Source organism: Mycobacterium sp. PTI7 (assembly GCF_056679845.1).
The window spans coordinates 3,697,284-3,752,887 of record NZ_CM155252.1 but is presented as its reverse complement, the minus strand read 5'-3'; the positions used below and the strand labels follow the sequence as shown (position 1 = coordinate 3,752,887).

Sequence of the window (55,604 nt, the reverse complement as noted above, 5' to 3'; positions counted from 1 at the left end):
GGAAGACCTTGTTCTTCTCCTCGCTGATGGCGCGCGGCTCCAGCGCCGTCGGCGGTTCCATCACCACGAACGCCATGACCTGGAACAGGTGGGTGACCACCATGTCCTTGTACGCGCCGGTGCTCTCGTAGAAGTTGGCGCGCTGGTCCAGGCCGAGGGTCTCGGGGATGTCGATCTGGATGTGGTCGATGAAGTTGCGGTTCCAGATCGGCTCGAACAGGCCGTTGGCGAAGCGGAACGCCAAGATGTTCTGCGCGGCCTCCTTGCCCAGGAAGTGGTCGATGCGGAAGATCTGACGCTCGCGGAACGTCTCGTGCACGAAGTCGTTGAGTTCGATCGCGCTGGCGAGGTCGGTGCCGAACGGCTTCTCCATGACCACCCGCGACCGGTCGACCAGGTTGGCGTCGCGCAGCATGGTGATCACCGCGCGGGCGGCCTTCGGCGGCACCGAGAGATAGTGCAGGCGTTGCACTTCCGCGGTCATCCCGGCCGCGACGTCCACCTCCGAGGACAGTTCCGCCTCCGCGGCCCCGACGGCCTCGGCGAGTGCCTCCGGGCCTGCGCCCTGCGGGACGTAGGTGATCCGGCTCGCGAAGTCGTCCCACTGCTGGGCGGTCAGCTCGTGCGAGCCGAAGGCGTCGACGGCCTCCCTGGTCAGGGCGCGGAACGCGTCGGGCGTCAGATCCTCCAGCGAGGTACCGACCACCCGGATCTTGGGCGCCAGCGAGGACAGCACGAGGTACGCCATGCCGGGCAGCAGCTTCCGCTTCGCCAGATCGCCGGTCGCGCCGAACAGGACGATGACGTGCGGCGCGAGCGCCGCGTCCTCGCGCCGGCTGGGACGCGCGCCGGGCGCGGGGTAGGCGATGGTCTGCGCGCTGGTCTGCTGGGCTTCCTGCTCTGCGTCGGTGGTGGCCACACCGGAGATGCTTCCATCGCTCGGTGAACGGCGCATGGCAGCCGCGGAATTCGCCACGGTCGCCAAAGCCGAACCGCTCCCGGCGCGTTTGGCTACTGTCGCGGCATGGCAGTCAGCGACTCACGCGAAGTCACCATCGATGCGACACCCGACGAGATCCTGGACGTGATCGCCGACGTCAAGACCGCCCCGGACTGGTCGTCGCAGCATCAGGGCGCCGAGATCCTCGAGGAGGACGCCGACGGCAGGCCCAGCAAGGTCAAGATCAAGCTCAAGACGATGGGCATCACCGACGAGCAGGTGGTGCAGTACACGTGGACGTCCACCAGCGCGAGCTGGAAGTTGGTCAGTTCCGGCCAGCTGAAGACCCAGGACGCCAGCTACACCCTGACCCCGGACGGCGCCAAGACGAAGGTGCGCTTCGAGATCACCGTCGACCCGTCGGTGCCGATCCCCGGCTTCGTGCTCAAGCGCGCGATGAAGGGTGGCCTCGAGGCCGCCACCGAGGGCCTGCGCAAGCAGGTCATGAAGGTCAAGAAGGGTTGAGCGCGGGTCCCCTGGCCGGGGTCAAGGTCATCGAACTCGGCGGCATCGGACCCGGTCCGCACGCGGCGATGATCCTGGCCGACCTGGGCGCCGACGTGGTGCGGGTACGCAGGCCCGGCGGTCTGACCATGCCCGCCGAGGACGTCGACCTGCTGCACCGCGGGAAGCGCATCGTCGACCTCGACGTGAAGAACGATCCCCAGGCGCTGCTCGACCTCGTGGCCAAGGCCGACGTGCTGCTGGACTGCTTCCGGCCCGGCACCTGCGAACGGCTCGGCATCGGGCCGGAGCAGTGTGCGGCGGTGAACCCGCGGCTGATCTTCGCCCGCATCACGGGCTGGGGGCAGGACGGCCCGATGGCCCGCACCGCCGGCCACGACATCAACTACCTGTCGCAGACCGGCGCGCTCAGCGCGATCGGCTACCGCGACCGGCCACCGGTGGCGCCGCTCAACCTGGTCGCCGACTTCGGCGGCGGCTCGATGTTCGTGCTGCTCGGCATCGTCAGCGCGCTGTACGAACGGGAGCGCTCCGGCGAGGGTCAGGTGATCGACGCCGCGATGGTGGACGGCGTCAGCATCCTGGCGCAGATGATGTGGACCATGAAGTCGACGGGCTCGCTCCAGGACCAGCGCGAGTCGTTCCTGCTCGACGGCGGCGCGCCCTACTACCGCACCTACGAGACCTCCGACGGGCAGTACATGGCCGTCGGCGCCATCGAGCCGCAGTTCTTCGCGCAACTCGTCAGCGGCCTTGGACTGACGCCCGACGAGCTGCCCAACCAGTTCGACCTCGGCCGCTACGACGAGATGCGCGAGATCTTCGCGCAACGGTTCGCCACCCGGACCCGCGCCGAGTGGACCGAGGTGTTCGACGGCACCGACTCCTGCGTGACGCCCGTGCTCACGTGGACGGAGGCCGCGCTCAACGAGCACCTGCTGGCCCGCGGCACCGTGGTGACCGCCAACGGCGTCGACCAGGCGGCGCCGGCCCCCCGATTCTCGCGGACGCCGTCGGGGCCGGTCGGCTCACCGCCGTCGGGCACCACGCCGCTCGACCAGATCGGCTGGTGAGTTAGCCAGCGGAAGCACTGCGGGAGGCCGGAAGGATGGCTACCGTAGCTTGATGGCAGTTCGAGCCTCCCGGGAAGTGGTGTTCGACGCCGCGCCCGAGGCGATCCTCGACGCCCTCGCCGACATCGAGGACGTGCCGTCGTGGTCGACCCTGCACCGGCAGGCCGAGGTGCTCGACCGCCATCCCGACGGCAGGCCACACCACGTCCGCGCCACGCTGAAGATCATGGGCATCACCGACCGCGAGGTGCTCGAATACCACTGGGGTGACGACTGGGTGGTCTGGGACGCCGCGGAGACGTTCCAGCAGCGGGGGCAGCACGGGGAGTACAACCTCACCCGCGAGGGCGACCGCACGCGGGTGCGGTTCGACATCATCATCGACGTCGCCGCGCCCGTCCCGGAGTTCCTGCTGCGGCGCGCCAAGAAGATGGTGCTCGACGTCGCGGTGGACCGGTTGCGCTGCCGCGTGACGCGCAACCACGGCTGACGCGGCCCGAACTCACCGTGATCCGAAGGGAATGCCCCGCGACGCGTGCCGGGTTGACCCTGGCATGCCGACCGGAGTGGTGCTACACCGCAGCGAGACGACCGCCAACGCCGTCGACGACTTCGTCGACCAGGCCCGCGCGGCCTGGGACGCGGGCGTCCGCCAGGTCTGGGTGGCGCAGCAGTTCGATCACGACGCGATCGGGCTGGCCGGGCTGATCGGTGCCGCCGTGCCCGGTCTGGGGGTCGGGACGTTCGTCGTGCCGATCAACCCCCGGCACCCGCTGATCGTCGCCGCGCAGGCGCAGACGGCGCAGGCGGCGTCGCACGGCAACTTCAGTCTGGGCCTCGGCCTCGGCAGTCACGGGCCGGAACGGCAGGCGTTCGGCACGGCGTGGCCCAACCCCGTCGCGCGGCTGCGCGAGCACCTCCTCGTCCTCAGGTCGATCCTCGACACCGGCGCCGTCGACTTCCACGGCGACGAGTTGACCGCCGCACCGGAGTGGACCGTCAGCCTGCCCGGCGGGACGCCGCTCCCGGTGTACGTGGCGGCGATGGGACCGAAGGCGCTGGCGGTCACCGGTGAGCTGGCCGACGGGACGCTGCCCTACCTCGCCGGTCCGCGCACCATCGGCGAGTTCATCGTGCCGACCATCACCGATGCCGCGACGGCCGCGGGCAGGCCCCGGCCCCGGGTGATCGCGGCGGTACCCGTGCTGGTGACCGACGACGTCGAGGCGGGTCGTGCGGCGGCCGCCGAGGTGCTGAGCTTCTACGCCGCCATCCCGTCGTACCAGAAGGTGATCGCGCGCGAGGGCGTGGACGCGATCGCGGACCTCGCCGCCGTCGGTGACGCGGAAGCCGTTGCGCGCCAACTCCGCCGCTACCTCGACGCGGGTGCCACCGACGTGGTGCTCAGCCCGCTGCGCGGCGCCGACGACGACCGCGGAGGACTCTGGGACGTGGCCGCGGCGCTGTAGCCGTGGGTGCTAGCCGGTAGTCCGCCCTGGATGCCAGCGCCGACGCGCGCCCGACGCCCGCGCGCGATGGTGGAGGAATCGGATCACGGGGATCCGGAACCGCATCCATCGGAGGACCGCCATGAAGAACCTGCTCGCCAGCGCCGCCACCGCCGGCTTCATCCTCGCCGCTGGAATGAGCCTCGCCGCACCGGCATCGGCCGATCCGCTGGCCGGCGGATCCGCCGCCGACGCCGTCAGCAGCCTGCAGTCCCGCGGCTACGACGTCCAGGTGCAGGGCGACACCGAGTCCCCGCTGTCGGAGTGCACCGCCACCCAGATCAGCGGCCTGTCGGGTACCGACTCGTCCGGCCACGCGGGCGTCCCGACGGGGTCGACCGTCTACGTCACCGTCGCGTGCGACGACGACCACGACGAGTGATCGCGCAGCACCTGCAGGCGGCGGATCGCCTCGTTCATCGTCTCGTCACGCTTGCAGAACGCGAAGCGCACCAGGTGCTTCCACTCGTCCGCGTGGGCGGCCGCCGAATCGCAGAACGCCGACATCGGGATCGCGGCGACGCCGGCGCGTTCCGGTAGCTCGGCGCAGAACGACGTGCTGTCGACGAAGCCCAGCGGCCGCGGGTCGGCGCACAGGAAGTACGTGCCGTGGCTGTCGTGCACGTCGAAGCCGATGTCGGTGAGCGCCGCGGCGAGCGTGTCGCGGCGGATCTGGAACGACTCGCGCAGCGTCGCCACCCAGCCGTCCTCGTCGTTGAGCGCCCGCGCCACGGCGGGCTGGAACGGCGCACCGCCGACGTAGCTCAGGTACTGCTTGGCCGCCCGCACGCCCGCGATGAGTTCGGCGGGGCCGCACGCCCAGCCGATCTTCCAGCCCGTGACGTTGAACATCTTCGCCGCGCTCGAGATGGTGATGGTGCGCTCCGCCATGCCGGGGTAGCTCGCGATCGGCAGGTGCCGGTGCCCGTCGAACGTCAACGTCTCGTAGACCTCGTCGCTGATCACCAGCAGGTCGTGCTCGACGGCGAGCCGCGCGATGCCCGCCAGTTCGGCGTCGCCCGCCACCATGCCCGTCGGGTTGTGCGGCGAGTTGAGGATCAGTGCCTTGGTGCGGGGCGTGACGGCGGCGCGCATGGCGTCGACGTCGATGACGAAGCCCCGGCCGTCGCGCACCATCGGGACCGCCACCCGGTGACATCCCGCCATCGCGACCACGGGGGAGTACGAGTCGTAGAACGGCTCGACGAGCAGCACCTCCGACCCCGGCTCGACCAGTCCGATCATCGAGGCGGCGATGGCCTCCGTGGCGCCGACGGTCACCAGGATCTCGGCGTCGGGGTCGTAGGTCACCCCGTACAGCCGTTGGCGCTGCGCCGCGATCGCCTCGCGCAGCGGCGGGATGCCCAGGCCGGGCGGGTACTGGTTGACGCCGTCGGCGATCGCGTCCTGCGCCGTCTTCAGCATGTCGGCGGGGCCGTCCTCGTCCGGGAAGCCCTGTCCCAGATTGACCGCGCCGATGCGTGCGGCCAGTGCCGACATCTCGGCGAAGATGGTCACCGCGTAGGGCCGGAGCCGTTCGACCGTCATGACACCCGAGCTTAGGTGGGAATGAAACCCGGCCGTTCGGCGCTGTGGGCGTCATGACCTTCACGCTGGCGGCCGACGCGGCCCTGCTCAAGCCCACCCGGATCGGCGAGACAGCGGTCGAGAATCGAATCTTCATGGCGCCGTTGACCAGATCGCGCGCACAGGCCGACGGCACCCCGTCCGACCTCGCCGCCCAGTACTACTCCCAGCGTGCGGCGGCGGGCCTGATCATCTCCGAGGCGACGGCCGTGTCGAAGGAGTCGAACGGCGCGTACATGAACACGCCGGGCATCCACACCGATCGCCATCAGGAGAAGTGGGCGGAGATCGCCACCGCCGTGCACGACGCGGGCGGCCGCATGTTCGTGCAGCTGTGGCACGTGGGCCGGATGGGCCACCCCGACATCGGCGGCGTCGAGACCGTCGGCCCGTCGGCCATCGCGGCCGACACCGTCACCCACACCCCGACGGGCAAGCAGCAGCTGCCGGTGCCCCGCGCACTCGCGACCGCCGAGATCGCGCCCATCGTCGAGGACTTCCGCCGCGCCGCCCGCCGGGCCGTCGACGCGGGCATGGACGGTGTCGAGATCCACTCGGCCAACGGCTACCTGCTGCACGAGTTCCTCTCCGACGTCGTCAACCAGCGCACCGACGTCTACGGCGGATCGCCGGAGAACCGCGCCCGGCTGACCGCCGAGGTGGTCGAGGCCGTGGCCGACGAGATCGGTGCCGGCCGCGTGGGCCTGCGCATCTCGCCCGGGAACACCGCCGGTGACATGAGCGAGGTCAACACCGTCGACGCCTACGAGGCGCTGCTGCGCCGCATCTCGCCGCTGGGGCTGGGCTACCTGCACGTGCTGATCGAGCCGTCGTCGGCGGAGTTCGGCGTGATCCGGGCCGTCTGGGAGGGCGCGCTGGTGCTCAACACCGGCCGAGAGGTCGAGACGGACTTCTGCCAGATGGAGTCGCTGGCCGGCTGGGGTGCGATCAGCGCCGCCGCGTTCGGCCGGGCGTTCCTGGCCAACCCCGACCTGATCGACCGGCTGGTGCTGGGCGCCGAACTCAACGAGCCCGACGTCGCGACGTTCTACGCGCCCGGGCCCGCCGGGTACGTCGACTACCCGACCCTCACCGAGGTGGAGCAGCCCCAGACCGCCTGACGCTTCTCCCGCGACAAGACGTGAACTCCCCTGTTTCCTGGCGAAACAGGGGAGTTCGCGTCTGTTGGCGAGGTGGGGTGAGCGGGCGCTGGGCCGAGCGTGACGCCACTGCGAGGAATCCGCGCGATCGTCGCAGTGGGCTCACTCTCGACGGCCCCGGGACGCTGGGCAAGCGCCCAACCAACGGGTTGGGTGAGGCTGATAGGCTCGCACCGCGAGGATCATCCTCCACGCCGGGCTTCTGTAGTAGGGGAAGTCTGCGTATCCATACACCCCAGGACCTGGAGAGTCAGACATGTCCGAAGAAGCCTTCATCTATGAGGCGATCCGCACACCGCGCGGCAAGCAGCGCAACGGAGCCCTCAACGAGATCAAGCCCGTCAACCTCGTCGTCGGCCTGATCGACGAACTGCGCACTCGTCATCCCGACCTCGACGAGAACCTGATCAGCGACCTCATCCTCGGCGTCGTCTCGCCCGTCGGCGACCAGGGCGGCGACATCGCCCGCACCGCCGCGCTCGTCGCGAAGCTCCCCGAGACCACCGGCGGCTTCCAGCTCAACCGCTTCTGCGCGTCGGGCCTCGAGGCCGTCAACACCGCCGCCCAGAAGGTCCGCTCCGGCTGGGACGACCTGGTGCTCGCCGGTGGCGTCGAGTCGATGAGCCGCGTCCCCATGGGCTCCGACGGCGGCGCGTGGGCCACCGACCCCGAGACCAACTACCGCATCGGCTTCGTCCCGCAGGGCATCGGCGCCGACCTGATCGCCACCATCGAGGGCTTCACCCGCGACGACGTCGACGCCTACGCGCTGCGCAGCCAGGAGAAGGCCGCGGCCGCATGGTCGGGCGGCTACTTCGCCAAGTCCGTCATCCCCGTGAAGGACCAGAACGGCCTCGTCGTCCTCGACCACGACGAGCACATGCGCCCCGACTCCAGCCTCGAGGGCCTCGCCAAGCTGAAGACCGCGTTCGACGCAGTCGGCCAGATGGGCGGCTTCGACGACGTGGCGCTGCAGAAGTACCACTACGTGGAGCGCATCAACCACGTGCACACCGGCGGCAACAGCTCCGGCATCGTCGACGGCGCCGCGCTGGTGCTCGTCGGCAGCGAGAAGGCCGGACAGTCGCAGGGCCTGACCCCGCGCGCCCGCATCGTGGCCACCGCCACCAGCGGCGCCGACCCCGTCATCATGCTGACCGGCCCGACGCCCGCCACCAAGAAGGTGCTCGACCGCGCGGGTCTGACCGTCGACGACATCGACCTGTTCGAACTCAACGAGGCCTTCGCCTCGGTGGTGCTCAAGTTCCAGAAGGACCTGAACATCCCCGACGAGAAGCTCAACGTCAACGGTGGCGCCATCGCGATGGGCCACCCGCTCGGCGCCACCGGCGCCATGATCACCGGAACCATGGTCGACGAACTCGAGCGCCGCGGTGCGCGCCGCGCGCTCATCACGCTGTGCATCGGCGGCGGCATGGGTGTCGCGACCATCATCGAGAGGGTGTAGGACCATGGCAGAGAACACCATTCAGTGGGACCAGGATGCCGACGGCATCGTCACCCTGACGCTGGACGACCCCACCGGGTCGGCCAACGTGATGAACGAGCACTACCAGGAGTCCATGCACAACGCCGTGGAACGGCTTGCGGCAGAGAAGGACTCGATCACCGGCGTCGTCATCACCAGCGCGAAGAAGACCTTCTTCGCCGGCGGTGACCTCAAGGGCATGATCAACCTGGGCCCGGAGAACGCTGCCGAGGCGTTCGAGATGGTCGAGGCCGTCAAGCGTGACCTGCGCGCGCTCGAGACGCTGGGCAAGCCCGTCGTCGCCGCGGTCAACGGTGCGGCGCTCGGCGGCGGTCTGGAGATCGCGCTTGCGTGTCACCACCGCATCGCGGCCGATGTCAAGGGCAGCCAGATCGGCCTGCCCGAGGTCACCCTCGGTCTGCTCCCCGGCGGCGGCGGCGTCACCCGCACCGTGCGCATGTTCGGCATCCAGAAGGCCTTCATGGAGATCCTGAGCCAGGGCACGCGCTTCAAGCCGGCCAAGGCCAAGGAGACCGGACTGGTCGACGACCTCGTCGGCTCCGTCGAGGAACTGCTGCCCGCCGCCAAGGCGTGGATCAAGGCCAACCCCGACAGCCACACCCAGCCGTGGGATGCCAAGGGCTACAAGATGCCCGGCGGCACCCCCGCCTCGCCAGGACTGGCGGGCATCCTGCCGTCGTTCCCGGCTCTGCTCAAGAAGCAGCTCAAGGGTGCGCCGATGCCGGCACCGCGGGCGATCCTCGACGCAGCCGTCGAGGGTGCGCAGGTCGACTTCGACACCGCCAGCCGCATCGAGAGCCGCTACTTCACGCAGTTGGTCACCGGCCAGGTCGCGAAGAACATGATCCAGGCGTTCTTCCTGGACCTCCAGTACATCAACTCGGGTGGTTCGCGTCCCGACGGCATCGGCAAGACCCCGATCACCAAGATCGGCGTGCTGGGCGCGGGCATGATGGGCGCGGGCATCGCCTACGTCTCGGCGAAGGCCGGATTCGACGTGGTGCTCAAGGACGTCACCATCGAGGCCGCCGAGAAGGGCAAGAACTACTCGGAGAAGATCGAGGCCAAGGCGCTCGAGCGCGGTCGCACCACGCAGGAGAAGTCGGACGCGCTGCTGGCCCGCATCACGCCCAGCGCCGATCCGGCGGACTTCGCGGGCGTCGACTTCGTCATCGAGGCGGTGTTCGAGTCGGTCGAGCTGAAGCACCAGGTGTTCCAGGAGATCGAGGACATCGTGGAGCCCAACGCGCTGCTGGGGTCCAACACCTCGACGCTGCCCATCACCGGTCTCGCGGCCGGGGTGAAGCGTCAGGACGACTTCATCGGCATCCACTTCTTCTCACCGGTCGACAAGATGCCGCTGGTCGAGATCATCAAGGGCGAGAAGACCTCTGACGAGGCGCTGGCCCGCGTGTTCGACTACACGCTGGCCATCGGCAAGACGCCGATCGTCGTCAACGACAGCCGCGGCTTCTTCACCAGCCGCGTCATCGGCACGTTCGTCAACGAGGCACTGGCGATGCTGGGCGAGGGCGTCATCCCCGCCAGCATCGAGCAGGCGGGTTCGCAGGCCGGCTACCCGGCACCGCCCCTGCAGCTGTCCGACGAACTCAACCTCGAACTGATGCACAAGATCGCGGTCGCCAGCCGCAAGGGCATCGAGGACGCGGGCGGCACCTACGAGCCGCACCCTGCCGAGTCCGTCGTCGAGAAGATGATCGAGATCGGTCGTCCGTCGCGTCTCAAGGGCGCGGGCTTCTACGAGTACGTGGACGGCAAGCGGACCGGACTGTGGGAGGGCCTCACGGAGACGTTCAACTCCGGTACCGCGTCGATCCCGTTGCAGGACATGATCGATCGGATGCTGTTCGCCGAGGCGCTCGAGACGCAGAAGTGCATCGACGAAGGCGTGCTGATGTCGACCGCGGACGCGAACATCGGCTCGATCATGGGCATCGGCTTCCCGCCGTACACCGGTGGTAGCGCGCAGTTCATCGTCGGCTACGAGGGTGCCGGCGGCGTGGGCAAGGCGGCCTTCGTGGCGCGCGCCCAGGAACTGGCCGAGAAGTACGGCGAGCGGTTCACCCCGCCCGCCTCGCTCACCAGCTAGTCGGAGGCCCGAAGAGCCCCGAATCCGTCGCGGATTCGGGGCTTTTCGCGTCTCACGGGATCAGGCGTCGCCTCCCGATCCGCCGGCGTCGGAGTCACTGCCGCTGCTCGCGTCACCCGAACCCGTGTCACTTGGGCCCGTGGTCGCACCGGGCCCGGCGCTCGACTCGTCCGACGGGTCCTGGGCGGGCGCAGTCGACGGGTCCGCGGCGGGGGTCGGTGACGACGCACCGCCGTTGGCGACGGTGCTGACCTTGCCGGGCTCGGCCTTGACGCTGTCCCGGACGACCGGCCCCGTGGGCCTGCTCGCCGTGGATCCCGCGACCTCGGCGTCCGGTGCCGCCACCGCAGGGGTTGCGTGGGTGGTGGTGTCGGGCGCGGTCTCGGTTGCCACTGGGTCTTGGGCAGCGTCCTCCTCGATCGCGGGGGCGGGTTCCGCCGCCGGTGCGGCGTCCGAATCGGCGGGTGTGGAAACCGTTCCCTTGGAACCACTCTCGATCTCCGCGCGGGCGGGCGCCGACGCTTCTGGCGCCACCGTGGTGGCGAGGTTCGCCGCCGTCACCGCCAGAGGGGCGGCCGGCGTGGCCTGCAGTGCCGCAACGAGCGAGTCGCGGATGTACGGGAGTGTGCCGGTGGTGAAGCTGTCGAGTTGGGCGACGACGTTGAGAGCCACGTCCGCCAGCCCGTGCTGGATCGCGTTCAGCACGTTGATCGGATTGAGCGTCGTGACGGCGGTGAGCACCGATTGCGTGCTCGAGACGATCTGCTGCACCAGCGGCGTCAGCCCCGTGTCGAACCCGATGCCCACGGTCGAGGCGACTGCCGCCAGCGCGAGGCTCAGGCCGGCGTTGAACAGTGCGGGCACGAGCGCCTGTCCCACTGCGAACGGTCGCTGCAGGACCTCCTGCAGCGGTGTCCACACACCGGTGATCAAGCTGATGATCGGGTTCAGGCCGCTGGCGATGATGCTGTCGATGGCGCCGTTGACGTCGCCCGTCGACAACTTGCCGAGGGCGGTCTGCAGGGTGGCGGGCAGACCGGCGGCGAGATCGCCCAGCGCGGCGCCGCCGGCGTTGATGGCCTGCAGCACCTGTCCCGCCGTGGTGATCTGGTTGGTCAGGATCTGCTGCAGGATCGGGAACGGATTGGCGATCTCGCTCTGGATGGTGTTGGTCAGCCATGTTCCCGCGGCGCCGACCACGGGTGCGAAGACCTCGATGGGATTGTCGATGGCTGCGGTCAGGTGAACGGTGGGCAGTGGCACGTCCGGGTGAGGGGCGATGGGTGCCACCGCGATGACGCTGGCGCCGACGAGTGCGATGCCTGCCGTGACGTATGGCCGCAGGGCCAAGTGCATGGACATATCGGTTGAGAATCCCTTCGTTCGATCATCTGGTCCCCCCCGAGCGGCTGAAACTTACCCATCGGTAAGTTGCGCGCGGAACAAGATCGGACAAAGTGACAGACGACGTCCACTGACTCTTGCTGACACATTACGGATTCGTAACTTAGCTGGTCAGGGGGTCGTCCGAGACTGCTGAACCTCGGCGCTAATGAGCTATGAAGTGAATTGGTTAGCCACGTCGCAGGGTTGATCTTGATGATCGGTCGCTGGCCGAATCCTCGCCGTCGCCCGGGATTCCCCGTGCCGGCCGCAGCAATGTCGCGGACCGGCGTCGGCCCGGTAGCTGTGAATGCCCGATGCGCGAGTGGGCTGCGGTTCGCGCCCGTCCACATGCTGAGACGCGTCGGCGGTGCGTCGCCCTAGAACGAGCCCATGTCCGCCGACAGCCAGTGCTCGGGCGTCATGAAGATGGCGACGTGCTCGCCGAGGTTGTCCTTCGCGAACTGGAGGTAGCGCTCGGCGGCCTCGCCGTCGAGGTAGCGGCGGGTGACCTCCTCCATCTGGGCGTCCGTGCCGGGTTCGATGCGGCTGACCGGACCGTCCACCGCCACGTACCGCGTGGTCGGCTCGACCCGGTCGATCATCAGCGAGAAGTGCCCGGCGGCCTCGATCAGGCGGTGCTTGCGCGAGCCCGCTCCGGTGAGCACCCACAGTTCGCCGCCGGGGGAGTACTGGTACCAGATGGGCAGCGTGAGCGGTCCTCGGTCGGTGCCGGCCGATACCGACAGGGCGCCGACGTGCTGCGGCTCGGCCAGAAATGCTTCGCGATCGTCCTTGGAGAGTGCCATTCAGCCAGGCTAGCGACGGCAGGTGACCGCTCGGGGTCAGTTGGCCCCGTCGAGATAGGTGTCCGTGACGCGGACGATGTCGACGATCCCGGTGGCGAGCAGGCCGGCGATGAAGCCCGCGATCGCCCCGCCGATGATCGGCACCTTCACGTCCACGACCGCCGTGCCGACGAGCTTGGTGCCGGTGCCCGCCGGGTGCAGGGTCACCGTCCCATGGCCGGAGATGGGCGTGCGGGGAGCGTCGACGGTGATCGTGCAGCGGACCTCGTCATCCTCGAGCGCGGACCACTCCTCGCGCTGGACGACGTGCAACGCCGCCAGGCGCAGCCGCTGCAGCGGACCCGGCAGCTGGTCACCGCCGAATCGCATCGACATCTGCATGGTCGTCGTGCCGTCGGCGTCGGTGGTCAACGTGTCGAGCGTGGGCGCACCGCCGTCGACGAAGGCCAGCCGGGCGCGCCAGTATTCGTCGTCGTCGAACGCCGCGCGGATCCGGTCGAGGCCGTGTGGGGACTCGGCGGACAGGTCGAGGGAGCGGGACACGTCTGCGCACGCTACCGATCGACGGGCGGCGGGGTGTCCCCACCCTGCGGCCGAGGGAACCCGCCCGTCCGCCAGGTTTCGTCCACCGGATCAACACGCGTCTCCAGACATGGCAAAGCCGACGGGGACGGCGCCCACGTCCGTTACCGTGGTACAACACCCGGCACGTCGGTTTGTCGCAACCACTGTCCCTTTGCTGATGCGCCGATCGGTGCCGGTAGGTGGACGACGTGCGCTTGCGGAGGCTCCCAAAACTGGGACACCTCTGCTAGCTTTGGCAATCATGCTGGATGCCGCGACGCTGAGCCGCCCGAAGCCGCTGGTGGGCCTGAATCTGCAGGACGTCGGCGTGCTCACCAGTAGGCCCGCCCGTACCGATCGTCGGGGAGGGTCGCCCACGGCAATGTCGGTCATCGGCCTGGCGTCGGTGATCAAGGGGCTGGTGAGGTCCTACGGATCGTGCAGCTGCGGGTGGCGTGGCGGGCACCACGTCGTGTCTGCCCTCGCGGTACACGACGCCCTCGTGCACGCCGCGGGCACGCGCTGTCGACCCGCCGTGCCGCTCGTCGCCTAGACGAGAAACGCCGCCGAGTTGCCTCGGCGGCGTTCGTCGTCGTGCGGTACCCGATCAGATCAGCGGGATACCGGGCGTCAGGTCCGGTGGGGGCGGAAGCCCCAGCGGGTTGAGCGGGTTGATCGCCGGCGGCGCGGGCAGGCCGGGCGCGGGCAGCGCGGTCAGGGCGTTGGCGGCGCCGGCTCCCGCCAGAAGGCCACCGAGACCGAGGTCCGGCGTCACGTTCAGGTTCGGCACCACCTGGAAGCCGACGCTGGGGAGGACCAGGGTCGGGTTCACCGTGCCGAGCGAGGGGATGCCACCGGGCAGCGATCCCAGGGCGCCGATGCCGTCCACGCCACCGCCGCCACCGAGGCCGGAGAGCGACGGGGGCGCGGGGAGCGCCTGCAGTTGCTTGCTGATGCCGTCGAGCAGGGCGACGCACTTGCCGTTCTCGGCGTCGACCACCTGGCCGTCGTTGCAGCTGACGCTCTGCGGCTTGGCCTGGCCACGGTCACCGCACGGCTGGTTGGCCTCGGCGGCTCTCGGCTGCCCATCGGCGCACTCGTCGGCGGAGCTGGTGGCAGGAACGACGACGGTTGCGAACGCGATCGGAGCGACGGCAAGCGCGGAGCCGGAAATGAGCGTGAGCAGAATTCGCTTCGTGCGAGCAGTCATGAAGATCCCTAAGAAATCGCGCGCAAATGAATGAATCGATTCGAGTGTAGACAATTCTCGGACACCTGGGCGTCCCAGACAAAATCAAGGCGAAGGGATGATTTGGGGCGTCGCTCCGACCTGCGGCGAACCATCGACGGCCGTCATTCCCCGGCCTAGAGTGGGGCCTCGTGCGCTTCGGACTCTTCATCCCGCAGGGTTGGCGACTCGACCTCGTCGACATTCCTCCCGCCAGCCAGTGGGGAGTGATGCGCGACCTCGCCACCTACGCCGACGGCAGCGCCTGGGACTCGCTGTGGGTCTACGACCACTTCCACACGGTGCCGGTGCCCACCGACGAGGCGACGCACGAGGCGTGGTCGTTGATGTCGGCCTACGCGGCGATCACCTCGCGGATCAAGCTCGGTCAGATGTGCACGGCGATGAGCTACCGCAATCCGGTGTATCTGGCGAAGGTGGCTGCGACCGCCGACATCATCTCCGGCGGCCGTGTCCAGATGGGCATCGGCGGCGGGTGGTACGAGCACGAATGGCGCGCCTACGGGTACGGCTTCCCGTCGGCGGGTGTCCGGCTGGGGCGCCTCGACGAGGGCGTACAGATCATGCGGGACGCGTGGCGCGACGGTCGAGTCAGCTTCGACGGCAAGCACTATCAGGTCGACGGGGCCATCGTGGCCCCGAAGCCCCTGCAGGAGAACGGCATTCCGCTGTGGATCGCCGGCGGCGGCGAGAAGGTGACGCTGAAGATCGCCGCGAAGTACGCCCAGTACACGAACTTCACGTCGGAGCCGGAGGGCTTCAAGCACAAGTCGGACGTGCTGGAGGCGCATTGCCGCGATGTGGGCACCGACTACGGCGCCATCGTGCGCTCCGCGAACTTCAATGCGGTGGTTGCCCATTCGGAGTCCGAGGTGACCGAGCGCGTCGAGCGGATCCGGTCGCGCCAGATCTCGAAGGCCAATCCGGAGGCCGTCGACGCGATGCTGTCAACGATCACCTCGCCGGAATCTGCCGCCGGGACGCCCGAGCAGATCGTCGAGCGTCTCACCCGGCTCAAGAACCTGGGCTGTGAGTACGCCATCCTCTATTTCCCGGAGGCTGCCTACGACCGGTCCGGCATCGAGCTGTTCGAGCGCGAGGTCATCCCCGCGCTCAGCTGACCGCAGGCGGGTACGACCGTTCACCCGAGCAACCTCCCGTCAACCGTCGTCCGACCGGTGCCGCGGGCACCGTCACGGGATCGGCACGTCCGTCGAGTGGGTCCATGCGAAGCGCGCGGCACGCCTCGCGGTCAGCTTCAGGGCCGAAAAGTGGTCATGGGGGATTAACTGTCAGTACCGTCAAAAGCGCTTGTAGCTGCGTTTGCGGCCCATGTCGACCCTGGCTCCTTTGCGTGGTCGTTGCGATTGCAACGAGTCTGTATTGACGTCGGCAAAAATTACCTGAGCTAGCCAAACTCCCGTTTACGCTCGCGGCAATGAGCGACCGCCGACGCCGTTCAGCAACCTCATCGGAGCCGGCGGCAGACACCTTCGGAGCGGTACGAACCACGACGACGCCATCGGGCGATTCCGTCGAGGTCCTGGTCTCGATCCCGCAGTGGCTGGCAAGGCGTTCGGGGCTGGCGGTACGAGACGACTGGAGACGGATGAATGTGCGCTAACACCTCTAAGCACCGCGTGGGACGGTCGCGCACGGGAGACTCGGCGTACCCGGCGGTGTGGGCGTCGAAGGTCTTGGACGGCGGCACGTCCGCGGGTCCCAGGCACGCAGCAGCCAAGGCCACGGCCGGGTACTCGAGGTACGTCGGTCGGGTCGGCGCACTCGCCGTGTCGCTCGGCGTCGGCATGGCCGTTGCCGCCTCGCCAGGCGTTGCCTTCGCCGACACGGATTCCGATTCCGACTCCACCGCGACGGCGAGTGAGTCCGGAGCCGGGGCGGGTCCGTCGGCCTCCAGTGGGGGAGCGGCCACCGGCGTCGCGACCTCCTCCGGCGCGACGGAGGCGGACACGGCTCCGTCGACGTCGTCCCCGACCTCCCCGACCTCCCCGACGGCGAGCACCGGCACCGACGCGCCCACCATGAACGTCGCCAGCTCGGGTGGTGCGCACACGTCGACGTACGGCCCCAACGGGACGGGGGATGCGGCGGGCACGTCCGCGCTGGATGCTCCGGCCGCCGGGTCGGACCCGACGGATACCGAGGACGTGCCATCCGTCGACGCTCCCATCGTCGAGGACCCCATCGTCGAATCCCCGGTCGGAGAGTCACCCGAACCGCCGGCCGTCGAGGTCGACGCACCGATCATCGTTCCCGATCCCCCTGCGGCAGAGGCGAACACCGACACCGGCGGAACGGGTAGTGACCACTCTGCGCCGTCCGCTCCGACGAGCGACGCGGTGCACACCGCCCTTCGACCGGCGGCCGCCGACGACGTCTCGATGGCGTCCACGACGGAGCCGGAGGAGACGCCGTCCACCTTCGGAGCGACCACCTTCAGCTCACTTGTGGTTCCGCCGCCGCCTGCCGATCCACTGTCGGCCCTGCTGGCGGTACCCGGTGCCGTGGTCAACATGTTCACGGGCTTCGTCGGCTCGTTGCTCGCGCCGTTCCTGGTTCCCGGCCCGGCAGCGCCGGTGGCGATGCCGGGACTGTGGGCCGTATTGGCCTGGGTACGCAGGGAAATCGAGCACACCTTCTTCAACCGGAGTCCGGTCGCGGTTCCGATCCAGACGGGCCAGTCGCTCACCGGGGTCGTCACGGGCAACCTCAATGCCGTCGACCCCAACGGCGATCCGCTCACCGCCACGGTGACCCAGCAGGGGCAGTTCGGCACCGTCGTCATCAACCCCAATGGGACGTACACCTACACGCCCAACGCGGCGGTCCCCGCGGGCGGGATCGTCGACTCCTTCAAGGTGACGATCAGCGACGGTCCCGAGATGCACCTGCCCGGCATCTTCGGGCTGGTGCAAGGCGTCCTCGAGTGCTTCTCGAGATTCATCGGCATCGCGCAACCCGACACGATCGTCAAGACGGTCGCCGTCACGGTCGTGGGTTCCGCGATCGGCGTGGCGCCCGTGGTGTCGACGTCGGTGGTCGGGCCCATCGTGACGCCGAACGAGCCACCGGTGGTGTTGGATTCGGGGATCCTCGTCACCGACGTCGACTCGCCGAAGCTCTCCAACGCGACGGTCAAGATCTCGGTCGGATACGTGCAGGGCGACGTCCTCGCGTTCACGCAGATCACTGGCAACCCGATCGCCGGAACGTTCGATGCGACGACCGGCACCCTCACCCTGTCGGGCGAGGCGACGGTCGCGCAGTACCAGCAGGCCCTGCGCGCAGTGACGTTCGCGAGCGCGGCGGCGCAGCTGGTCGGAGCCAAAGCGGTGCTGGTGACCGTCACCGACACGCAGAACCTTTCGAGCCTGCCGGCGCTGGTGGCCGTGGCGATGCTCGGTGCCAACGTGCCGCCGCTGGTCGTGACCGTGCCGGTCGGACCCATCGTGACTGCGGGGAACCCGCCCGTCGCACTCAACCCGCTGCTGACCGTGGTCGACCTGAACTCGCCGAGGCTGAGCGGCGCGACGGTCACCATCACCACCGGACTCGCCGCCGGCCGCGACGTCCTGATGCTCGGCCCGCTCACGAACAACCCGATCACCGCCGTCTTCAATGCGAGCACCGGCACCTTGACGCTGTCGGGGGAGGCCACCGTCGCGCAATACCAGGACGCGCTGAGGGCGGTGAGGTTCGCGAGCACCTCGGACGCCGTGGTGGGTCTGCGCACCGTGTCGATCATCGCGACGGACACGTCCGGGGCGCCGAGCCTGCCCGGCCTGGTCGCGGTCACGGTCCTCGGCCTGCCGTCGAGCGTGCCGTCGGTGGTGGCCACTACGCCCGTCAAGGTCTACACCGGCGGCGGCTCGCCCGTCGTCCTCGACGCATCGATCCGAATCGTGGACGCCGACTCGACGACGGCCACCGGAGCGACGATCACGTTCGATCCGCTCACCTACAGCGCACAGACGGATCGACTGGCCTTCCTCGATGCCAACGGAATTCAGGGCAACTGGGACAGCCAGACGGGAACGCTGAGGCTGACGGGTGCCGCGACGATCGACGCCTATCAGGCCGCGCTGCGGACGGTGACGTTCGCCTCCGACGCGACCGTCGGGGAGAAGATCCTGTCGATCGTGCTCACCGCCGACGGCACGCCGAGCGTGCCCGGTGTGGTCGCGGTGACCGTCGTCGATCTGCCGATCCTGGGCAGCGTGCCGTCGGTGGTGGTGGCGACTCCGGTGAAGCTGTACACCGCGGGAAGTGCTGCGTCCGTGCTGAGTCCGGCGGTGACGATCGTCGACGTGGACTCGGACACGATCACCAAGGCGGTCGTCTCCATCGGCGGGTACGACCTTGGTGCCGACAGGTTGACCTTGATCGACGCGAACGGCATCACCGGTGCGTGGAACGCCGCCACGGGGACGCTGGTGCTGACGGGCAGCGGCAGCCTCGCGGCCTACGAGACCGCGTTGGAGTCGGTGACCTTCAGTTCCACCTCGACGGCCCTGGTGGGCGTGCGGACGGTGTCGATCGTCGTGACGGCCGACGACGTGGCGAGCGCGCCGGGGCTGGTGGCGATCACCGTGACACCGGCCGTGGTGAACGTGCCGTCGATCATCACGACTGCTCCGGTGAAGCTGTACACCGCCGGGAGTGGCGCCTCCGTGCTGAGCCCGGTGGTCACGATCATCGACGTGGACAGCGGCACGGTGACGGGCGCGACGGTCACCATCGGCGCGGGGTACGACGCCGGGACCGACTCGTTGGCGCTGACGCCGGTCAACGACATCACCGGTGTGTGGAATTCGGTGACCGGAACTCTGACCCTGCAGGGCAGCGGTTCCATCGCGGAGTACGAGGCGGCACTGAAGGCGGTGACGTTCACGTCGACGTCGGCAGCCCTGGTGGGCGTGCGGGCGGCGTCCATCGTCGTGACGGCCGACGGTGTCAGCAGTGCGCCCGGTCTGGTGGCGATCGTCGTGAACGCGCTGAGTGTCAGCGTCCCCTCGATCGTCACGACGACGCCGGTGAAGCTGTACACCGCCGGCAGCGGTCCGTCGGCGTTGAGCACGGTGGTCACGATCATCGACCTCGACAGCGGCACGGTGACGGGTGCGACGGTCAGCATCGGCGTGGGGTACGACCCGGGCACCGACTCGCTCGCCTTCGTGAATGCCAACGGCATCACCGGCTCATGGGATTCGACGACCGGTGTGTTGACCCTCACCGGAGAGAGGTCGCTACCGGCTTATCAGGACGCGCTGCGGACGGTGACGTTCACGTCGACCTCGACGGCCCTGGTGGGCGTGCGGACGGCATTGATCGTGGTGACGGCTGACGGTGTCAGCAGTGCGCCCGGTCTGGTGGCGATCACGGTGACGCCTGCGACGGTGAACGTGCCGTCGATCGTCGTGACGACGCCGGTGAAGCTGTACGGCGCCGGAAGTGGTGCCTCGCCGCTGGATTCGGCCGTGACGATCGTCGACCTCGACTCGGGCACGGTGACCAAGGCGACCGTGACCCTCGGGGTCGGATACGACCCGGGAACCGACTCACTGGCCTTCGCGAATGCCAACGGCATCACCGGCTCGTGGAACTCGACGACTGGTGTATTGACCCTCAGCGGGGAGAAGCCGCTGGCGGATTATCAGGCGGCGCTGCGGACGGTGACGTTCACGTCGACCTCGACGGCTCTCATCGGTGTGCGGACCGCGTCGATCGTGGTGACCGCCAACGGCGTAGACAGTGCGCCGGGGCTGGTGGCGATCACGGTGACGCCTGCGGTGATCAACGTGCCGTCGATCGTGACGACGTCGCCGGTGAAGCTGTACACCGCGGGTAGTGGTGCGTCGGTGTTGAGTCCGGTGGTCACGATCATCGACGTGGACAGCGGCACGGTGACGGGTGCGACGGTCACCATCGGGGCGGGGTATGACGCCGGGACCGACTCGCTGGCACTGACGCCGGTCACTGCCATTACGGGCACGTGGAATTCGCTGAACGGAACCTTGACGCTGCAGGGCAGCGGCACGCTCGCGGAGTACGAGGCGGCACTGAAGGCGGTGACGTTCACCTCGACGTCGACGGCTCTCATCGGTGTGCGGACGGCGTCGATCGTCGTGACCGCCAACGGTGTCGACAGCGCTCCTGGCCTGGTGGCGATCACGGTGACGCCTGCGGCGGTGAACGTGCCGTCGATCGTCGTGACGACACCGGTGAAGCTGTACACCGCCGGCAGCGGCGCGTCCGCGCTCACCCCGGTGGTCACGATCATCGATCTGGACAGCACGACGGCGACGGGTGCGACCGTCACCATCGGTGGCCTGGGTTACGGCACGACGACCGACTCGTTGGGGTTCGTGGACGCCAACGGCATTACTGGCCAATGGAATCAGTCGACGGGTGTCCTCACCCTGACCGGGTCCAAGTCGGTGGCCGACTACGAGGCGGCGCTGAAGACGGTGACGTTCACCTCCACCGCCACGGCGCTGGTGGGCGTGCGGACTGCGTCGATCATCGTGACCGCCAACGGCGTCGCCAGCGCTGCTGGCCTGGTGGCGATCACGGTGACGGCGCTGCCGATCAACGTGCCGCCAGTGATCACGACGTCGATCGTGAACCTCGGGTACTCGATTGGAAATCTTCCGAAGGTGCTGTCGCCGACGTTGACGATCATCGATGACTCGGGCTCCATCAAGAGCGCCAAGATCTCCATCGATGCCCTGTCACGAACTGCCGGTGACGTGCTGTCGTGGACCCCGCCCGGGCACGGTTTGATCACCTCGGTCGGCTATGACGCGTCGACCGGAACGTTGACGCTGACGGGTGCCGCGACGGTCGAGCAGTACCAGGAAGCGTTGCGCTCGGTGACGTTCTCGAGCACGGACGTAGGCCTCATCGCACGAACCGTGTCGTTCTCGGTGGTCGACGCCGGCGACGCGCCAAGTGCATCACTGCCCGTGCTCCTCACCGTGCTGCCGAACGCGCGACCGTTGGTCGTCTCGTCCCTCGTCGGGGTCGACATCAACCTGGTCAACAGCGATCCGGCGAAGGTCCTCGACCCGAACCTCGCCATCCTCGACGACTCTCCGAAGTTGACCGGCGCTTCGGTGACGATCACCTACGTCGGGGTGAGCATCGGTGGCAACGACGTCCTCGCCGCCAGTCCGCCGATCGGCAGCGGCATTACGTGGTCCTACGCACCCGCCACACGGACTCTGACGATGTCCGGCGAGGCAACCGTCGCGCAGTACCAAGAGGCCCTGCGATCGGTCACGTTCGACACCTCCGGTGGACTCCTGGGCCTCGGGGTCCGCACGGTCACCTTCGCCGTGACCGACAAGCTTGGTCTGACGAGCATCGGGGTACCGCTGACAGTGCCCGTGATCAGCGTGCTCGGCGGCTGATCACACCCGGGACGCCTGGTACTGGGCGACGAGCCACTCGTCGCCCAGTCGGGCGAGGACGACGCCGACGTTCAGGTCCAACGCGTCCCCGCTCACGAAGGTGAACGCCGCCCGCAGGTACCCGGTCACGACGTCGTCTGCCAGGGAACGGCTTTCGAGTACCCGATAGGTGACCGCCATCCCGGCGGGCTGTGACTCGTAGTAGTCGCGCACCGCGTCGCGTCCGACGCCGTACGGGCGCAGTCCCTGGAACACGGCGTCCGGGGTGAACGTCGCGGCGACGCGATCGGGGTCGTGGGCGTCGATCCCGGCGCGCCACTCGTCCATCACGCGTTCGACGATCCGCCTGGCGTCCACGTCAGTGACCCGCGCTCTGGCCGCCGTCGAGATGCAGGATCTCACCGGTGACGAATGGCGCGTTCTCCAGGTACAGCACCGCGTCGACGACGTCGTCGATCTCGCCGACCCGCTGCACGGGATGCAGCTTCGCCAGGGCCTCGTACTCCGACGGTTCGTGCATCGGTGTGCGGATGATGCCGAGTGAGACTGCGTTGGAACGGATTCCACGGGTGGCGTACTCGACGGCCAGCGCTCGGGTCGCGGCGTTGAGCCCGCCCTTCGTCAGCGACGCCAGCGCCGACGGCACGGCGGAGTTGGCGTGCTCGACGAGCGTGGTCGAGATCGTGACGAGGTGTCCGCCGTCGCCCTGGCGGAGCATCTGGGCCACCGCGGCGCGGGACACGTCGAAGAACCCCCGGAGATTCACGCCGGTGATCGCGTCGTAGTCCTCGTCGGTGTACTCGACGAAGGGCTTCGCGATGAAGATGCCCGCGTTGTTGACCACGGTGTCGATCCGTCCGAAGCGTTCGACGGCGGCGTCGACGACGCGTGCACCGACACCGGGTCGCGCGATGTCGCCGGCGATGGTCAGGACGTCGGGGTCGTGGTGGTCGCCGATCGTGCGGGACGTCGCGACGACCGCGTAGCCGAGCTTGCGGTAGCCGGCGACGAGTCCTTCGCCGATGCCCTGGGAGGCGCCGGTGATGAGTGCGACGCGGGGAGTGGTGGTCATGGTCGTGGTCCCTTCTCGAGGTGATGATCATTCGAACGCGGCACGGCTGCTGCCGAGTCCGCCTGGGGGCGACCGGTTTGCTCGGTGCTGGTAGGCAGAACCTCCCACTGCACTACGCTGACCGGCGTGGAGCTGCGACAGCTGCGCTACTTCGTCACGGTGGCCGACGAACTGAACTTCGGGCGGGCCGCCGAACGGCTGCGCATCGCGGGACCCTCACTCTCGCAACAGATCAAGTCCCTCGAGCGCGATCTCAAGGTGCAGCTGTTCGACCGCGATCGGCGGTCGGTGGCGCTCACCGCGGCGGGGTCGGCGCTGTTGCCGCGAGCGCGCGCCTTGATCGGGCAGGCCGACGAACTCCGCCGGGAGGCGCTGGGCCTGTCCTCGTCGGAGCCGGTGCGCATCGGATGCGTGCAGTGGTGTCCCACGGACTGGGCCGAACGCGCCGCCGGCGTGGCGCGGGTTCGGGTCGACACCTGGGTGATGCCGTCACACGCGCAGGCGGCACGCGTCGCGGACGGCAGTCTGGACCTGGCGATCTGCTGGGTGGAGCGGTCCGACCTGACGGCCCTGTCGCTCGACGCGCGCCTGGTCGGAACCGACCGGCTCTACGCCCTGTGCACCGGGACGGACACCTCGCCCGTGGAGGCACGGCACCTGACCGTGCTCCTCGACTCCGACGAGGCCAGCTGGTCGTCGTGGAACCGCTACGCGGCCGAGTTCGCCCGGGACGCGGGCGTGGATCCGGTCCGCGTCGACGACGGTGGCGTGACGGGCTCGACGTTCTTCGACCACGTCCGCAGGCTCCGGCGTCCGGTGCTGAACAACCCCAAGGGGCAGATTGACCCGACACCGCCGGACCTGGTGCGGCGTCCCGTGGTCGGCATGGTGCCGATGTGGACGTGGTCACTGGTGTGGCGGCGCGACGAACCCAGTCCGTCCGTGCACGCCGTCGTCGACGCCTTCACCTCCGGCATCGACCCGTCGGCTCTCACCGCGGCGGATGCATGGCTACCGGCCGACGATCCGCACCGCGCGATCCCCGGCTGAGCAGCCGGCCTACGGCGTCGGCAGCAGCGGCGGCGGCGGCGGAGAGACCACCGGCACGTACCCACCCGGCGTCACGGGCGCCGGGGGCGGCGGTCCGTCGAAGTATCCGGGAGGCGGCGGCCCGTTCAGCGGGAAGTACCCCTCCGGCAGCGCAGGCCCGCCGGAGTAATTGCCGGTGGGGGGCGGACCGTTGGACTCGGGCGCATTCGTCGACTGGTAGCCGGGAGGCAACTGGGGTGCCGGTCCGGCTCCGGGCGGCGGGGCGCCACCGACGGGCATGGCCTCGCCGTACGGGTTCTGCGCCTGATGCCAGGCATCCCGCAGGAAGCCGAGCGGACCCGATCGCGATCCCTGGCCGTACTGCTGGTTCTGGATCTCCGGCACCGGCGGCGCACCCATCGGCGGCGGGGCCGGCGGGGCATCCCCACCTGCGACGTCCTGCACGACGACGGGCTGCCCGGGCGGGGGCGGCGCCGCGGGGTCACCCGGCACCGGCGTCGGCACCACGGGTTCGGCACCTGCGGGTACGGCCAGGACCAGAGCGCCGAAGCCCAGGACGACGCCTGCCACGGCGACCTTGGCGGCGTTCGTGCGCGACGTGGCGCTGCTGCGGGTCATAGGTGATGAGGCTAACGCCTGATCGTCGCCTCCGCGACGGAGTCGGGATCGCGGACCCGTCAGATGGCGGGGCCGAGCATGTCGTCGGCGTCCTTGATGACGTAGCCGTAGCCCTGCTCGGCCAGGAAGCGCTGCCGGTGGGCGGCGTACTCGGCGTCGAGGCTGTCGCGGGAGACCACCGAGTAGAAGACCGCGCCGCCACCGTCGGCCTTGGGCCGCAGCAGCCGGCCGAGGCGCTGCGCCTCCTCCTGCCGAGACCCGAAGGTGCCCGACACCTGGACGGCGACACTCGCCTCGGGGAGGTCGATGGAGAAGTTCGCCACCTTCGACACCACGAGCGTGCGGATCTCGCCGCGGCGGAACTGGTCGAACAGCACCTCGCGCTCGGCGTTCTTGGTCGACCCCTGGATCACCGGGGCGTCGAGTTCCTGACCCAGCTCGTCGAGCTGGTCGAGGTAGGCGCCGATCACCAGGGTCGGCTCGCCGGGGTGACGATCGAGGATCGACTTCACGACGGCGATCTTGGTGTGCGCCGTGGAGCACAGCTTGTAGCGCTCCTCGGGTTCGGCCGTCGCGTAGATCATCCGCTCGTTGTCGGTCATCGTGACGCGCACCTCGATGCACTCCGCAGGCGCGATCCAGCCCTGCGCCTCGATGTCCTTCCACGGGGCGTCGTACCGCTTGGGTCCGATGAGGCTGAACACGTCGCCCTCGCGGCCGTCCTCGCGGATCAGCGTGGCGGTCAGACCGAGCCGGCGGCGCGACTGCAGGTCGGCGGTCATGCGAAAGACGGGCGCGGGCAGCAGGTGCACCTCGTCGTAGATGATCAGGCCCCAGTCGCGGCTGTCGAAGAGCTCGAGGTGCTTGTACTCGCCCTTGGTGCGCCGCGTGATCACCTGGTAGGTCGCGATCGTGACCGGCCGGACCTCCTTGCGCTCGCCGGAGTACTCGCCGATCTCCTCCTCGGTGAGCGAGGTGCGGGCGATCAGCTCGCGCTTCCACTGCCTGCCGGCCACGGTGTTGGTGACCAGGATCAGCGTGGTGGCGCCCGCCTTGGCCATCGCGGCGGCGCCGACCAGCGTCTTGCCTGCGCCACAGGGGAGCACGACGACGCCCGAGCCGCCCGCCCAGAACGAGTCGACGGCCATCTCCTGGTAGTCGCGCAGCTCCCACCCGGTCTGGTCGAGTTCGATGGTGTGCGCCTCGCCGTTGACGTACCCGGCGAGGTCCTCGGCCGGCCAGCCGATCTTCAGCAGCATCTGCTTGACGCGGCCGCGCTCGCTGGGGTGCACGAGCACGGTGTCGTCGTCGACGCGGGCGCCGAGCATCGGGGCGATCTTCTTGTTGCGAAGCACCTCCTCGAGGACGGCGCGGTCGGTGCTCACCAGCATCAACCCGTGCACCGGGCTCTTCACCAGCTGCAGGCGGCCGTAGCGGGCCATGGTGTCGACGATGTCGACCAGCAGCGGCTGCGGCACGGCGTAGCGCGAGAAGGAGACCAGCGCGTCGACCACCTGCTCGGCGTCGTGGCCGGCCGCGCGCGCATTCCACAGCGCCAGCGGGGTGATGCGGTAGGTGTGCACGTGCTCGGGGGCACGTTCCAGTTCGGCGAAGGGCGCGATGGCCGAGCGGGCCGCGCCTGCCAGCTCGTGGTCGATCTCGAGCAGCAGTGTCTTGTCGGACTGGACGATCAGCGGGCCGTCGGTCACTTGGCGCCCGCGCTTCCTGTACTCATTCCATCCATTATTGCGAGTCGGCCGACACGACGGAGGTCACGCGGTGGATGGCGAACTCGCGAGCCCGTCCGGCGGCGGGATCGAAGGCGGTCAGCGTGCCGCCGCGGACGTTGATCGGTGCGACGACGCGCTGCGTCGCGACCCCCGCCGGATCGACGTAGCCGATCACCACCGACGTCTGCTGATGCGCGGCCGACTGCAGCTGCGCCATCGCCTCGGCGGGGTCCAGCCGCGATCCCGGCGGGTGGGCGCCGCCCATCCTGCGCAGGACGGCGACGATGGCGCCGAGCGTCTGCGCGTTCGGGGTCGGCAGCGGGCGGTAGCCGCGCCGACGGTTCGGCGCGGGCACCCGGGAGCCGCGGTTGCGGATGTCGACGATGGTGCCCGACCAGTCCTCGGCTGCGGGCGCGAAGCCCGCCGCCCGCAGTCCCGCGAGCACGTCCGCGATCGGCGCCGCCGACACCGCGACGGTGGGCGCCAGCGTGCGCATCTCGACGGCGGCCATCGCGGGCGCCGCCACGGCCTGGGCGAGCAGCGCGGGGTCTTCACACCGGACGAACGACGACGCCATGCCGACCCGCAGCTGACCGTGCCTGCGGGCGACGTCGTCGATCAGATAGGTCAGGCCCTGGGGAACCGGCGTCTTGGAGTGCTTCTCGAACAGCGCGTGCAGTTCGACGGCGGTGCAGCCGGTGTCCAGCGCCCGCCGGATCGTGGCCTCGCTGATCCGGTACACCATGGCCGCGCCCGCGGACTCGACGGTGGCGACCGCTGAGAGCCGTTCGGCGAGTTCGCGTTCCAACGGTCCGGGGACGACGACCGTGAGGTCGGCCTGCAGGAGGAAGTGGTCGATGGGCTTGGGCAGGACCTTGCTCATCGCGGCGACGACGGCGTCCTCGGGAGCGTCGTCGAGCAGCAGGCGGATGGGCGATGCGAGTGCGCCGCGGCCCACGACGCCCAGCGCGTGCGCCTCGGTGAGCAGCGCGCTGACGGGCCCCGGTTGCAGGCGGGCCGCCCAGCGGGGGCGCCGCCAGGCCAGGGCCGCGGCGGCGTGGTCGGCGTCGACGCCGGATCCCGGAGGCAGGTCGGCGAGGACGCGCAGCAGCAGCCGGCGGTCCAGCGGCGCGGCCGTCGAGTACAGCGAATCCGACAGTGCCGCATACGGTTTGTTGTCCGGGCCACGTTCGCCGATGAGGCTGGGCCGGGCGGACAGTTCCAGCCAGGACGTCACCAGCAGATGCCAGCGTGCACCCGCCGACGACTCGACGAACCGATCGGACGCCACGGTGGGCGTCCAGAACGGTCCGAGCCCGTCCGGCGGTTCGGGCTCCGGCATGCCGACGGCGATCAGGCCTGCCGCGGCCGCCACCTCCAGCAGGAGGCCGAGTCGGTGGTCGTCGATGCCGGTGACCTTGACCAGGCGTTTGACCTCACGGACGCCCAGACCGCCGCTGCGCAGTTCGGGGATCGGCCCGCTCGACAGCGTGTCGAGAATCAGCTCGACCTCGCGCAGCAGGTCGATCGCCGATCCGGCTGCTGCGGCGTCGGTGTCGGCGACCTTGAGGGTCGACACCACCGGGTCGGGCGGGCGGAGGCCGGTGGGGCCGGACAGCTGACCGCGCATCACCTGGCCCACCAGCCGCGGCAGGATCACCGTGTCGTCCTCGATCTGCCGGAGCAGGCCTGCGGCGAGCAGTCGCTGCACCGGACGGTCGGCGGGGGTGCCCGGAATGGCGTCGCGCGTGCGGCCCACGGGCGATCCCTCGACGAGGCGCTCGAGGAGTTCGCGCTGCGGCGCGTCGAGACCGGCGAGGAGGTCCGCGATGGTCGCCGGGTCGGGGACCGTGGCCTCCGACGTCACCTGGCCGGGATACCAGGGCAGACCCGACGCGGCCTCGGCCGTGACGCGGACGTCGTCGTCGCCCCAGACGAGCGCCCGCTCGCGTAGGTCGTTCAGCGCGTCGAGGACCCCGTCGTCGCCGGCGAACTGGGCGACCAGCTTGGTGGTCGCGACGGGGGCGGCGTCGGCGTGCAGGAACAGCAGCGCGTCGAGCACGGAGAGCCGCAGGAAGTCGAGGTCGTCGGTGGCGGCCTTCACCGACTGTCGGGACTGCGCCCTGGCTGCCAGTGCCGCGATGGAACCTGGCGGCGGCTGGGTGAGATCGGGTCGCAACTCCAGCAACCGGATCAGTTGCTCGTCGGGCAGGCCGGCCAACCAGGTGCCCAACGGCAGGGCGGGGCTGGGTTCGGTCATCGACTTCCAGCCTAAGCCAGCCGACCGGTCTCGCCAGCCACCGCTTGGCCTGCCACAATGGGTACGTGGCTGAGAAGAAGAAGCAGTACGTCGACAATGGCTGGCCCACGATCGACGACGGCGACCATGCCGTCAGCGAATTGGCGACCGACCGGACCGGTGCGCTGTCCCCGTTCGGCGACGTGACGTTCCCGTTGCCTGCCGACACCCTGCCGTACACGCACCCGGTCACCGTCGTCAACAAGTAGCCGTGACCGATCGGTTGTCGCACCTCGACGACGAGGGCGCGGCACACATGGTCGACGTCACCGCCAAGGACGCCACCAAGCGCACCGCCGTCGCCAGGGGCACCCTGCGGACCCGCACCGACGTGGTCGACCTCATCGCGTCCAAGGGCCTACCCAAGGGTGACGCACTGGCCACCGCCCGCGTCGCGGGCATCCTCGCGGCCAAGCGCACCAGCGACCTCATCCCGCTGTGCCACCAGTTGGCGCTCACCGGCGTCGACGTCGACTTCGAGATCGGCACCGACTCGGTCGACGTCACTGCCACCGTCCGCACCACCGACCGCACGGGCGTCGAGATGGAGGCGCTGACGGCGGTCAGCGTCGCCGCACTCACGCTCTACGACATGCTCAAGGCCGTCGACCCCGCCGCGACCATCGAGGGAATCGCCGTGGTGCGCAAGGACGGCGGCAAGACCGGAAGCTGGACGAGGTGACGGTCGCGCGGGTGCGCACCGCCCGCGTCGTCATCGCCTCCACGCGCGCCGCGAACGGCGTCTACGAGGACCGCACGGGCCCGGTGATCGTCGAATGGCTGCGCGCCAGGGGGTTCGGCGTACCCGATCCGATCGTCGTGGCCGACGGCATGGCCGTCAGCCGCGCACTGATCACCGCGGTCGGCGAGCAGGTCCACCTGATCATCACCTCCGGCGGCACCGGGATCTCACCGACCGACGGCACCGCCGACGCGACCGCCGCCATCGTCGACTACGAGATCCCCGGTCTCGCCGACGCGATCCGGCGGTCGGGGCTGCCGCACGTGCCCACCTCGGTGCTGTCACGCGGCGTGTGCGGCGTCCGGGACGGCATCCTCGTCGTCAACCTGCCCGGCTCGACCGGTGGGGTGAAGGACGGCCTCGGCGTGCTCGCCGACGTCCTGGATCACGCGCTGGACCAACTCGCCGGCGGAGACCACGGCCGATGAGCGCCCGCGCGAAGAGGAGAAGGCACCGATGAGCGCCCGCGCGAAGAGGAGTAGGTACCGATGACGGCGATCGTGCGTGTCGCGCTCACGGAGGACCTGATCGACCTGACCGAACACGAGTCGTTGGTCGCGCACGAGGCGGCAGGTGCCGTAGTCGGGTTCTCGGGTGTGGTCCGCGACCACGATGGCGGCAAGGGCGTCACCCGCCTGGAGTACTCCGCACATCCCACGGCGCTCGAGACGCTCGTCGAGGTGGCCGAAGAGGTCGCGCGCAGCGCCGACGGGGTCCGTGCGATCGCGGTGAGCCACCGCGTCGGCACCCTGCACATCGGGGACGCCGCCCTGGTGGCCGCCGTGTCTGCCGATCACCGGCGGGCGGCATTCGAGACGTGCGCGCTGCTCGTGGACACCGTCAAGGCGCGCCTACCGGTGTGGAAGCACCAGTTCTTCGCCGACGGCTCCGAGGAATGGGTGGGCTCGGCCTAGACCCGAGGGGCCAGGCCGAGCCTTCCGACTACGCGCCCGGAGCGGGCAGCAGCGGAGCGGGTGTCGGCGCGCCCGGAGGCACGTCGGCGGGCAGCGGCGCATCGGCGGCGAGCGGTGCGTTGCCGGGCGTCAGCGGAACGTTGGGGCCGGCGGCCTGCGTCGGGTACGGCGTGTTCATGCCGCGCTGCGCGAGACCCATGATCAGGGCCTCCTTGCCGCTGATCTCGTGGCCCTGCACCGCTTGCCACAGATCCTTCAGGTAGCTGGTGTTCGGACCCTCGGGGCCCTGCGTGGCGGGGTCCATCGTGGAGCCCGGGGGCAGCGCGTCGGGGCTCGCGAGGTGCGGGACGCCCTGGGCGGCCGGTGCGGGCACCGTGCCGTCGGCCAGCGCGACCGGCTGATCGGGAGCGGGGGCCGGAGCGGGAGCCGGCACGTCGGGTGCGGGCGGCGCCGGCGGCGCGGGGAACACCGGCTCGAGGGGCAGGTCCGCACGGTCGAGCGACCACACCTGCGGCTGATCGACGGGTGCCGGGCCACCGGGCATGACGTCCCAGTTGGCGGCCTCGACGACCGGCGGGGCCGGCGGCGGGGGCAGCTCGGGTGCGGGCGGCAGCGGCGCGTCCAGCGGGGCGACGGCGTCCGGTGCGGGCGGCAGGTCGGCGGGAGCCGGCGGCAGGTCCACGGGGGCCGGCGGCAGATCGGCCGGCGGGGGCAGCGGCGCGTCCATGGGCATGGGGGCGCCGACGGTCATCGCCGGGTCGACGGGCAGGGGTGCGTCGAGCGGCATCACGGCCGCCTCGGGCGGCGGCGGGGGCAGCTCGGGGGCGGGCGGCGGAGGCAGCGGCGCGTCGAGCGGTGCTGCGGCCTCGGGCGGGGGCGGCGGCAGCAGCTCGGGTGCGGGCGGCGGCGGGGGCGGAAGCTCGGGCACCGGAGCCGAGAACAGCTCGAACGGCGGGGGCGGCGGCAGTTCGCCGTTGAGTTCCGGGTTGTCGAGCGGCTGCGGGGCGTCGGCGACGACGTTGCGCGGCGTGGCGGAGGAGAGGCCGCGACCACAGGTCGGCCAGGCGCCGCGGCCCTGCGAGGCGAGGACGCGCTCGGCGACGGCGATCTGCTCGTCCTTGCTGGCCATGTGGGCCGACGGCGCGTACTCGCTGCCGCCGTGTCCGGACCAGGTGCTGGGGGAGAACTGAAGTCCGCCCTGGTAGCCGTTGCCCGTGTTGATGGCCCAGTTGCCACCGGACTCACACGATGCGACCCGGTCCCACTCGCCGTCGGTCGCTGCTCCGGCCATGCCGGCGAGGGCGATGCTGCTGCCACCGATCACCGCGCCCGTGAAGGCGACCTTTGCAACGGTTACAGCGGGGGCCGATGTCGTGGCCTTGCGATGCCGTCCACTCATGGAAATGGAAAATCCTCTCGTCTGCGCCCGCGAGGTCAGCTGTCGGGTTCGGGCTCAAGAGGTTGCCCGGCCGACACGAGTGTCGGCTTCACCCCAAGGAACTAGGTGCAGTCCCTGGTCTTCCTTTCGGTGGACCGGTGGGTCCCCCGCCTTCATCCAGGTTGTTCGTCGTTGACCGCGTCCGACGGATGAAGCTCGGCGCTATCAGACACGGCAGGCCACGCAATGGGGGTCGGGTGGCTTGGATGGAACCGTAACGGCTCGCCGCGATTGCGTCACCTTCGGCCGACCTCGGCGTTTCCCCGCCCAGCAAATATTATGAGGACCTTAAAGGCGCAGGAATATTCGGTGTTTCCGCAGGAGCAAGAATGGGAACCGAGAGGCTGCGGCCAGTTTGTGATCATTCCGTGATGTGACGGACATCACGCCTATCCGCCCGCGAAGGGCGGTAATACATCGACGGTCTCGGTTGTTCCGAGCGGCGCGGTGCGATCTCGCACGGCGACGCCGTCGCGCAGAAACGAGCACCGCAGCAGCACTTTTGCGAGATCCGGGCCGCGGTCGGCGAGCCTGGCCACGAGGTCGTCGACGGTCGTGCCGGGCGTCAATTGGATTTCTTCGGAGTCGACGCCCGCCGCCGCGCGGGCCGCAGCGAAGTAGCGCACGGTCACGTGCACGGCGCTCAACCGCCGATCGCACTCATCGGGCGGCTGGGTTGGACGAAGTCCGGATCGTTGATGCCGTGCCCCGCGGGCTTGCCCCACATCGCGGTCCGCCACGCCGCCTCGATGGCGTCGTCACCAGACCCGTCGCGCAGCAGGCCTCTCAGATCCGTCTCATCCGTGGAGAACAGGCAACTGCGGACCTGACCGTCGGCGGTGAGCCGGGTGCGGTCGCACGCGGCGCAGAACGCCTCGGAGACCGACGCGATGACGCCGACGGTGGCGGTGCTGCCGTCGACGCGCCACAGGGCCGCTGGGGCCGATCCGCGCGGTGCCGGGTCGGGCTGCAGGTCGAACTCGCGGCGCAGCGCCCCGAGGATGTCGGCGGCGGTGATCGTCTCGTCCCGGTTCCACTGGTGCTCGGCGTCCAGCGGCATCTGCTCGATGATGCGCAGCTGATACCCGTGGGCCAGGCAGAAGCGTAGGAGTTCGACGGCGTCGTCGAGGCCGGTGACCGCGTCGAGGACGGCGTTCACCTTGACCGGGGCGAGCCCCGCGGCGGCGGCCGCCGCGAGCCCGTCGACCACGTCCGAGAGCCGATTGCGGCGGGTGATGCTCGCGAAGCGTGCGGCGTCGACGGTGTCCAGCGACACGTTGACCCGGTCCAGGCCCGCGGCCTTCAGCGCGTCGGCGCGGCCGGCCAGCGCGACGCCGTTGGTGGTCATCGCGATCGAGGGCCGCGGGGTCAGCGCGGCGGCCGCCGCGATCACCTCCTCGAGGTGGCGGGACAGCAGCGGCTCGCCGCCGGTGAAGCGGACGTTGGTGACGCCGAGGCGGGTCACCGCGATCGACAGCAGCCGGGCCAGTTCGGACGCCGACAGCAGCTGGTCGTTGGGCAGCCAGGACAGTCCCTCGGCGGGCATGCAGTAGGTGCAGCGCAGGTTGCACCGGTCGGTCAGCGAGACCCGCAGGTCGGTGGCGGCCCGGCCGTAGGTGTCGATCAGCGGGCCGTCGGCGGGTGCGCCGGTGACGATGCGGCGCGGCATCGGCACCCCGAGGTCGATCGACGTCACTGCGGCACCCCGTAGCGGGCCCGGTCGCCGGTGTTGGTGCCGACCGGGACGATCTCCTTGCCCAGCGGCAGCAGCGAGACGGGGATGAGCTTGAGGTTGGCGATGGCCAAGGGGATGCCGATGATCGTGACGGCCATGGCGATCGCGGTCAGCACGTGGCCGATCGCCAGCCAGATTCCCGCGACGATCAGCCAGATGACGTTGCCGACCAGCGCACCCGGCCGGGCGCCCGGCTTGTCGACCACCGTGGAGCCGAACGGCCACAGCGCGTAGACACCGATCCGGAAGGCCGCGAAGCCGAACGGGATGGTGATGATGAGGACGAAGCAGATGATTCCCGCGAGGAAGTACCCGAGGGCCAGCCACAGGCCACCGAAGATCAACCAGATGACGTTCAGGATCAGGCGCATGATCTCCTCCAGCGGGGAACTCAAGGCTACCGACTAATGGGGTCGCTGGCCGTGCCGGCGTCCGAGTAGGATCGGCGGCGTTCGCGTCCTGCGCAGGCGGGGCGCCTTAATTATGTGTTCGATGTCGAGCGATGAAACGAGCGGGTGAGACCAGTGCCTACCGGCAAGGTGAAGTGGTACAGCGCCGAGAAGGGCTTCGGGTTCGTGTCCCAGGAGGAAGGCGAGGACGTCTACGTCGGCTCGTCGGCCCTCCCGAGTGGCGTCGCGGAACTCAAGCCCGGCCAGAAGGTCGAGTTCGGCATCGCCGCCGGTCGTCGTGGTCCGCAGGCCCTCAGCCTGAAGGTCATCGAGCCGCCTCCCAGCCTCTCCAAGACCCGTCGCGAGGCCGAGCGCCCCGAGCACAAGCACACGCCTGACGAGCTGCACGGCATGGTCGAGGACATGATCACGCTCCTCGAAGGTGCGGTCCAGCCCGAGCTGCGCAAGGGTCGCTACCCCGACCGCAAGATCGCGCGGCGGGTGTCCGAGGTGGTCAAGGCCGTCGCGCAGGAGCTGGACGCCTAGTTCTCTCGTGCGCTGCGCGAAATCTGCACGTGCGTTGCAATTCGGCGTCTGCAACGACCGCGGCGCAGAACTCGCGGCGGATTCCCTCGACGCTCGACGGGGAACACTGACGCCGTGAGCTACGTGAACCCCAAGGGCGAGTTCGACCGCGACACCGACTACATCACCACCCGCATCACCGCCGACGGGCGCGACGGGTATCCCGTCGAGGCCGGTCGCTACCGGCTCGTCGTCGCGCGGGCCTGCCCGTGGGCGAACCGCGCCATCATCGTGCGAAGGCTGCTGGGCCTCGAGGACGCCATCTCGATCGGCTTCTGCGGGCCGACGCACGACGAACGCAGCTGGACGTTCGACCTGGATCCCGGCGGCGTCGACCCGGTGCTGAAGATCCCGCGGCTGCAGGACGCCTACTTCAAGCGCGACCCCGAGTATCCGAAGGGCATCACGGTGCCGGCGTTCGTCGACGTGCCGACGGGCGCGGTCGTGACCAACGACTTCGCCCAGATGACGCTGGACATGTCGACGGAGTGGACCGAGTTCCATCGCGAGGGCGCTCCGCAGCTGTATCCCGAGCAGCACCGCGCCGAGATCGACGAGGTGGCGCAGCGCATCTACACCGAGGTCAACAACGGGGTGTACCGCTGCGGCTTCGCCGGCTCGCAGGGCGCCTACGAGAAGGCCTACGACCGGCTGTTCACCGCGCTCGACTGGCTCACCGAGCGGCTGTCCGAGCGGCGCTACCTGGTGGGCGACACGATCACCGAGGCCGACGTCCGGCTGTTCACCACGCTGGCCCGCTTCGACCCCGTGTATCACGGACACTTCAAGTGCAACCGCTCCAAGCTGTCCGAGATGCCGGTGCTGTGGGCGTACGCGCGGGACCTGTTCCAGACGCCGGGATTCGGGGACACCACCGACTTCGAGCAGATCAAGCACCACTACTACGAGGTGCACACCGACATCAATCCCACCGGCGTCGTCCCGAAGGGTCCGGACCTGTCGAACTGGCTGACGTCACACGGCCGTGAGGACTTGGGCGGCCGTCCGTTCGGCGACGGCACGCCGCCCGGGCCGACGCGCGAGGGCGAGCGGGTGCCGGAGGGGCACGGCGCGGCCTAGGTCCGGCCCGTCACGACCACACCGTGCTGACCGACCACTCGGCGTGCGGCCAGGGGAACTCATTACCCTCCTCGTCGCGCACCAGGGTGGGCAGCATCACCGCGAAGCCGGTGAGCTTGCCGCGCTGCGAGTCGACGGGCGGGATGGTGACGGCCACCCGGCTGTTCGGCTTGAACTCCTCGACCTGCTCGGGTCCGCCGTCCTCGTAGGAGCGCAGCAGCACCCACGGCGCCTTCGCGATTCCCTCGGGCAGCGATACCTGGATCTGGTCGTTCGGCGTGACGCGGAGTTCGGCGCTGACCCCGGTGCCGTCGCACTGGGTGATGTCGTAGACGTCGCAGTAGCGGTACGGCTCGATGCGGACCAGCTGCCCGCGGGTGAAGGCGCTGATCTCGGGGTGCGTCGGCCCGTGGTCGCGGGACATCTGCCAGACGAGCACCGCGGTGGCGGCGGTCGACAGCACGGCGACCGCGACGAGCATCGCCACGACCTTCTTCATCGTGGTACCGCAGATGCCTTCGACATGCCGCCTTCCTTCTTCGCGAATACCGGCCTGTTGCCGCCGAAGCCCGGGATCAGCGAGTCGCCGCTGTAGCTCACGAGGGTCTGCGCCAAGCCGAGGATGAGCACCGCGCTGATGGCGGTGAAGCCGACCCACAGGTCGGTATAGATCAGCACGCCGGTGGCGCCGCCCGCCACCCACCCCAGCTGCAGCAGCGATTCGGAACGCCCGAACGCCGACGCGCGGGACTCCTCGGGGAGGTCGTCCTGCAACGAGGCGTCCAGCGACGCCTTGGCGACGGCGCTCGCGCCCGAGGTGATCAGCGTCGCAAAGGCCGCCACGAACAGGTTGCCGGTCAGCGCGGTCAGGACCGCGACCACGGTCACGGCGACGGTCGCGCGGACCACCAGCTGCGCGGGATGGCCGAGTTTGAGGCGGGCGCTCGCGAAGTTGCCGGTGAAGTTGCCGATGGCCGCCGCGGCGCCGATCAAGCCGAGGATGCGCAGCTGTTCCCAACCGCTGGCGTCGTGCGACTTGGCGACGAACGCCGGGTAGAGGAAGAGGAAGCCGACCATCACCTTGATGGTGCAGTTGCCCCACAGCGAGGTGATGATGTTGCGGCCGAGCGGCTGCTTGGGTCGCTTGGTGGTCGGGCGGTCCGGTGTCCCGGTGGGCCCGTGATAGGTCAGCGTGGTGGGCACCTCGCCCTCGGTGACCTCGACCCACTTGGGGATGCGCATCGCCAGCACGGCGCCGCCCACCGTGACGACGGCCATCACGTACAGCGCGCCGGGCAGGTGGAACACGTTGAACGAGAACTCGACTCCCGCGGCGATGGCGCCACCCAGGATGGTGCCGCCGAGCAGTCCGAACACGGTCAGCCGCGAATTCACCCGCACCAGGTCGATGCTGGGTGGCAGTACGCGTGGCGTCATCGCGCTGCGCAGCACGCTGAACGACTTCGACAGCACCATCGCACCGAGGGCGCACGGGTACAGCACCCACGACGGGAAGCTGCCGTTCGCGCCGTCGTAGTTGGCGATCAGGACCACCGCCAGCACGGTCCGCAGCCCGAACGACATCGCGAGCGCCACCCGTCGGCCGTGCTGCAGCCGGTCGAGCGCCGGGCCGATCAGCGGGGCGATGACGGCGAACGGCGCGATGGTGATGAGCAGGTACAGCGCGACCTTGCTCTTGCTCTCACCGGACGCGGCCGCGAAGAAGAGGGTGTTGGCGAGTGCGACGGCCATCGCCGAGTCGGCGGCGAAGTTGGCCATCACGGGATAGGTCAGCGCTGTCAGCCCGGACTTGTCGGCGCCGTCGGCGGTGGCCGCACGGTGGAAGAGGCCGTACATCCGCGAACCCATCTCGCGGCTGCGCTGCGCGGCGGCGCGGGTGACGGTGACCCGCTCTCCGCGGCCCGCGTCGGACGCCGACCGCGACTGTTGCGTGGCACCCTCGCCCTCGTCCTCGAGCGGCGGGAGCCACCGGTTCGCGCTGGGCGACGACGGGTTGCGGCGGGGCCGCCGGCGCAGTGAGTCGTCGCTCGGGTAGTTGGCCATACCGGGGTGCTCGGAGTCCGCGGGAGGGCGGGGCGGGTGGTAGTGCGGGTCCCGCGGATCCCCGGATGGTCCCGGGTCGCGACGTGGTCCGCTCACGCCTCCGATTGTTCCCCATCGGTCGGACGGCCGCCCGTAGGGCAGCCGGTGTGGCTTTGCCCGGCTGGTGTCAGGCAGAATCGGAGGCGATGGACAGCATGATCGAACCCGCAGAACAGGACGCCGCGCAGACGTCGGAGCCCGACGTCGCGCCGTCGTCGCCAGACCTGACGGCAATCCTGATGGGTGCCGTCGATCTCGCGCGTGATGCGATCGTCGAGGGCAGCGACGACGACGTCGACGATCAGGTCGGCGAATACCTCGGCGCCACCGTCGACGACCCGTCGGCCGCCACCCACCGTTTCCTGGCCGTGATGCCCGGATACCAGGGCTGGCAGTGGGCCGTCGTGGTCGCGGCGTATCCGGGCGCGGAACGCGCCACCGTGAGCGAGGTCGTGCTGGTCCCGGGCCCGACGGCGCTGCTGGCGCCGGCGTGGGTCCCCTGGCACGAGCGGGTGCAGCCCGGCGATCTCGGTCCCGGCGACCTGCTCGCCCCCGCCACGAACGACCCGCGGCTGGTGCCCGGTTTCCTGTCGTCCGGCGACGAGGAACTCGACGAACTGGCCGCCGAGGTCGGCTTCGGTCGCAAGCAGGTGCTGGGCGATCTCGGTCGGACCGACGCCGCACAGCGGTGGTACGAGGGCGAGTACGGACCCAATTCGCCGATGGCCCGGTCCACCCGGCGGGTGTGCCGCGACTGCGGCTTCTGGCTGCCGCTGTCGGGGTCGCTCGGCCGGTTGTTCGGCGTCTGCGGCAACGAGATGTCGGCCGACGGGCACGTGGTCGCACTCGACTACGGCTGCGGCGCGCACTCGGACACGCCGGAGCCGGCGCGGATCGGGTCGCCGATGTTCGATCCGTACGACGACGGCGTGATCGACCGCACCGACTCCTGAGGGGCTATCGCGCCTCGGCGGCGGCCTTGATGCGCGACAGCGTGTCGTTCATGCCGGCGACCAGTTCGCGCTCGAAGCTCGGGACGCCGCCCATGACGGCGTTCACCAGCGTGTTCGAGATCGGCTTGACGCCGTTCTCGGCGTGCCTGCTCTCGACCAGGCGGGTGCCGGTCGCGGTGGGCTCCAACTCGTAGCTCCACACGGTGTTGTTCTCGTTGACCCGGAACGCCAGCTTCTCGCCGGGGATGAACTCGGTGATCTGGCTGGTGGTCGGCCAGAACAACAGGCCGCGCCGGTTCACGTTGATCGTCTTGGTGCCCTGCCGGAGCGGCCCGAACGCCTTCATGAGCCGGCACTGCGGGCTCCACTTCGGCATCAGCTTGAGGTCGGACACCAGCCCCCAGACCTTCGCCGGCGGTGCGGCGATCTCGATCTCGGCTCGAAGCAACGGATCAGCCACGGTTCCTCCAGGTGAGTTCTAGTTCAGGCCGGTCTGTGCGCCGCGGGATCCGCGACGCACGGCGGCACGTTGCCACAGAAAGATCGACGTGCCAAGCACTCCGACGCCCAGTCCCGCGACGGTCGTCGGCCGCCAGTCGTGCAGCGCGGGTACCGCGAACGCGAGGATGACGGCGACGAGCCAGCCGACGGCGATGCCGCCGATCACCGGCCACTGCGTCAGCAACGACGCAGGCAGCGGTGGGGGCTGCGGTGCGTCGCGGAAGGGCTCGAAATCGGTCATCGCGACCAAACGTAGCCGATTGACCCTGCGTCGCTGCGACTGCTGGGAACTCGCTGTCGGTACTCTGATGCCTCGTGAGCGACGCCGATGCGCGGCTGGCCAGCGACTTGTCCCTGGCCACGGTCCGTTTGGCACGGCAACTCCGGTTCCGTCGCCCCGATTCCCCGGTGTCGCTGTCGCAGTTGTCGGCGCTGGCGACGCTCTCCAAGGAGGGGCCGCTGACGCCCGGTGCGCTGGCCATCCGGGAGCGCGTGCGGCCGCCGTCGATGACCCGGGTGATCGCCTCGCTCGCCGAACTCGGCTTCGTGGACCGCTCGGCGCACCCCGACGACGGACGTCAGGTGCTGGTCGCCGTGTCGCGGGCGGGGGCCGACCTCATCGAAGCGGAGCGCCGCGCCAGCCGTGAGTGGCTGCAGCAGAGGCTCGCCGCGCTGACCCCGGAGCAACGCGAATGTCTGCTCGAGGCAGCCGATCTGATGCTCGCCATCGTCGACGAAGCCGGGTGACCGGGCCGCCCAACGTCGTGGACGTCGACGATCCCGCCGATCCCCGCCTGGACGACTTCCGCGACCTCAACAGCATCGACCGCCGCCCCGACCTGCCGACCGGCAAGGGCCTGGTGATCGCCGAGGGCGTCCTCGTGGTGCAGCGGATGCTCGCCTCGCGGTTCACGGCGCGTGCGCTCCTCGGCAACGACCGTCGGCTGCGCGAACTGGCCGACGACCTCGCGACCACGTCGGCGCCGTACTACCGGGCGAGTGCCGAGGTGATGGCGGAGGTCATCGGATTCCACCTCAACCGCGGCGTGCTCGCCGCCGCGCCCCGACCGCGGGAGCTGACCGTCGACGAGGTCCTGGCCGACGCGCGGACCGTCGCGGTGCTCGAGGGCGTCAACGACCACGAGAACCTCGGCTCGGTGTTCCGCAACGCCGCCGGTCTCGGCGTCGATGCCGTCGTGTTCGGCACCGGCTGTGCGGATCCGCTCTACCGGCGGGCGGTCCGCGTCTCGATGGGCCACGCTCTGCTGGTGCCCTACGCGTGGTCGGCGGAGTGGCCCGCCGATCTGAACATCATGCGCGACAACGGTTTCCGGGTGCTGGCGATGACGCCGAACCCGGCGGCCCGCACTCTCGACGAGGCGATGGGCGACCTGGCCGGGGACCGCGTCGCGATCCTCGTCGGGGCCGAGGGGCCGGGGTTGAACGAGCACACGATGCGCAGCAGTGACGAGCGCGTGCGCATCCCGATGTCGCGGGGGACCGACTCGCTGAACGTGGCGACCGCTGCGGCCCTGGCGTTCTACGAACGGGCCAGGGTCCCGGCGGGCGGGGGCGACGCGAGCCGGGGAATGATGTGAGCGTGATCGACGACGAGGTGACGCCCTGGGGCACCGGGCTGACGGTCGCGGGTTTCGTGGCGGCGGTCACCGGCGCGGCCATCATCGTGCTCAGCCTGGGGCTGGTGCGCGTCCATCCGCTACTGGCTGTCGGACTCAACGTCGTGGCCGTGGGCGGGTTGGCCCCGACGGTGTGGGGATGGCGCGCACGACCGGTCTGGCGGTGGTTCGTGCTGGGCAGCGGCGTCGGCGTGGCCGTCGGTTGGGTCGTACTGCTGGCGATGGCCGCCGGCGGCTACGGCTAGCGGCTCAGGGCTGCGTGCCGGAGCGGACGCCGAGCAGCACGTCCTCCCAGGCCGGAACCTCGGGCTTGCGACGGCGTGCGCGGGGCTTCTGCGGCGCCTCGGGCGCTGCTTCGGCGGCCGGCGCCGGTTCCGGGATCGGCGGCGTCAGCGGCAGCTGCGGCTCGGTGACCGAGTCGTCGGCGAAGTCGTCCGCGTAGTCGGCGACCTCCTCGACCCGGTGCTCCACGGCGGCCCTGCGCTCCGGGGCCGCACTGGTGCGCAGCGCGACCGAGCGCAGCGGCGGGCGGCGGAAGTCGGGATCGACCAGTTCGGAGGCCGCGTCGTCGAAGGCGGTGACGGTGCCGCCGTGCGAGCCGGGGCTGAAGCGGAAGTGCGCGACGTTGTCGGAGCGGCCGGCCTTCCATGCGAGCTGCACGGTCCAGCGGCCGTCCTCGTTGCGCCAGGCGTCCCATTCGGTGGCGTCGGGATCGAGGCCGCGTCCGATGAGCGACGTCGTCACCGTCTCGAGCAGCGTCATGACCGTCGGTCCGTCGGCGAGCACGGGGTGCGCGGCGGTGGCCAGCTCAGCGGCCCGCGAGCGCTCCAGCAGCACGGGGTGGGCGAAGCGCTCGACGCGCCCCACGTCGACGCCGGCCGCCTCGGCGACCTGCTCGACGGAGGCGCCGGCACGGATGCGGGACTGAATGTCCCTGGGACGCAGTGGGTTCGACATGTCGACCTCGACCTTGGGTTTGCTGGACCCCACCCGGTCACCGCGCAGAGCTGCGTGCAGCCGGCCGTCGGGGATCAGGAGGAACTTCTCACCCGAGTCGGCCGATTCGCAGATGACGCTCTTACCGTCGACGTCCAAGCCGACGACGTTGAGTTCGCGCATATCAACCTCCTTGGGGCTAAGGCGTCACCCTACTGCGTTACCGAGTCGTGACCAGGCTCGACACGCGGGCCCCGGGCACTGTTACGCACGAGGTCAGAGGTGTTCGACGACCCAGTCGACGCAGGCGGTCAACGCGCTGACGTCCTCGGGATCGACGGCCGGGAACATCGCGACGCGGAGCTGGTTGCGGCCCAGCTTCCGGTAGGGCTCGGTGTCGACGATGCCGTTGGCGCGGAGCACCTTGGCCACGGCCGCGGCGTCGACCGACTCCGCGAAGTCGACGGTGCCGACGACCTGGGAGCGCAGCGCGGGATCGCCGACGAACGGGGTCGCGAACTCGGACGCCTCGGCCCAGCCGTACAGCCGCTGCGACGAGTCCGCGGTCCGGGAGACCGCCCAGTCCAGGCCGCCGTTGCCGTTGAGCCAGTCGAGCTGCTCGACCATGAGGATCAGCGTGCCGATGGCGGGGGTGTTGTAGGTCTGGTTCTTGAGGCTGTTGTCGATCGCGATCGGCAGCGAGAGGAAGTCGGGTACCCAGCGTCCGGAGGCCGCGATGGCCTCGACGCGCGCCAGGGCGGCCGGGCTCATCACCGCGAACCACAGGCCGCCGTCGGAGGCGAAGTTCTTCTGCGGCGCGAAGTAGTAGGCGTCGGCGTCGGCGATGTCGACGGGCAGGCCGCCGGCGGCCGACGTGGCGTCGATCAGGACGAGGGCGTCACCCTCGGGTCGCTCGACGGGTACGGCCACACCGGTCGAGGTCTCGTTGTGCGCCCAGGCGACGACGTCGACGTCCGGGTCGGACTGCGGCTTCGGCGCGCTGCCCGCGTCGGCTTTGATCACGATGGGCTCACCGACGAACGGGTTCGCCTTCACGGCGGAAGCGAACTTCGCGCTGAACTCGCCGAACGTCAGGTGCAGCGAGCGCTTGTCGACGAGTCCGAACGCGGCAGCGTCCCAGAACGCGGTCGAGCCGCCGTTGCCGAGGATCACCTCGTAGCCGTCGGGGACGCTGAACAGCTGGCGGACGCCGTCGCGCACGCGTCCCACCAGGTTCTTCACGGGCGCCTGCCGGTGCGAGGTGCCGAACAGGTCGCCCGCCGCGGCGAGGGCCGCGAGCTGCTCGGGGCGGACCTTGGACGGCCCGCAACCGAACCGTCCGTCGGCGGGCTTGAGGTCGGCGGGGATGGTCAGATCGGCGTCGGACATGGTCACGAGCTTAGAGCGTGAGGATGCGGGCGCCGTCGGCGGTGACGGCGACGGTGTGCTCGCTGTGCGCGGCCCGGGCGCCCGACGCGGTGCGCAGCGTCCAGCCGTCGGCGTCGTGGGAGTAGTCGTCGGTGCCGTCGGCGATGAGCATCGGTTCGATCGCGATGACGAGCCCGGGACGCAGCTTCAGGCCCTTGCCCGCGCGGCCCTCGTTGGGGACGTGCGGATCCTCGTGCATGGTGCGCCCGATGCCGTGGCCGCCGTGATCGGCGAGCATGCCGTAGCCGGCGCCGCGGGCCACCCCCGCGATGGCCGCACCGATGTCGCCCAGGGTGTTGCCGGGCCGGACGGCGGCGATGCCCGCGGCCAGCGCGGCGTCGGTCATCGCGATGAGGTCGGCGTCCCCGGGCCTCGGCGTGCCGATGACGAAGCTGCGTGCCGCGTCGCCGCACCACCCGTCCAGGACGGCGCCGAAGTCGACCGAAACCAGGTCGCCGTCGGCGAGCACCTCGTCGGTGGGGATGCCGTGGACGACGGCGTCGTTGACGCTGGTGCACAGCACGGCCGGGAACGGCGTGGGCGACCACCGCGGGTGGTAGTTCAGGAACGGCGACGTAGCGCCGTGCCCGGCGAGGACGTCGGCGGCGACGGCGTCGAGGTCGCGGGTGGTCCTGCCCGGGGTCGCGTGGGCCGCGATCGCGCGCAGTGCCTCGGCGACGACGGCACCGGCCGCGGCCATCTTCTCGATCTCGGCGGCGCTCTTCAGTTCGACCATCGGTTGTGACCTGCCTCACATGTGACGTGGATAACGCGGCTGGGGCACATCGCCCGGAATGCCCTGTTCAATTACTGGGACCACGGGTACCGTACTTAGACAGCAGGCCGACAAATGTAAACCTCACGGGAGGCATCAAATGGCTGTCAAGACCGCTCGGACCCGCGTCATCCGGCGTTGGCGCAAGAACATGGACGTCGTCGACGATACCGAGTACGTGAACAAGCTGGAGACGCTCTCCGCGGGCTCCGTGCGACGCAACTTCAACCCCTACGGCGACATCGACTGGGATTCTCCCGCGTTCGCCGTCACCCCGAACGACGAGCGCTGGATCCTCCCGTCCACCGACCCGTTCGGCATGCACCCCTGGTACCAGGCGCAGAGCCGGGAACGCCAGATCGAGATCGGCATGTGGCGCCAGGCCAACGTCGCGAAGGTGGGTCTGCACTTCGAGTCGATCCTGATCCGCGGCCTGATGAACTACGCGTTCTGGGTGCCCAACGGCTCGCCCGAGTACCGCTACTGCCTCCACGAGTCGGTCGAGGAGTGCAACCACACCCTGATGTTCCAGGAGATGGTCAACCGCATCGGCATTGACGTGCCCGGCATGCCCCGCATGCTCAAGTGGCTGTCGCAGCTGATCCCGCTCGCCGCGGGCCCGCTGCCGATCGTGTTCTTCTTCGGCGTGCTCGCCGGCGAGGAGCCCATCGACCACATCCAGAAGAACGTCCTGCGCGAGGGCAAGGCGCTGCATCCGATCATGGAGCGCGTCATGGCCATCCACGTGGCCGAGGAGGCCCGCCACATCTCCTTCGCCCACGAGTACCTGCACAAGCGGGTGACCAGCACCGGTCGCTTCAAGCGCTTCGTGCTCTCGCTGCACGTGCCGATCATCATGCGCGTGCTGTGTCAGGCGATCGTCGTTCCGCCGAAGGCCTTCTGGGAGGAGTTCGACATCCCGAAGTCCGTGAAGAAGGACATCTTCTTCGACCGCCCGCAGGGCCGCCAGTTCCTGCGCGACACCTTCGGCGACGTCCGCATGCTGTGCCACGAGACCGGGCTCATGAACCCGCTCGCCAAGCTGATCTGGCGCATCTGCAAGATCGACGGACAGGCGAGCCGGTACCGCAGCGAGCCGCAGCGCCAGCACGTCGTCGCCGTCGCGTAGGGGCTTTCGATGCCACACGTGATCACCCAGTCGTGTTGCAGTGACGGGTCGTGCGTCTACGCGTGCCCCGTCAACTGCATCCATCCGTCGCCCGACGAGCCCGGTTTCGCGACCGCCGAGATGCTGTTCATCGATCCGGTGGCATGCGTCGACTGCGGGGCGTGCGTATCGGCGTGCCCCGTGGGGGCGATCTCGCCCGACACGCGGCTGGAGCCCAAGCAGCTCCCGTTCGTCGAGCTGAACGCGTCGTTCTACCCCACGCGCGAGGGCAAGCTGCCGCCGACGTCGAAGCTGGCGCCGGTGCTCGAGGCGCCCAGGGTGGAACGTGGCGACGGACCGCTGCGGGTGGCGATCGTGGGCTCGGGACCCGCCGCGATGTACGCGGCCGACGAACTGCTGACGCAGCGGGGCGTCGAGGTCAACGTGTTCGAGAAGTTGCCGACGCCATATGGACTGGTCCGTGCGGGCGTCGCGCCCGACCACCAGACCACCAAGCGCGTCACCGCGCTGTTCGACAAGATCACCGGTGAGCGGGGCTTCGGGTTCTACCTCAACGTCGAGGTCGGCAACCACGTCAGCCACGCCGAGCTGCTGGACCACCACCACGCCGTGCTCTACGCGGTCGGTGCGCCCAACGACCGTCGGCTCGAGATCGAGGGCATGGGGATGGCGGGCAGCGGTACCGCCACCGAGTTCGTGGCCTGGTTCAACGGTCACCCCGAATACGCCGCGCTGCCGGTCGATCTCAGCCACGAGCGCGTGGTGGTCGTCGGCAACGGCAACGTGGCACTCGACGTGGCACGCATCCTCACCACCGACCCCGACGACCTCGCCGGCACCGACATCGCGGACCACGCCCTCGCGGCGCTGCGTGACTCGTCGGTGCGCGAGGTCGTCATCGCTGCCCGGCGCGGACCCGCGGGCTCGGCGTTCACGCTGCCCGAACTCATCGGGCTGACCGCCACCCACGAGGTGGTGCTCGACGCGGAGGACCACGAGCTGGTCCGGCACGACCTCGCCGAGGCCACCGACCCGCTGACGCGGGGCAAGCTGGAGATCCTGGCCACGCTGGGCGACGCCGCGGTGCCGAGCGCACGTCCCCGCATCCGGCTGGCCTACCGGCTGACCCCGCAGCGGCTGCTCGGCGACGGGCGCGTCGAGCACGTGGCGTTCACCGTGACCGGTGGCGACGAGGTGCGCACCCTGCCCGCCGGGCTGGTGCTCACGTCGATCGGCTACCGCGGCAAGGCGATCCGGGATCTCCCGTTCGACGAGACGACCGGAACCGTGCCCAACGACGGCGGCCGCGTGACCGGTGCGCCAGGGACCTACGTCGCCGGCTGGATCAAGCGCGGCCCGAGCGGATTCATCGGCACCAACAAGTCGTGCGCCGCGCAGACGGTGCGCGAACTGGTGGCCGACTTCAACGCCGGCGTGCTGACCGATCCGACCGGCCGGTCGTCCGCCCTGGACCGGCTGGTCCGGCAGCGTCAGCCCGCCCTGGTCGACGTCGCCGGGTGGCGTGCGATCGACGCCGCGGAGATCGCGCGCGGCGGAGCAGACCGGCCGCGGGACAAGTTCACCGCGATCTCCGACATGCTCGCCGCCGCCGCGACGGCGCCGAAACCGTCCATGCGCGAACGGCTCCTGGCCGGCCTCGGCTTCTAGGTCCAGGCCGGCACCCGGCGACTTTTGCGAAACGCCCGTCGCCTCGGCGGTCGGGCGTATAGCAAGACTGCATGAGTGCATCGGCATGCTCGGGTCGGGTCGGCACGCTCGCGGTCGCGCTGGGAATCGGGGCAGCCGTGCTGACCGCACCCGGCGTCGCGTGGGCCGAGCCCACCTCTGAGTCGTCCGAGACGTCCGCGGAGTCGACTCGTGACACGGCGGAACGGCCCGACCCGGCCGAGTCGCCCTCCGATGACCAAACCACCGACACCGACAACGAGTCCGATCCGGACGTCGACGACGAGCCGGACCCCGACACCGGTGCCACGACCAGCCAGGCACCCCCCGGCGTGACGGTCAGCACCGGCGGCGCCGTCACCAGCGGTTCGGCAGACGACGAAGACGAACGCGACGAGGACGACGACCCCGCGCCGACGCAGACCCCCACCGTCGAACGGGAGCCGGCGTCCTCGAAATCCGCCGACCGACCCGACGACGAACCTGATGACATAGCCCCACCGGCCGCCGAGCCCGTCACCTCGGTGGAGGCCACCGAGGTGGTCACCCGCGCGGACGACCATCCCACGACGGTCCACGCACCGACCGTCCAGGCGCCGTCACTCCGAGTCGCGCCGACGGCACTGGCCGTAACGCCTCCACCCGCCGTGCCGTCGCTGCGGCCGTGGCCCACGGCGTTCGATCCGATCAGCGTGGTGACCTACGTGACCGGCGTGGTGACGAGTCTCGTCAGCGCGGTGCTCAGTCCGTTCGCCGCGGGAGCGCCGGCCCTGCCTGCCGACCCGTCGCCGTGGGCGCTGCTGGCGTGGGTCCGGCGCGAGCTGTTCAACGAGACGCCCACGATCACCTACGACGCGAGCCAGAACACCCAGAGCCTCGACGCCGACGGCGACGTCGTCGTGACCGGCCACCTCGGCATCGGCGACGGTGACGGCGACGCCCACACCATCGACGTCGTGGGCAGGCCGCTCAACGGCGGTGTTGTCTCCGTCGCGGCGGACGGCACGTTCACCTACCGGCCCACCAACGCCATGGCCGCGGTGGGTGGCGTCGACCGGTTCACCGTGGTCGTCGACGACGCGGCCGCCGGTCTGCACGTGCACGGTCCGCTCGGCCTGCTGCAGTTCGTGCCGATACTCGGCAACTTCCTCAATCCCGGTGCGGGACATCGGGTCGCGACGACCATCACGGTGACGGTCAGCCCGGTCGACGGCATCGACCTGTCGTTCCCCGACGGCTTCCACTGGGGCGTCGCGCACGCGGGATTCCAGGCCGAGGGCGGCCCGGGCTCACCCGTCGATCCCAACTCCGACTGGTACAGGTGGGTGCACGATCCGATCAACCAGTTCCTCGGGCTGACGAACGGCGTCCCGGAGAACGGCCCCGGTGCCTACGTGAAGTACGACGGCGATGCCCAGCTCGCGCGCGAGGAACTGGGCATGAACACGTTCCGGATGAGCATCGAGTGGAGCCGTCTGTTCCCGAACTCGACGGTGCCGGTGAATGTCTCGGACGAGGGCGGGGAGATCACCCTCGCGGACCTGCAGGCGATGGACGCGCTGGCCGATCAGGCGGAGGTCGCGCACTACCGCGACGTCCTGACGTCGCTGCGGGCGCACGGCCTCGAGCCGATGGTCACGGTGGTCCACTTCGCGTTGCCGTCGTGGATCCACGATCCGATCGCGGCCCGGCCGCTGATCCAGCTCGGTCTGCCCGCGCCGGCTGCGGGCTGGCTCTCGCCCGACACACCGATCGAATTCCGCAAGTACGCCGCATATCTGGCATGGAAGTACGGCGACCAGGTCGACAATTGGGCCACGATCAACGAGCCCTTCCCGCCGGTACTGACGCAGTTCTTCGCGATTCCGGGCCTGGTGCCCGCGTGGCCGCCGGGCGTGATCCGCCCCGACCTCGCCGCGACGTTCCTGGTCAACCAGGCCGCCGGCCACGTCGGCGCCTACGACGCGCTGCACCAGTGGGACACCACCGTCGCCACCGCGGGCCAGCAGGCCGCCTTCGTCGGATTCACCAACAACATGATCCCGGCGCGCCCGTCCGACCCGAGGAACCCGCTCGACGTGCAAGCCGCCGATGCCTGGAACCAGTTCTACAATGAATGGTTCCCGAACGCGGTGATCGACGGCTGGGTCGACGCGAACCTCGACGGCGTCAAGACGGCCGACGAAGTCCACGCCGATTTCACCGACAAGGTCGACTGGCTCGGCGTGCAGTACTACGGCTCCCAGCCGATGCAGGGCTTCGGCCTCGCGCCGGTGCCGGGCTTCCCGTTCCTGCGCGGCCTCCCGATCCGGTGTGCCGCGGAGTCGCCGACGTGCAGCGACTTCAACCAGCCGATCGATCCGGGCGGTTTCCGCGAGGTGCTCGAAACCGCGGCGTCCTACGGAAAGCCGGTGTGGATCACCGAGAACGGCATCGCCGACGACGAGGACACGAAGCGGCCGGGCTACATCGTCAACCACCTCGCGGTCGTGCAGGACCTGCTTGCGCACGGCACCGACATCCGCGGCTACACCTACTGGTCGTTCGTCGACAACCTCGAATGGGCCGACGGCTACCACCTCCAGTTCGGGCTGTACGGATCCGATCCGGCCACGCCCGAACTGGAACGGACCCCGAAACCGGCGAGCATCGCGGCGATCAGTTCGATCACCACCGCCAACGCGTTGCCGACCGGTCTGCTGGCCGGCTACGCGCCCCAGCTATGACGGCCGGGACAGCGGCGGCAGCACCAGGTCGGCGCCGCCCGGCTCGTAGAGTTCCGGCGGTCGCCCCCCGCGCCGCCCCGCCGCACCCGAAGCGCGCGCGACGGGTCGGACGAAGCCAGGAGTGGTGAGCACCTTGCGCCGGAAGTTCGCCGGCTCCACGTGCCCGCCCCAGACCGTCTCGTAGACGCGACGCAGTTCGGCCAGGCTGAACGGTGCCGTGACGAAGTGCAATGCCAGCGTGGTGTATTCGAGCTTCGCGCGAACGCGTTCGAGTGCGTCGGCGAGAATCCGGTCGTGGTCGAAGGCGAGCGTGGGTACGTCGGCCACGGGGGTCCACCGGGCATCGCTGGCATCGGTCCCCGCCACCGCATCCGGTAGGCCCGGGGCCAGCGCCACGTAGGCGATCGACACCACCTGCAGCCCGGCGGCGATCCGCGGGTCGCGATCGGGTGCGCTGTAGGCGGCGAGCTGTTCCAGGTGCGCGTTCGACTCGCGGGCATCGAGGCCCGTCTCCTCCAGCAGCTCCCGGTGCGCCGCGTCGTCGGCGGACTCCCGGCCGTGCCGGACGTGGCCGCCGGGCAGTGCCCAGCTGCCGAGCTGCGGGTGCTCGCCGCGCCGGACGAGCAGCACGCAGAGCCCGTCGGTGCGCAGCGTGAACACCGCGAGGTCGACGGTGACGGCGAAGGGGGGATACGACCGAGGGTCATAGTCGCGCAACCACTCCCGCTCGCTCATGCCGACACGCGCTCGAAGCCGGGGCCATGCAGCGGTTCGCCGAACCGGGCGGCGAGGTCGAGCAGGGGATCGACGGTGCGGATCGCCAGGTCGACGCGCTGCTGCAGCGTCCCGGTCAGCGGCACCCAGGAGTGCCCGGCGCGGGTCAGCGCGTCGGTGAACCATCCCGTCATCGCCGCCCGGATCGCCAGGTCGCCCTCGCGCATGCCGTCGTCGACCCACGGCACGCCGTCGTGATCGGTGACGAGGTAGACGGCCCGGCGCGGAACCTCCGTCCACGGCTGGCCGACGCGCGCGGCGGCGCCGAGGTACCGGCGCTCCCACACGGCCGTCGCGAAGGCGTCGGTGTCGCAGACCAGCAGTGGCGACCCGGCACGGGCCGCCGCGTTCTCCCGGCGGGTCTGCTCGGTGGCGATCACGTCGAAGTCGGCCGTGTCCCAGACGAGGTCGTCGAGCCGGCCGGGCTGTTCGGCCCACTTGATCTCGGTGTGGTCCCGGCCGTACTCCGTCACGCACGTCGTGGCCGACCACGGCCCGCCCCAGGCCCGGTAGTGCTCGGCCAGCGCCCGGGCGACCGTCGTGGTGCCGGTCGACTCGGCGCCCAGCACGACGACGCGGGTGGTCAGCCCGGAGCGGGTGGCGGGCGCCAGATCGACCCACCGGGCGGCGAGGTCGGCGCGGACCGCCGTGCTGCTCAGCGCGCTGCGTTCGACGGTCACGGGATCGGCGTCGAACCGGCGGGCCAGTTCGGCGCCGTAGGAGTCGCCGCAGAACACGGCGTCGACGGTCGCCTCCGGTTCGAGTGCGGCCCGCATGATCGCGACCTGCGCCGCCCACACCCGCTCGTCGGTGACGTCCATCGGTGCGTCGCAGCGTGTTCCGACGATGCGGACGCCGGGTTCGCCGCCGTGCTCGTCGCGCAGCCAGGCCACCCTGTCGGCGAGGGTGATCGTCTCGGTGGCGCCGGCCATCGCGAGGACGGTCAGCCGGTCGCACCGGCCCGCGGCCCAGCGGATCAGCGCGTGGTGGCCGGCGTGCGGCGGGTAGAACTTGCCGATCAGCAGACCGTGCCGGTAGCGGGTCACGACGCCACCCGCTCGAGCGTCGGCGCGGCGTCGTCGGCCATCGCACGCCGCCACGACCGGAGGCCGGCGATGCACAGGCCGAGGAACAGCACGTAGACCAGCGCCGTGAGGTTGAGGTCCTTGACGACGTAGAGCGGGATGTAGATGCAGTCCGCGGCGATCCAGAAGTGCCAGGTCTGAATGCGCTTGCCGTTCAACAACCATTGCGCCGCCAGCGAGAGGCACGTCGTCAGTGCGTCGAACAGCGGGGCCGCCCCGTCGGCGTGCCGCAGTGCGACGTAGACGACGGCGGTGCCCACCACGACGAACGCGAGGCACCTGCGGATCTCGCGGGCGGGGGCGCGCGTGACGACGAGCGCGGTGTCGCCCGTGCGGCCGCGCGTCCACCGGACCCAGCCCGCGACGCCGAGGGCGATGTAGACGATTTGCAGTCCGGCGTCGGCCCACAGTCGCGAGGAGGCGAACAGCAGCAGGAAGAAGACGCAGTTGGCGATGCCCACCGGGAAATTGAGGACGTTGCGCCGCACGGTCAGCGCCACGCAGAGGCCGCCGGTGACGAAGCCCAGCAGTTCGAGGCGGCTGACGGGTGCGCCCCACAGCGTGAACGACTCCACCATCAGCGGGTGGATCAGCGCGGTCAGCCAGGCGTCCATCGGGACCTCCAGGAGTTAGAGTCAATGTGACTATAACTCGTGGCACGTAACCGTGCAGTCGAAAGGTGCCGAACGTGCGGTCACGGCGGAGAATTCGCGAATCCGTCGCCATCGCGGCACGTTCGGCGGCCGCCCCGGGCTCAGCCCTCCGACATCTCCGACATCGCCTGCGCGATCTCATCGGCGCTCACCTCGCGCATCGGCTGACCCATCGACCACATGTGTCCGAAGGGATCCTGCAGTACTCCGTAGCGGTCACCCCAGAACTGGTCCTCCAGGGGTGCGATGACGGTGGCGCCCGCATCGACGGCGCGCTGGAACTGCGTCTCCACGTCGGTGACGGTGAGGTGGATGGTCACCGGCGTGCCGCCCAGGGCGGTCGGTGTCATCGACCTGCCGCCGGTCATCTCGGGGAAGTCGTCGTTGAGCATCACCACCGAGCCGTTGATGCGCACGGCGGCGTTCACCAGCTTGCCGTCCGGTCCGGGCACCCGGCCGAGTTCCTCGGCGCCGAACGCGGCGACGTAGAAGTCGATGGCCGCGGCAGCGCCGTCGACGATCAGATAGGGGGAGACGGCGGGTTGGACGTCGATCGCCATGGTGGGCGTCCTTTCGGAAGTGGGATGGTCACCAGTGTCGACCGGGCCCGCTCCCGAAAGTCATCGGTCAGCCGCCGAGTTCGTCGACCGTCGCGTCCAGCGTGGCGGCCTGCTCCTCGATCTCGTGGTCGGACGGGTCCTCGCCGTCGAGGCGCTCGACGAGGTCGGCCCGCGAGATCACCTCGAGCGCACCGCGGTGCTCGTCGTCGTCGATGGCGTCGGAGTCGATCACCTCGGCGCGACCCTCGATCAGGACCAGCACCGCGTCGTCGTCATCGGCGTCGAGCAGCTGGCGTAGGTGGTCACTCGTAATCGTCATGGCCGCGGTATGCCCGCGCAGCCGACCGTCACACCACCGAGAAGCCGGCGGGCAGCGCCGCCCGTCCGGTGAGCGCCAGCAGTGCCGTCTCGCCGCTGCCGAGGGCGACGCCGACGCGGGTCGCCAGGACGGCCGCCTCCTCGAGCACGGCCGCGGGCAACGCGATCTCGACGCCTGCGGCGCGGGCGACGTCGAGGCCGTGCACCGCGAGTTCGAAGGTGCGGGTCGGCAGGTAGTCGCTCAGCCGGATGCCGAGTCCGCCGATCACCGTGATCAGCGGGTCACCCGCGGCCGCGACGTCGGCCAGCGCTGCCGACGCCAGCGCCGCGACGGCCGAGGCGGGATCGTCGCCCAGGTCGCGGCCGGCCTGCCTGCCGCGTTCGACGACGTCGGCAGCGCCGAGCGTGGACGCGTACTTCCGCATCCGCACGACGTAGTCGACGGCGCTGCCGAGGTCCGCGTGCTCGGCGGGGGAGCCCAGGTAGGTGCTGACCGTGACGAACGATCGCGACACGTGCCCGACGAGGGAGCGCAGGTCCCATTCGCCCAGACCGGGCCCGTCCCACGCGTCGGCCGGGATCCGACGCACCAGATCCGTGATGGCCTCCGCCGCAGCGGCGTACGTGGCGGCGCTCACGACGTCGTGACGCGGTCCCAGCCCGTGACCGACTCGACGCTGCGCGGCTCGGGACCCACGTAGATCGCGGCGGGCCGGACCAGCTTGCCGAGCCGCTTCTGCTCCATGATGTGCGCGCACCAGCCGGCGGTCCGCCCGCAGGTGAACATCGCGGGCATCATCCGGGGCGGCACGCCGGCGAAGTCGAGGATCACCGCCGCCCAGAACTCGACGTTGGTCTCGATCGCGCGGTCGGGCCTGCGCTCGCGAAGTTCGGCCAGCGCGGCCTGCTCGAGTGCGGCGGCCACCTCGAAGCGCGGCGCCGCCAGCCGCTGCGCCGTCGCGCGCAGCACCCGGGCGCGCGGGTCCTCGGCGCGGTACACGCGGTGGCCGAAACCCATCAGCTTCTCCTTGCGGTCGAGGATGCCCTTGACCACCGACCGGGCGTCGCCGCTGCGCTCGACCTCCTCGACCATCGGCAGCACGCGGGCGGGCGCGCCGCCGTGCAGCGGGCCGCTCATGGCGCCGACGGCGCCCGACAGCGCGGCCGCGACGTCCGCACCGGTGGAGGCGATCACGCGCGCGGTGAACGTCGACGCGTTCATGCCGTGCTCGGCTGCGCTCACCCAGTACGCGTCGATCGCCTCGACGTGCCGCGGATCGGGGTCACCCTTCCAGCGCGTCATGAATCGCGCTGTCACGGTGTCGCATCCGTCGATGGTGCGCTGCGAGATCGCCGGCTTGTGGATGCCTCGGGCGGACTGCGCGACGTAGGACAGCGCCATCACCGAGGCGCGGGCCAGCTGATCGCGCGCCGTCGCGTCGTCGATGTCGAGCAGCGGCTGGTAGCCCCAGATGGGGGCGAGCATCGCGAGGCCCGCCTGCACGTCCACCCGGACGTCGCCGCTGTGGATCGGCAGCGGAAACGGTTCGGCAGGTGTCAAGCCGTTGCCGAACTCGCCGTCGACCAGCAGCGCCCATACGTCGCCGAACGTGACGCGCCTGCTCACGAGGTCTTCGATGTCGACGCCGCGGTAGCGCAGCGCGCCGCCGTCCTTGTCGGGTTCTGCGATTTCCGTGGTGAAGGCGACGACGCCTTCGAGGCCGGCGACGAAGTCCTGGGGGATGCCGTCGGGCGCGACGGGCGAGCCACTCATGGCCGGAATTCTCGCACCTGCCGGGGAGGCCCTCGCTACCGGCCGGTAACGGCTCCCGGACGCGGCGGGCGTAGCGTTTCCGGCATGCCCGAATCCGTGCCCGCCGGGGCGGCCCACACCGGGTCCGACGACGATCGTGACCACCTCGTCCGGATGCGCGTCGAGTACGGGTCGGTCGAGAAGGACGGCAGCGCCGACCTCGACGAGGACTGGCTCGCCGACGGCTGGATCACGTTGTTGCGCAGCTGGATCGCCGACGCCGAGCGGGCCGGCGTGACCGAGCCCAACGCCATGGTGGTCGGCACCGTCGACGACCGGGGATGGCCCACGACCCGCACCGTGCTGTGCAAGGGCGTGGACGACTCCGGGATCACGTTCTTCACCAACTACGGCTCCGCGAAGGGCGGGCAGTTGGCCGTGCGTCCGTACGCGTCGGCGACATTCCCCTGGTATGCGCTGGGCCGTCAGGTGCACGTGCGCGGCGAGGTCAGCAAGGTGTCCGCAGAGGACACCGCCGAGTACTGGTCGAAGCGGCCGCGCGGCTCGCAACTGGGTGCGTGGGCGTCGCACCAGTCGGAGCCGGTGGCGTCGCGCGAGGCGCTGCTCGGCCAGCTCGCGGACGTGACGACCAGGTTCGCCGACCTCGAGCCCGTGCCGGTGCCACCCCACTGGGGCGGCTACCTGATCTCGCCGGTCGAGGTCGAGTTCTGGCAAGGCCGGGAGAACAGGTTGCACAACAGGATTCGCGTCGACGTCCGCTCCGGCACCCTCGAGCGACTGCAGCCGTGACGCCCCACGTCGCTCCGCTCGCCCGGTAACCGGTGGCGCGGCTCTTCGCCGACACCACACCCCTGCGCACCAAGGACTTCGCGCGGCTGTGGTGGGCAGGCATTCCCACGGTGATCGGTGCGGGCCTCACGCTGTTCGCGGTGCCCGTCCAGCTGTACGCGCTGACCCAGAACTCGGCCTACGTCGGGCTGGCCGGACTGTTCGCGCTGGTGCCGCTGGTGGTGTTCGGCCTGTGGGGCGGCGCGCTGGCCGACGCGATGGACCGCCGCACGCT

56 protein-coding genes and 1 riboswitch (2 of these 57 cut by a window edge) are annotated in these 55,604 nt (G+C 70.1%); of the genes, 27 read left to right on the top strand and 29 right to left on the bottom strand.

Going from position 1 to position 55,604, the window contains the following annotated elements; genetic code table 11:
• Window positions 1-919: the 5' portion of a glucose-6-phosphate dehydrogenase gene (gene zwf / locus AC1MEY_RS18035; RefSeq protein ID WP_480226808.1), read on the bottom strand. It extends 635 nt beyond the left edge of the window; 919 of the gene's 1,554 nt are visible here — the first part of the coding sequence; its start codon is at window positions 917-919; its stop codon lies beyond the left edge, outside the window.
• A gap of 105 nt (window positions 920-1,024) precedes the next feature.
• Here zwf and AC1MEY_RS18030 point away from each other — a divergent pair, with 105 nt between their 5' ends.
• The 5 genes from AC1MEY_RS18030 (at window position 1,025) to AC1MEY_RS18010 (ending at window position 4,428) form a co-directional block, all read left to right on the top strand.
• Window positions 1,025-1,465 (top strand): SRPBCC family protein, encoded by a 441-nt coding sequence (locus AC1MEY_RS18030; RefSeq protein ID WP_480226807.1) that lies wholly within the window; start codon window positions 1,025-1,027, stop codon window positions 1,463-1,465.
• Window positions 1,462-2,538 (top strand): CaiB/BaiF CoA transferase family protein, encoded by a 1,077-nt coding sequence (locus AC1MEY_RS18025; protein WP_480226806.1) that lies wholly within the window; start codon window positions 1,462-1,464, stop codon window positions 2,536-2,538. The genes AC1MEY_RS18030 and AC1MEY_RS18025 overlap by 4 nt, the downstream gene beginning before the upstream one ends.
• A gap of 52 nt (window positions 2,539-2,590) precedes the next feature.
• A complete protein-coding gene (locus AC1MEY_RS18020) occupies window positions 2,591-3,028 on the top strand; it encodes an SRPBCC family protein (RefSeq protein WP_480226805.1) in 438 nt (145 codons plus the stop codon).
• 64 nt (window positions 3,029-3,092) lie between these two features.
• Complete coding sequence (locus tag AC1MEY_RS18015; RefSeq protein ID WP_480226804.1) at window positions 3,093-4,007, top strand: LLM class F420-dependent oxidoreductase; 915 nt, start codon at window positions 3,093-3,095, stop codon at window positions 4,005-4,007.
• A gap of 121 nt (window positions 4,008-4,128) precedes the next feature.
• The gene (locus AC1MEY_RS18010; RefSeq protein ID WP_480226803.1) at window positions 4,129-4,428 is read left to right on the top strand and encodes a hypothetical protein; all 300 of its coding nucleotides are present in this window, start codon (window positions 4,129-4,131) and stop codon (window positions 4,426-4,428) included.
• Here the strand turns inward: AC1MEY_RS18010 and AC1MEY_RS18005 are convergent.
• Window positions 4,389-5,594 (bottom strand): pyridoxal phosphate-dependent aminotransferase, encoded by a 1,206-nt coding sequence (locus AC1MEY_RS18005; protein ID WP_480226802.1) that lies wholly within the window; start codon window positions 5,592-5,594, stop codon window positions 4,389-4,391. The two genes, AC1MEY_RS18010 and AC1MEY_RS18005, sit on opposite strands and share 40 nt — an antisense overlap.
• A 53-nt stretch (window positions 5,595-5,647) precedes the next feature.
• Here AC1MEY_RS18005 and AC1MEY_RS18000 point away from each other — a divergent pair, with 53 nt between their 5' ends.
• The 3 genes from AC1MEY_RS18000 (at window position 5,648) to AC1MEY_RS17990 (ending at window position 10,413) form a co-directional block, all read left to right on the top strand.
• The gene (locus tag AC1MEY_RS18000) at window positions 5,648-6,754 is read left to right on the top strand and encodes an alkene reductase (RefSeq protein WP_480226801.1); all 1,107 of its coding nucleotides are present in this window, start codon (window positions 5,648-5,650) and stop codon (window positions 6,752-6,754) included.
• 295 nt (window positions 6,755-7,049) lie between these two features.
• Complete coding sequence (locus AC1MEY_RS17995; RefSeq protein ID WP_480226800.1) at window positions 7,050-8,261, top strand: acetyl-CoA C-acetyltransferase; 1,212 nt, start codon at window positions 7,050-7,052, stop codon at window positions 8,259-8,261.
• Between the two features lie 4 nt (window positions 8,262-8,265).
• Window positions 8,266-10,413, top strand: coding sequence for a 3-hydroxyacyl-CoA dehydrogenase NAD-binding domain-containing protein (locus AC1MEY_RS17990; protein WP_480226799.1), 2,148 nt, complete (start codon window positions 8,266-8,268; stop codon window positions 10,411-10,413).
• A 60-nt stretch (window positions 10,414-10,473) separates the two neighbouring features.
• Here the strand turns inward: AC1MEY_RS17990 and AC1MEY_RS17985 are convergent, their stop codons facing one another.
• The 3 genes from AC1MEY_RS17985 to AC1MEY_RS17975 all read right to left on the bottom strand — a co-directional run bounded on the left by AC1MEY_RS17985 (window position 10,474) and on the right by AC1MEY_RS17975 (window position 13,148).
• Window positions 10,474-11,769: a hypothetical protein gene (locus tag AC1MEY_RS17985; protein WP_480226798.1), complete on the bottom strand. Its 1,296-nt coding sequence runs from the start codon at window positions 11,767-11,769 to the stop codon at window positions 10,474-10,476.
• A gap of 407 nt (window positions 11,770-12,176) precedes the next feature.
• Entirely contained in the window at window positions 12,177-12,605 is a 429-nt protein-coding gene (locus AC1MEY_RS17980) for a pyridoxamine 5'-phosphate oxidase family protein (protein WP_480226797.1), read from the bottom strand.
• A gap of 36 nt (window positions 12,606-12,641) precedes the next feature.
• The gene (locus AC1MEY_RS17975; RefSeq protein WP_480226796.1) at window positions 12,642-13,148 is read right to left on the bottom strand and encodes a DUF2505 domain-containing protein; all 507 of its coding nucleotides are present in this window, start codon (window positions 13,146-13,148) and stop codon (window positions 12,642-12,644) included.
• Between the two features lie 283 nt (window positions 13,149-13,431).
• Between AC1MEY_RS17975 and AC1MEY_RS17970 the strand changes: the two genes are divergently transcribed.
• Window positions 13,432-13,722, top strand: coding sequence for a hypothetical protein (locus AC1MEY_RS17970; RefSeq protein WP_480226795.1), 291 nt, complete (start codon window positions 13,432-13,434; stop codon window positions 13,720-13,722).
• A 54-nt stretch (window positions 13,723-13,776) separates the two neighbouring features.
• On the opposite strand, the gene AC1MEY_RS17965 is transcribed toward AC1MEY_RS17970, so the two are convergent.
• On the bottom strand, window positions 13,777-14,379 hold the full coding sequence (locus AC1MEY_RS17965; RefSeq protein WP_480226794.1) for a hypothetical protein: 603 nt from the start codon (window positions 14,377-14,379) through the stop codon (window positions 13,777-13,779).
• Between the two features lie 170 nt (window positions 14,380-14,549).
• On the opposite strand from AC1MEY_RS17965, the gene AC1MEY_RS17960 reads away from it, so the two are divergent.
• Window positions 14,550-15,539 (top strand): TIGR03560 family F420-dependent LLM class oxidoreductase, encoded by a 990-nt coding sequence (locus AC1MEY_RS17960; protein WP_480226793.1) that lies wholly within the window; start codon window positions 14,550-14,552, stop codon window positions 15,537-15,539.
• Between the two features lie 519 nt (window positions 15,540-16,058).
• Window positions 16,059-21,851 (top strand): beta strand repeat-containing protein, encoded by a 5,793-nt coding sequence (locus AC1MEY_RS17955; protein ID WP_480226792.1) that lies wholly within the window; start codon window positions 16,059-16,061, stop codon window positions 21,849-21,851.
• Here AC1MEY_RS17955 and AC1MEY_RS17950 read toward each other — a convergent pair whose 3' ends face one another.
• Entirely contained in the window at window positions 21,852-22,208 is a 357-nt protein-coding gene (locus AC1MEY_RS17950; protein ID WP_480226791.1) for an SgcJ/EcaC family oxidoreductase, read from the bottom strand.
• Between the two features lies 1 nt (window position 22,209).
• On the bottom strand, window positions 22,210-22,923 hold the full coding sequence (locus tag AC1MEY_RS17945; protein WP_480226790.1) for an SDR family NAD(P)-dependent oxidoreductase: 714 nt from the start codon (window positions 22,921-22,923) through the stop codon (window positions 22,210-22,212).
• A gap of 126 nt (window positions 22,924-23,049) precedes the next feature.
• On the opposite strand from AC1MEY_RS17945, the gene AC1MEY_RS17940 reads away from it, so the two are divergent.
• Window positions 23,050-23,973, top strand: a complete 924-nt coding sequence (locus AC1MEY_RS17940; RefSeq protein ID WP_480226789.1) for a LysR family transcriptional regulator — start codon at window positions 23,050-23,052, stop codon at window positions 23,971-23,973.
• A 9-nt stretch (window positions 23,974-23,982) separates the two neighbouring features.
• Here the strand turns inward: AC1MEY_RS17940 and AC1MEY_RS17935 are convergent, their stop codons facing one another.
• Genes AC1MEY_RS17935 through AC1MEY_RS17925 form a run of 3 tightly spaced genes read right to left on the bottom strand, consistent with a single transcriptional unit; the run spans window position 23,983 to window position 28,581 of the window.
• Window positions 23,983-24,591, bottom strand: a complete 609-nt coding sequence (locus AC1MEY_RS17935; RefSeq protein WP_480226788.1) for a hypothetical protein — start codon at window positions 24,589-24,591, stop codon at window positions 23,983-23,985.
• A 59-nt stretch (window positions 24,592-24,650) separates the two neighbouring features.
• Window positions 24,651-26,300 (bottom strand): DNA repair helicase XPB, encoded by a 1,650-nt coding sequence (locus AC1MEY_RS17930; protein WP_480226787.1) that lies wholly within the window; start codon window positions 26,298-26,300, stop codon window positions 24,651-24,653.
• 34 nt (window positions 26,301-26,334) lie between these two features.
• Complete coding sequence (locus AC1MEY_RS17925) at window positions 26,335-28,581, bottom strand: helicase-associated domain-containing protein (RefSeq protein WP_480226786.1); 2,247 nt, start codon at window positions 28,579-28,581, stop codon at window positions 26,335-26,337.
• 65 nt (window positions 28,582-28,646) lie between these two features.
• Here AC1MEY_RS17925 and AC1MEY_RS17920 point away from each other — a divergent pair, with 65 nt between their 5' ends.
• Genes AC1MEY_RS17920 through AC1MEY_RS17905 form a run of 4 tightly spaced genes read left to right on the top strand, consistent with a single transcriptional unit; the run spans window position 28,647 to window position 30,276 of the window.
• Window positions 28,647-28,829 (top strand): hypothetical protein, encoded by a 183-nt coding sequence (locus AC1MEY_RS17920; protein WP_480226785.1) that lies wholly within the window; start codon window positions 28,647-28,649, stop codon window positions 28,827-28,829.
• Between the two features lie 47 nt (window positions 28,830-28,876).
• On the top strand, window positions 28,877-29,302 hold the full coding sequence (moaC, locus tag AC1MEY_RS17915; RefSeq protein ID WP_480231550.1) for a cyclic pyranopterin monophosphate synthase MoaC: 426 nt from the start codon (window positions 28,877-28,879) through the stop codon (window positions 29,300-29,302).
• Window positions 29,299-29,790, top strand: a complete 492-nt coding sequence (locus tag AC1MEY_RS17910) for a MogA/MoaB family molybdenum cofactor biosynthesis protein (protein ID WP_480226784.1) — start codon at window positions 29,299-29,301, stop codon at window positions 29,788-29,790. Before moaC ends, AC1MEY_RS17910 begins: the two co-directional genes overlap by 4 nt.
• A 60-nt stretch (window positions 29,791-29,850) precedes the next feature.
• Complete coding sequence (locus AC1MEY_RS17905) at window positions 29,851-30,276, top strand: molybdenum cofactor biosynthesis protein MoaE (protein ID WP_480226783.1); 426 nt, start codon at window positions 29,851-29,853, stop codon at window positions 30,274-30,276.
• A gap of 28 nt (window positions 30,277-30,304) precedes the next feature.
• On the opposite strand, the gene AC1MEY_RS17900 is transcribed toward AC1MEY_RS17905, so the two are convergent.
• The 4 genes from AC1MEY_RS17900 to AC1MEY_RS17885 all read right to left on the bottom strand — a co-directional run bounded on the left by AC1MEY_RS17900 (window position 30,305) and on the right by AC1MEY_RS17885 (window position 33,820).
• Complete coding sequence (locus tag AC1MEY_RS17900; protein ID WP_480226782.1) at window positions 30,305-31,675, bottom strand: transglycosylase family protein; 1,371 nt, start codon at window positions 31,673-31,675, stop codon at window positions 30,305-30,307.
• Between the two features lie 9 nt (window positions 31,676-31,684).
• A riboswitch (cyclic di-AMP (ydaO/yuaA leader) is annotated at window positions 31,685-31,856 on the bottom strand.
• A gap of 247 nt (window positions 31,857-32,103) precedes the next feature.
• Window positions 32,104-32,361: a MoaD/ThiS family protein gene (locus AC1MEY_RS17895; protein WP_480226781.1), complete on the bottom strand. Its 258-nt coding sequence runs from the start codon at window positions 32,359-32,361 to the stop codon at window positions 32,104-32,106.
• Entirely contained in the window at window positions 32,358-33,410 is a 1,053-nt protein-coding gene (moaA, locus tag AC1MEY_RS17890; protein ID WP_480226780.1) for a GTP 3',8-cyclase MoaA, read from the bottom strand. Before moaA ends, AC1MEY_RS17895 begins: the two co-directional genes overlap by 4 nt.
• Window positions 33,407-33,820, bottom strand: coding sequence for a YccF domain-containing protein (locus AC1MEY_RS17885; protein WP_480231549.1), 414 nt, complete (start codon window positions 33,818-33,820; stop codon window positions 33,407-33,409). Before AC1MEY_RS17885 ends, moaA begins: the two co-directional genes overlap by 4 nt.
• A 153-nt stretch (window positions 33,821-33,973) precedes the next feature.
• Between AC1MEY_RS17885 and AC1MEY_RS17880 the strand changes: the two genes are divergently transcribed.
• Together AC1MEY_RS17880 and AC1MEY_RS17875 are read left to right on the top strand one after the other, a co-directional pair.
• Complete coding sequence (locus AC1MEY_RS17880) at window positions 33,974-34,384, top strand: cold-shock protein (protein ID WP_480226779.1); 411 nt, start codon at window positions 33,974-33,976, stop codon at window positions 34,382-34,384.
• 114 nt (window positions 34,385-34,498) lie between these two features.
• Entirely contained in the window at window positions 34,499-35,503 is a 1,005-nt protein-coding gene (locus AC1MEY_RS17875) for a glutathione S-transferase family protein (protein ID WP_480226778.1), read from the top strand.
• A 10-nt stretch (window positions 35,504-35,513) separates the two neighbouring features.
• Here AC1MEY_RS17875 and AC1MEY_RS17870 read toward each other — a convergent pair whose 3' ends face one another.
• Both AC1MEY_RS17870 and AC1MEY_RS17865 read right to left on the bottom strand, forming a co-directional pair.
• On the bottom strand, window positions 35,514-36,002 hold the full coding sequence (locus AC1MEY_RS17870) for a DUF2771 domain-containing protein (RefSeq protein WP_480226777.1): 489 nt from the start codon (window positions 36,000-36,002) through the stop codon (window positions 35,514-35,516).
• Window positions 35,999-37,567: an MFS transporter gene (locus tag AC1MEY_RS17865; protein WP_480231548.1), complete on the bottom strand. Its 1,569-nt coding sequence runs from the start codon at window positions 37,565-37,567 to the stop codon at window positions 35,999-36,001. Before AC1MEY_RS17865 ends, AC1MEY_RS17870 begins: the two co-directional genes overlap by 4 nt.
• 194 nt (window positions 37,568-37,761) lie before the next feature.
• On the opposite strand from AC1MEY_RS17865, the gene AC1MEY_RS17860 reads away from it, so the two are divergent.
• Window positions 37,762-38,559, top strand: a complete 798-nt coding sequence (locus AC1MEY_RS17860; protein ID WP_480231547.1) for a DUF3027 domain-containing protein — start codon at window positions 37,762-37,764, stop codon at window positions 38,557-38,559.
• Window positions 38,560-38,563: 4 nt separating this feature from the next.
• Here AC1MEY_RS17860 and AC1MEY_RS17855 read toward each other — a convergent pair whose 3' ends face one another.
• Complete coding sequence (locus AC1MEY_RS17855) at window positions 38,564-39,019, bottom strand: SRPBCC family protein (RefSeq protein ID WP_480226776.1); 456 nt, start codon at window positions 39,017-39,019, stop codon at window positions 38,564-38,566.
• A gap of 18 nt (window positions 39,020-39,037) precedes the next feature.
• Complete coding sequence (locus tag AC1MEY_RS17850; protein ID WP_480226775.1) at window positions 39,038-39,301, bottom strand: DUF2530 domain-containing protein; 264 nt, start codon at window positions 39,299-39,301, stop codon at window positions 39,038-39,040.
• Between the two features lie 74 nt (window positions 39,302-39,375).
• On the opposite strand from AC1MEY_RS17850, the gene AC1MEY_RS17845 reads away from it, so the two are divergent.
• From AC1MEY_RS17845 to AC1MEY_RS17835, 3 genes are read left to right on the top strand one after another with little or no spacing between them, the layout of a single operon-like run.
• Window positions 39,376-39,807 (top strand): Rv0880 family HTH-type transcriptional regulator, encoded by a 432-nt coding sequence (locus AC1MEY_RS17845; protein WP_480226774.1) that lies wholly within the window; start codon window positions 39,376-39,378, stop codon window positions 39,805-39,807.
• On the top strand, window positions 39,804-40,658 hold the full coding sequence (locus AC1MEY_RS17840) for a TrmH family RNA methyltransferase (protein ID WP_480226773.1): 855 nt from the start codon (window positions 39,804-39,806) through the stop codon (window positions 40,656-40,658). Before AC1MEY_RS17845 ends, AC1MEY_RS17840 begins: the two co-directional genes overlap by 4 nt.
• A 5-nt stretch (window positions 40,659-40,663) precedes the next feature.
• Entirely contained in the window at window positions 40,664-40,942 is a 279-nt protein-coding gene (locus AC1MEY_RS17835) for a DUF2537 domain-containing protein (RefSeq protein WP_480231546.1), read from the top strand.
• Window positions 40,943-40,946: 4 nt separating this feature from the next.
• Here the strand turns inward: AC1MEY_RS17835 and sepH are convergent, their stop codons facing one another.
• The 3 genes from sepH to map form a co-directional block, all read right to left on the bottom strand.
• On the bottom strand, window positions 40,947-41,816 hold the full coding sequence (gene sepH, locus AC1MEY_RS17830) for a septation protein SepH (protein WP_480226772.1): 870 nt from the start codon (window positions 41,814-41,816) through the stop codon (window positions 40,947-40,949).
• 93 nt (window positions 41,817-41,909) lie between these two features.
• The gene (serC, locus tag AC1MEY_RS17825; RefSeq protein WP_480226771.1) at window positions 41,910-43,022 is read right to left on the bottom strand and encodes a phosphoserine transaminase; all 1,113 of its coding nucleotides are present in this window, start codon (window positions 43,020-43,022) and stop codon (window positions 41,910-41,912) included.
• Window positions 43,023-43,032: 10 nt separating this feature from the next.
• The gene (gene map, locus AC1MEY_RS17820; protein ID WP_480226770.1) at window positions 43,033-43,797 is read right to left on the bottom strand and encodes a type I methionyl aminopeptidase; all 765 of its coding nucleotides are present in this window, start codon (window positions 43,795-43,797) and stop codon (window positions 43,033-43,035) included.
• A gap of 139 nt (window positions 43,798-43,936) precedes the next feature.
• On the opposite strand from map, the gene AC1MEY_RS17815 reads away from it, so the two are divergent.
• The 3 genes from AC1MEY_RS17815 (at window position 43,937) to AC1MEY_RS17805 (ending at window position 49,377) form a co-directional block, all read left to right on the top strand.
• Window positions 43,937-44,965, top strand: a complete 1,029-nt coding sequence (locus AC1MEY_RS17815; protein WP_480226769.1) for an AurF N-oxygenase family protein — start codon at window positions 43,937-43,939, stop codon at window positions 44,963-44,965.
• 9 nt (window positions 44,966-44,974) lie between these two features.
• The gene (locus AC1MEY_RS17810) at window positions 44,975-46,633 is read left to right on the top strand and encodes an FAD-dependent oxidoreductase (RefSeq protein WP_480226768.1); all 1,659 of its coding nucleotides are present in this window, start codon (window positions 44,975-44,977) and stop codon (window positions 46,631-46,633) included.
• Window positions 46,634-46,704: 71 nt separating this feature from the next.
• On the top strand, window positions 46,705-49,377 hold the full coding sequence (locus AC1MEY_RS17805) for a family 1 glycosylhydrolase (protein WP_480226767.1): 2,673 nt from the start codon (window positions 46,705-46,707) through the stop codon (window positions 49,375-49,377).
• Here the strand turns inward: AC1MEY_RS17805 and AC1MEY_RS17800 are convergent.
• The 7 genes from AC1MEY_RS17800 to AC1MEY_RS17770 all read right to left on the bottom strand — a co-directional run bounded on the left by AC1MEY_RS17800 (window position 49,372) and on the right by AC1MEY_RS17770 (window position 54,541).
• Complete coding sequence (locus AC1MEY_RS17800; RefSeq protein WP_480226766.1) at window positions 49,372-50,112, bottom strand: NUDIX hydrolase; 741 nt, start codon at window positions 50,110-50,112, stop codon at window positions 49,372-49,374. The genes AC1MEY_RS17805 and AC1MEY_RS17800 overlap by 6 nt on opposite strands.
• Window positions 50,109-51,197 carry an AAA family ATPase gene (locus tag AC1MEY_RS17795; protein ID WP_480226765.1) on the bottom strand — a complete coding sequence of 363 codons (1,089 nt, stop codon included), beginning with the start codon at window positions 51,195-51,197 and terminating at the stop codon, window positions 50,109-50,111. The genes AC1MEY_RS17800 and AC1MEY_RS17795 overlap by 4 nt, the downstream gene beginning before the upstream one ends.
• Window positions 51,194-51,850 (bottom strand): nicotinamide riboside transporter PnuC, encoded by a 657-nt coding sequence (gene pnuC / locus AC1MEY_RS17790; protein WP_480226764.1) that lies wholly within the window; start codon window positions 51,848-51,850, stop codon window positions 51,194-51,196. Before pnuC ends, AC1MEY_RS17795 begins: the two co-directional genes overlap by 4 nt.
• Window positions 51,851-51,990: 140 nt before the next feature.
• A complete protein-coding gene (locus AC1MEY_RS17785) occupies window positions 51,991-52,449 on the bottom strand; it encodes a VOC family protein (protein ID WP_480226763.1) in 459 nt (152 codons plus the stop codon).
• 67 nt (window positions 52,450-52,516) lie between these two features.
• On the bottom strand, window positions 52,517-52,768 hold the full coding sequence (locus tag AC1MEY_RS17780) for a hypothetical protein (protein WP_480226762.1): 252 nt from the start codon (window positions 52,766-52,768) through the stop codon (window positions 52,517-52,519).
• 28 nt (window positions 52,769-52,796) lie between these two features.
• Window positions 52,797-53,405 carry a maleylpyruvate isomerase N-terminal domain-containing protein gene (locus AC1MEY_RS17775; protein ID WP_480226761.1) on the bottom strand — a complete coding sequence of 203 codons (609 nt, stop codon included), beginning with the start codon at window positions 53,403-53,405 and terminating at the stop codon, window positions 52,797-52,799.
• A complete protein-coding gene (locus AC1MEY_RS17770) occupies window positions 53,402-54,541 on the bottom strand; it encodes a citrate synthase 2 (RefSeq protein WP_480226760.1) in 1,140 nt (379 codons plus the stop codon). Before AC1MEY_RS17770 ends, AC1MEY_RS17775 begins: the two co-directional genes overlap by 4 nt.
• An 84-nt stretch (window positions 54,542-54,625) precedes the next feature.
• Here AC1MEY_RS17770 and pdxH point away from each other — a divergent pair, with 84 nt between their 5' ends.
• Both pdxH and AC1MEY_RS17760 read left to right on the top strand, forming a co-directional pair.
• Complete coding sequence (pdxH, locus tag AC1MEY_RS17765) at window positions 54,626-55,330, top strand: pyridoxamine 5'-phosphate oxidase (protein ID WP_480226759.1); 705 nt, start codon at window positions 54,626-54,628, stop codon at window positions 55,328-55,330.
• Between the two features lie 32 nt (window positions 55,331-55,362).
• Window positions 55,363-55,604, top strand: the beginning of a protein-coding gene (locus tag AC1MEY_RS17760) for an MFS transporter (RefSeq protein WP_480226758.1). The gene runs 1,063 nt beyond the window's last position; the window shows 242 of its 1,305 coding nt (coding positions 1-242); the start codon lies at window positions 55,363-55,365; the stop codon falls past the right edge of the window.

Bases quoted from the DNA above. Each gene is read 5' to 3' on its own strand.
- AC1MEY_RS18005 (WP_480226802.1), bottom strand. From the start codon at position 5,594: ATGACGGTCGAACGGCTCCGGCCCTACGCGGTGACCATCTTCGCCGAG.
- AC1MEY_RS17805 (WP_480226767.1), top strand. From the start codon at position 46,705: ATGAGTGCATCGGCATGCTCGGGTCGGGTCGGCACGCTCGCGGTCGCG.
- AC1MEY_RS17810 (WP_480226768.1), top strand. From the start codon at position 44,975: ATGCCACACGTGATCACCCAGTCGTGTTGCAGTGACGGGTCGTGCGTC.
- serC (WP_480226771.1), bottom strand. From the start codon at position 43,022: ATGTCCGACGCCGATCTGACCATCCCCGCCGACCTCAAGCCCGCCGAC.
- AC1MEY_RS17885 (WP_480231549.1), bottom strand. From the start codon at position 33,820: ATGCGCCTGATCCTGAACGTCATCTGGTTGATCTTCGGTGGCCTGTGG.
- sepH (WP_480226772.1), bottom strand. From the start codon at position 41,816: ATGCGCGAACTCAACGTCGTCGGCTTGGACGTCGACGGTAAGAGCGTC.
- AC1MEY_RS17800 (WP_480226766.1), bottom strand. From the start codon at position 50,112: ATGAGCGAGCGGGAGTGGTTGCGCGACTATGACCCTCGGTCGTATCCC.
- AC1MEY_RS17925 (WP_480226786.1), bottom strand. From the start codon at position 28,581: ATGACCGAACCCAGCCCCGCCCTGCCGTTGGGCACCTGGTTGGCCGGC.
- AC1MEY_RS18015 (WP_480226804.1), top strand. From the start codon at position 3,093: ATGCCGACCGGAGTGGTGCTACACCGCAGCGAGACGACCGCCAACGCC.
- AC1MEY_RS17815 (WP_480226769.1), top strand. From the start codon at position 43,937: ATGGCTGTCAAGACCGCTCGGACCCGCGTCATCCGGCGTTGGCGCAAG.
- AC1MEY_RS17965 (WP_480226794.1), bottom strand. From the start codon at position 14,379: ATGACTGCTCGCACGAAGCGAATTCTGCTCACGCTCATTTCCGGCTCC.
- AC1MEY_RS17990 (WP_480226799.1), top strand. From the start codon at position 8,266: ATGGCAGAGAACACCATTCAGTGGGACCAGGATGCCGACGGCATCGTC.
- AC1MEY_RS17850 (WP_480226775.1), bottom strand. From the start codon at position 39,301: ATGACCGATTTCGAGCCCTTCCGCGACGCACCGCAGCCCCCACCGCTG.
- AC1MEY_RS17985 (WP_480226798.1), bottom strand. From the start codon at position 11,769: ATGCACTTGGCCCTGCGGCCATACGTCACGGCAGGCATCGCACTCGTC.
- AC1MEY_RS17870 (WP_480226777.1), bottom strand. From the start codon at position 36,002: ATGAAGAAGGTCGTGGCGATGCTCGTCGCGGTCGCCGTGCTGTCGACC.
- AC1MEY_RS18000 (WP_480226801.1), top strand. From the start codon at position 5,648: ATGACCTTCACGCTGGCGGCCGACGCGGCCCTGCTCAAGCCCACCCGG.
- AC1MEY_RS17935 (WP_480226788.1), bottom strand. From the start codon at position 24,591: ATGACCCGCAGCAGCGCCACGTCGCGCACGAACGCCGCCAAGGTCGCC.
- AC1MEY_RS17860 (WP_480231547.1), top strand. From the start codon at position 37,762: ATGATCGAACCCGCAGAACAGGACGCCGCGCAGACGTCGGAGCCCGAC.
- pdxH (WP_480226759.1), top strand. From the start codon at position 54,626: ATGCCCGAATCCGTGCCCGCCGGGGCGGCCCACACCGGGTCCGACGAC.
- AC1MEY_RS17785 (WP_480226763.1), bottom strand. From the start codon at position 52,449: ATGGCGATCGACGTCCAACCCGCCGTCTCCCCCTATCTGATCGTCGAC.
- AC1MEY_RS17900 (WP_480226782.1), bottom strand. From the start codon at position 31,675: ATGAGTGGACGGCATCGCAAGGCCACGACATCGGCCCCCGCTGTAACC.
- AC1MEY_RS17945 (WP_480226790.1), bottom strand. From the start codon at position 22,923: ATGACCACCACTCCCCGCGTCGCACTCATCACCGGCGCCTCCCAGGGC.
- AC1MEY_RS17980 (WP_480226797.1), bottom strand. From the start codon at position 12,605: ATGGCACTCTCCAAGGACGATCGCGAAGCATTTCTGGCCGAGCCGCAG.
- map (WP_480226770.1), bottom strand. From the start codon at position 43,797: ATGGTCGAACTGAAGAGCGCCGCCGAGATCGAGAAGATGGCCGCGGCC.
- AC1MEY_RS17865 (WP_480231548.1), bottom strand. From the start codon at position 37,567: ATGGCCAACTACCCGAGCGACGACTCACTGCGCCGGCGGCCCCGCCGC.
- AC1MEY_RS17905 (WP_480226783.1), top strand. From the start codon at position 29,851: ATGACGGCGATCGTGCGTGTCGCGCTCACGGAGGACCTGATCGACCTG.
- AC1MEY_RS18030 (WP_480226807.1), top strand. From the start codon at position 1,025: ATGGCAGTCAGCGACTCACGCGAAGTCACCATCGATGCGACACCCGAC.
- AC1MEY_RS17770 (WP_480226760.1), bottom strand. From the start codon at position 54,541: ATGAGTGGCTCGCCCGTCGCGCCCGACGGCATCCCCCAGGACTTCGTC.
- AC1MEY_RS18010 (WP_480226803.1), top strand. From the start codon at position 4,129: ATGAAGAACCTGCTCGCCAGCGCCGCCACCGCCGGCTTCATCCTCGCC.
- AC1MEY_RS17995 (WP_480226800.1), top strand. From the start codon at position 7,050: ATGTCCGAAGAAGCCTTCATCTATGAGGCGATCCGCACACCGCGCGGC.
- moaC (WP_480231550.1), top strand. From the start codon at position 28,877: ATGGTCGACGTCACCGCCAAGGACGCCACCAAGCGCACCGCCGTCGCC.
- AC1MEY_RS18020 (WP_480226805.1), top strand. From the start codon at position 2,591: ATGGCAGTTCGAGCCTCCCGGGAAGTGGTGTTCGACGCCGCGCCCGAG.
- pnuC (WP_480226764.1), bottom strand. From the start codon at position 51,850: ATGGACGCCTGGCTGACCGCGCTGATCCACCCGCTGATGGTGGAGTCG.
- AC1MEY_RS17780 (WP_480226762.1), bottom strand. From the start codon at position 52,768: ATGACGATTACGAGTGACCACCTACGCCAGCTGCTCGACGCCGATGAC.
- AC1MEY_RS17970 (WP_480226795.1), top strand. From the start codon at position 13,432: ATGCTGGATGCCGCGACGCTGAGCCGCCCGAAGCCGCTGGTGGGCCTG.